This window comes from Parapedobacter sp. SGR-10, from assembly GCF_011030405.1.
Lineage (GTDB): Bacteria > Bacteroidota > Bacteroidia > Sphingobacteriales > Sphingobacteriaceae > Sphingobacterium.
In genome coordinates this window covers 1-57,671 of sequence record NZ_JAAJTJ010000004.1, presented here as the reverse complement: position 1 = coordinate 57,671, position 57,671 = coordinate 1, and the positions used below count along the sequence as shown (strand labels likewise).

54 protein-coding genes (1 of these 54 running past the window's edge) are annotated in these 57,671 nt (G+C 43.5%); 26 read left to right on the top strand and 28 right to left on the bottom strand.

What is annotated here, in order from left to right; all coding sequences use genetic code 11:
* Positions 1 to 481, bottom strand: partial view of an FAD-dependent oxidoreductase gene (locus G5B00_RS05200; RefSeq protein ID WP_163872208.1) — the start only. 788 nt of this gene lie to the left of the window's left edge; 481 of the gene's 1,269 nt are visible here — the first part of the coding sequence; the start codon lies at positions 479 to 481; the stop codon falls past the left edge of the window.
* Positions 482 to 741: 260 nt separating this feature from the next.
* Between G5B00_RS05200 and G5B00_RS05195 the strand changes: the two genes are divergently transcribed.
* Both G5B00_RS05195 and G5B00_RS05190 read left to right on the top strand, forming a co-directional pair.
* Complete coding sequence (locus G5B00_RS05195) at positions 742 to 2,484, top strand: DUF4091 domain-containing protein (protein ID WP_163872207.1); 1,743 nt, start codon at positions 742 to 744, stop codon at positions 2,482 to 2,484.
* 17 nt (positions 2,485 to 2,501) lie between these two features.
* A complete protein-coding gene (locus G5B00_RS05190) occupies positions 2,502 to 3,344 on the top strand; it encodes a DUF2911 domain-containing protein (RefSeq protein WP_163872206.1) in 843 nt (280 codons plus the stop codon).
* A 35-nt stretch (positions 3,345 to 3,379) separates the two neighbouring features.
* On the opposite strand, the gene cdaA is transcribed toward G5B00_RS05190, so the two are convergent.
* Complete coding sequence (gene cdaA / locus G5B00_RS05185) at positions 3,380 to 4,171, bottom strand: diadenylate cyclase CdaA (RefSeq protein ID WP_163872205.1); 792 nt, start codon at positions 4,169 to 4,171, stop codon at positions 3,380 to 3,382.
* 88 nt (positions 4,172 to 4,259) lie between these two features.
* Between cdaA and G5B00_RS05180 the strand changes: the two genes are divergently transcribed.
* Positions 4,260 to 4,979, top strand: a complete 720-nt coding sequence (locus G5B00_RS05180) for a pyridoxine 5'-phosphate synthase (protein ID WP_163872204.1) — start codon at positions 4,260 to 4,262, stop codon at positions 4,977 to 4,979.
* 57 nt (positions 4,980 to 5,036) lie between these two features.
* On the opposite strand, the gene lepB is transcribed toward G5B00_RS05180, so the two are convergent.
* From lepB to G5B00_RS05155, 5 genes are all read right to left on the bottom strand, one after another.
* A complete protein-coding gene (gene lepB, locus G5B00_RS05175; RefSeq protein WP_163872203.1) occupies positions 5,037 to 6,548 on the bottom strand; it encodes a signal peptidase I in 1,512 nt (503 codons plus the stop codon).
* Positions 6,549 to 6,650: 102 nt separating this feature from the next.
* The gene (gene dapB, locus G5B00_RS05170) at positions 6,651 to 7,394 is read right to left on the bottom strand and encodes a 4-hydroxy-tetrahydrodipicolinate reductase (RefSeq protein WP_163872202.1); all 744 of its coding nucleotides are present in this window, start codon (positions 7,392 to 7,394) and stop codon (positions 6,651 to 6,653) included.
* Between the two features lie 218 nt (positions 7,395 to 7,612).
* Complete coding sequence (locus G5B00_RS05165; protein ID WP_163872201.1) at positions 7,613 to 8,389, bottom strand: DUF5683 domain-containing protein; 777 nt, start codon at positions 8,387 to 8,389, stop codon at positions 7,613 to 7,615.
* On the bottom strand, positions 8,389 to 9,309 hold the full coding sequence (locus tag G5B00_RS05160; protein ID WP_163872200.1) for a ParB/RepB/Spo0J family partition protein: 921 nt from the start codon (positions 9,307 to 9,309) through the stop codon (positions 8,389 to 8,391). Before G5B00_RS05160 ends, G5B00_RS05165 begins: the two co-directional genes overlap by 1 nt.
* Positions 9,310 to 9,312: 3 nt before the next feature.
* On the bottom strand, positions 9,313 to 10,110 hold the full coding sequence (locus G5B00_RS05155) for a ParA family protein (protein WP_163872199.1): 798 nt from the start codon (positions 10,108 to 10,110) through the stop codon (positions 9,313 to 9,315).
* 207 nt (positions 10,111 to 10,317) lie between these two features.
* Here G5B00_RS05155 and G5B00_RS05150 point away from each other — a divergent pair, with 207 nt between their 5' ends.
* A complete protein-coding gene (locus G5B00_RS05150) occupies positions 10,318 to 10,839 on the top strand; it encodes an NADPH-dependent FMN reductase (RefSeq protein ID WP_163872198.1) in 522 nt (173 codons plus the stop codon).
* On the opposite strand, the gene G5B00_RS05145 is transcribed toward G5B00_RS05150, so the two are convergent.
* From G5B00_RS05145 to fumC, 3 genes are all read right to left on the bottom strand, one after another.
* On the bottom strand, positions 10,836 to 11,663 hold the full coding sequence (locus tag G5B00_RS05145; protein ID WP_163872197.1) for a UDP-2,3-diacylglucosamine diphosphatase: 828 nt from the start codon (positions 11,661 to 11,663) through the stop codon (positions 10,836 to 10,838). The genes G5B00_RS05150 and G5B00_RS05145 overlap by 4 nt on opposite strands.
* Positions 11,664 to 11,743: 80 nt before the next feature.
* Positions 11,744 to 12,247, bottom strand: a complete 504-nt coding sequence (locus G5B00_RS05140) for a fumarate hydratase (RefSeq protein WP_240894392.1) — start codon at positions 12,245 to 12,247, stop codon at positions 11,744 to 11,746.
* Positions 12,248 to 12,276: 29 nt separating this feature from the next.
* A complete protein-coding gene (gene fumC / locus G5B00_RS05135; RefSeq protein ID WP_163872195.1) occupies positions 12,277 to 13,674 on the bottom strand; it encodes a class II fumarate hydratase in 1,398 nt (465 codons plus the stop codon).
* Between the two features lie 165 nt (positions 13,675 to 13,839).
* Here fumC and G5B00_RS05130 point away from each other — a divergent pair, with 165 nt between their 5' ends.
* The 3 genes from G5B00_RS05130 to G5B00_RS18380 all read left to right on the top strand — a co-directional run bounded on the left by G5B00_RS05130 (position 13,840) and on the right by G5B00_RS18380 (position 14,928).
* Positions 13,840 to 14,334 carry a hypothetical protein gene (locus tag G5B00_RS05130; RefSeq protein ID WP_163872194.1) on the top strand — a complete coding sequence of 165 codons (495 nt, stop codon included), beginning with the start codon at positions 13,840 to 13,842 and terminating at the stop codon, positions 14,332 to 14,334.
* Between the two features lie 71 nt (positions 14,335 to 14,405).
* Positions 14,406 to 14,642, top strand: a complete 237-nt coding sequence (locus tag G5B00_RS05125) for an addiction module protein (protein ID WP_163872193.1) — start codon at positions 14,406 to 14,408, stop codon at positions 14,640 to 14,642.
* Positions 14,632 to 14,928: a type II toxin-antitoxin system RelE/ParE family toxin gene (locus tag G5B00_RS18380; protein WP_163872192.1), complete on the top strand. Its 297-nt coding sequence runs from the start codon at positions 14,632 to 14,634 to the stop codon at positions 14,926 to 14,928. Before G5B00_RS05125 ends, G5B00_RS18380 begins: the two co-directional genes overlap by 11 nt.
* Positions 14,929 to 14,977: 49 nt before the next feature.
* Here the strand turns inward: G5B00_RS18380 and G5B00_RS05115 are convergent, their stop codons facing one another.
* Together G5B00_RS05115 and G5B00_RS05110 are read right to left on the bottom strand one after the other, a co-directional pair.
* Positions 14,978 to 15,547: a hypothetical protein gene (locus G5B00_RS05115; RefSeq protein WP_163872191.1), complete on the bottom strand. Its 570-nt coding sequence runs from the start codon at positions 15,545 to 15,547 to the stop codon at positions 14,978 to 14,980.
* An 84-nt stretch (positions 15,548 to 15,631) separates the two neighbouring features.
* Positions 15,632 to 15,928, bottom strand: a complete 297-nt coding sequence (locus G5B00_RS05110) for a GIY-YIG nuclease family protein (RefSeq protein ID WP_163872190.1) — start codon at positions 15,926 to 15,928, stop codon at positions 15,632 to 15,634.
* A 266-nt stretch (positions 15,929 to 16,194) separates the two neighbouring features.
* Here G5B00_RS05110 and G5B00_RS05105 point away from each other — a divergent pair, with 266 nt between their 5' ends.
* Entirely contained in the window at positions 16,195 to 17,805 is a 1,611-nt protein-coding gene (locus G5B00_RS05105) for a S41 family peptidase (RefSeq protein WP_163872189.1), read from the top strand.
* 84 nt (positions 17,806 to 17,889) lie between these two features.
* Here G5B00_RS05105 and G5B00_RS05100 read toward each other — a convergent pair whose 3' ends face one another.
* From G5B00_RS05100 to mutL, 4 genes are read right to left on the bottom strand one after another with little or no spacing between them, the layout of a single operon-like run.
* Complete coding sequence (locus G5B00_RS05100) at positions 17,890 to 18,999, bottom strand: endonuclease/exonuclease/phosphatase family protein (protein WP_163872188.1); 1,110 nt, start codon at positions 18,997 to 18,999, stop codon at positions 17,890 to 17,892.
* The gene (locus G5B00_RS05095; RefSeq protein ID WP_163872187.1) at positions 18,996 to 19,868 is read right to left on the bottom strand and encodes a rhomboid family intramembrane serine protease; all 873 of its coding nucleotides are present in this window, start codon (positions 19,866 to 19,868) and stop codon (positions 18,996 to 18,998) included. Before G5B00_RS05095 ends, G5B00_RS05100 begins: the two co-directional genes overlap by 4 nt.
* Before the next feature lie 11 nt (positions 19,869 to 19,879).
* Positions 19,880 to 20,593 (bottom strand): rhomboid family intramembrane serine protease, encoded by a 714-nt coding sequence (locus G5B00_RS05090; protein WP_205966308.1) that lies wholly within the window; start codon positions 20,591 to 20,593, stop codon positions 19,880 to 19,882.
* Positions 20,594 to 20,607: 14 nt separating this feature from the next.
* Positions 20,608 to 22,476: a DNA mismatch repair endonuclease MutL gene (gene mutL / locus G5B00_RS05085; RefSeq protein ID WP_163872186.1), complete on the bottom strand. Its 1,869-nt coding sequence runs from the start codon at positions 22,474 to 22,476 to the stop codon at positions 20,608 to 20,610.
* A gap of 202 nt (positions 22,477 to 22,678) precedes the next feature.
* Here mutL and G5B00_RS05080 point away from each other — a divergent pair, with 202 nt between their 5' ends.
* A complete protein-coding gene (locus G5B00_RS05080; RefSeq protein ID WP_163872185.1) occupies positions 22,679 to 24,046 on the top strand; it encodes a methyltransferase RsmF C-terminal domain-like protein in 1,368 nt (455 codons plus the stop codon).
* Between the two features lie 78 nt (positions 24,047 to 24,124).
* Here G5B00_RS05080 and coaBC read toward each other — a convergent pair whose 3' ends face one another.
* From coaBC to def, 4 genes are all read right to left on the bottom strand, one after another.
* Positions 24,125 to 25,330, bottom strand: coding sequence for a bifunctional phosphopantothenoylcysteine decarboxylase/phosphopantothenate--cysteine ligase CoaBC (coaBC, locus tag G5B00_RS05075; protein ID WP_163872184.1), 1,206 nt, complete (start codon positions 25,328 to 25,330; stop codon positions 24,125 to 24,127).
* A 20-nt stretch (positions 25,331 to 25,350) separates the two neighbouring features.
* Positions 25,351 to 25,680 carry a DNA-directed RNA polymerase subunit omega gene (locus tag G5B00_RS05070; RefSeq protein ID WP_163872183.1) on the bottom strand — a complete coding sequence of 110 codons (330 nt, stop codon included), beginning with the start codon at positions 25,678 to 25,680 and terminating at the stop codon, positions 25,351 to 25,353.
* Positions 25,681 to 25,905: 225 nt separating this feature from the next.
* Positions 25,906 to 26,823, bottom strand: a complete 918-nt coding sequence (locus G5B00_RS05065; protein WP_163872182.1) for an outer membrane protein assembly factor BamD — start codon at positions 26,821 to 26,823, stop codon at positions 25,906 to 25,908.
* 316 nt (positions 26,824 to 27,139) lie between these two features.
* A complete protein-coding gene (def, locus tag G5B00_RS05060; protein ID WP_163872181.1) occupies positions 27,140 to 27,892 on the bottom strand; it encodes a peptide deformylase in 753 nt (250 codons plus the stop codon).
* Between the two features lie 77 nt (positions 27,893 to 27,969).
* Here def and ruvX point away from each other — a divergent pair, with 77 nt between their 5' ends.
* Together ruvX and ybeY are read left to right on the top strand one after the other, a co-directional pair.
* Positions 27,970 to 28,383: a Holliday junction resolvase RuvX gene (gene ruvX / locus G5B00_RS05055; protein WP_163872180.1), complete on the top strand. Its 414-nt coding sequence runs from the start codon at positions 27,970 to 27,972 to the stop codon at positions 28,381 to 28,383.
* A 3-nt stretch (positions 28,384 to 28,386) separates the two neighbouring features.
* The gene (gene ybeY / locus G5B00_RS05050) at positions 28,387 to 28,821 is read left to right on the top strand and encodes an rRNA maturation RNase YbeY (RefSeq protein WP_205966307.1); all 435 of its coding nucleotides are present in this window, start codon (positions 28,387 to 28,389) and stop codon (positions 28,819 to 28,821) included.
* Positions 28,822 to 28,863: 42 nt separating this feature from the next.
* Here the strand turns inward: ybeY and G5B00_RS05045 are convergent, their stop codons facing one another.
* Positions 28,864 to 29,283 carry a nucleoside-diphosphate kinase gene (locus G5B00_RS05045; protein WP_163872179.1) on the bottom strand — a complete coding sequence of 140 codons (420 nt, stop codon included), beginning with the start codon at positions 29,281 to 29,283 and terminating at the stop codon, positions 28,864 to 28,866.
* Positions 29,284 to 29,447: 164 nt separating this feature from the next.
* On the opposite strand from G5B00_RS05045, the gene G5B00_RS05040 reads away from it, so the two are divergent.
* The 3 genes from G5B00_RS05040 to G5B00_RS05030 are packed head-to-tail and all read left to right on the top strand — an operon-like array spanning position 29,448 to position 33,262.
* The gene (locus tag G5B00_RS05040; RefSeq protein ID WP_163872178.1) at positions 29,448 to 30,899 is read left to right on the top strand and encodes a WG repeat-containing protein; all 1,452 of its coding nucleotides are present in this window, start codon (positions 29,448 to 29,450) and stop codon (positions 30,897 to 30,899) included.
* Positions 30,892 to 31,347, top strand: a complete 456-nt coding sequence (locus G5B00_RS05035; protein ID WP_163872177.1) for a hypothetical protein — start codon at positions 30,892 to 30,894, stop codon at positions 31,345 to 31,347. Before G5B00_RS05040 ends, G5B00_RS05035 begins: the two co-directional genes overlap by 8 nt.
* 43 nt (positions 31,348 to 31,390) lie before the next feature.
* Complete coding sequence (locus G5B00_RS05030; protein ID WP_163872176.1) at positions 31,391 to 33,262, top strand: M1 family metallopeptidase; 1,872 nt, start codon at positions 31,391 to 31,393, stop codon at positions 33,260 to 33,262.
* Positions 33,263 to 33,271: 9 nt separating this feature from the next.
* On the opposite strand, the gene G5B00_RS05025 is transcribed toward G5B00_RS05030, so the two are convergent.
* The gene (locus G5B00_RS05025; protein ID WP_163872175.1) at positions 33,272 to 34,105 is read right to left on the bottom strand and encodes an MBL fold metallo-hydrolase; all 834 of its coding nucleotides are present in this window, start codon (positions 34,103 to 34,105) and stop codon (positions 33,272 to 33,274) included.
* A 262-nt stretch (positions 34,106 to 34,367) separates the two neighbouring features.
* On the opposite strand from G5B00_RS05025, the gene G5B00_RS05020 reads away from it, so the two are divergent.
* From G5B00_RS05020 to G5B00_RS05010, 3 genes are all read left to right on the top strand, one after another.
* Positions 34,368 to 34,655, top strand: a complete 288-nt coding sequence (locus G5B00_RS05020) for a DUF485 domain-containing protein (RefSeq protein WP_163872174.1) — start codon at positions 34,368 to 34,370, stop codon at positions 34,653 to 34,655.
* Positions 34,652 to 36,562, top strand: a complete 1,911-nt coding sequence (locus G5B00_RS05015) for a cation acetate symporter (RefSeq protein WP_163872173.1) — start codon at positions 34,652 to 34,654, stop codon at positions 36,560 to 36,562. Before G5B00_RS05020 ends, G5B00_RS05015 begins: the two co-directional genes overlap by 4 nt.
* 199 nt (positions 36,563 to 36,761) lie before the next feature.
* Positions 36,762 to 37,604 carry a hypothetical protein gene (locus G5B00_RS05010; protein WP_163872172.1) on the top strand — a complete coding sequence of 281 codons (843 nt, stop codon included), beginning with the start codon at positions 36,762 to 36,764 and terminating at the stop codon, positions 37,602 to 37,604.
* A gap of 1 nt (position 37,605) precedes the next feature.
* Here the strand turns inward: G5B00_RS05010 and G5B00_RS05005 are convergent, their stop codons facing one another.
* Together G5B00_RS05005 and G5B00_RS05000 are read right to left on the bottom strand one after the other, a co-directional pair.
* Entirely contained in the window at positions 37,606 to 39,033 is a 1,428-nt protein-coding gene (locus G5B00_RS05005) for an L-serine ammonia-lyase (RefSeq protein WP_163872171.1), read from the bottom strand.
* 129 nt (positions 39,034 to 39,162) lie between these two features.
* Entirely contained in the window at positions 39,163 to 39,759 is a 597-nt protein-coding gene (locus G5B00_RS05000; RefSeq protein ID WP_163872170.1) for a ribonuclease HII, read from the bottom strand.
* Positions 39,760 to 39,964: 205 nt separating this feature from the next.
* Here G5B00_RS05000 and G5B00_RS04995 point away from each other — a divergent pair, with 205 nt between their 5' ends.
* From G5B00_RS04995 to G5B00_RS04980, 4 genes are all read left to right on the top strand, one after another.
* Positions 39,965 to 40,711, top strand: a complete 747-nt coding sequence (locus G5B00_RS04995; RefSeq protein WP_163872169.1) for a hypothetical protein — start codon at positions 39,965 to 39,967, stop codon at positions 40,709 to 40,711.
* Between the two features lie 18 nt (positions 40,712 to 40,729).
* The gene (locus tag G5B00_RS04990) at positions 40,730 to 43,546 is read left to right on the top strand and encodes a TonB-dependent receptor (RefSeq protein ID WP_163872168.1); all 2,817 of its coding nucleotides are present in this window, start codon (positions 40,730 to 40,732) and stop codon (positions 43,544 to 43,546) included.
* Between the two features lie 87 nt (positions 43,547 to 43,633).
* On the top strand, positions 43,634 to 44,680 hold the full coding sequence (locus G5B00_RS04985; RefSeq protein ID WP_163872167.1) for an aminotransferase class I/II-fold pyridoxal phosphate-dependent enzyme: 1,047 nt from the start codon (positions 43,634 to 43,636) through the stop codon (positions 44,678 to 44,680).
* 293 nt (positions 44,681 to 44,973) lie between these two features.
* Positions 44,974 to 45,963, top strand: coding sequence for an aspartate-semialdehyde dehydrogenase (locus G5B00_RS04980; RefSeq protein ID WP_163872166.1), 990 nt, complete (start codon positions 44,974 to 44,976; stop codon positions 45,961 to 45,963).
* Positions 45,964 to 46,005: 42 nt separating this feature from the next.
* Here the strand turns inward: G5B00_RS04980 and G5B00_RS04975 are convergent, their stop codons facing one another.
* The 3 genes from G5B00_RS04975 to G5B00_RS04965 form a co-directional block, all read right to left on the bottom strand.
* The gene (locus G5B00_RS04975) at positions 46,006 to 46,872 is read right to left on the bottom strand and encodes a hypothetical protein (protein WP_163872165.1); all 867 of its coding nucleotides are present in this window, start codon (positions 46,870 to 46,872) and stop codon (positions 46,006 to 46,008) included.
* A gap of 95 nt (positions 46,873 to 46,967) precedes the next feature.
* On the bottom strand, positions 46,968 to 47,969 hold the full coding sequence (locus tag G5B00_RS04970) for a Kelch repeat-containing protein (RefSeq protein WP_163872164.1): 1,002 nt from the start codon (positions 47,967 to 47,969) through the stop codon (positions 46,968 to 46,970).
* 3 nt (positions 47,970 to 47,972) lie between these two features.
* Entirely contained in the window at positions 47,973 to 49,247 is a 1,275-nt protein-coding gene (locus tag G5B00_RS04965; RefSeq protein ID WP_163872163.1) for a DUF4270 family protein, read from the bottom strand.
* Between the two features lie 206 nt (positions 49,248 to 49,453).
* Here G5B00_RS04965 and G5B00_RS04960 point away from each other — a divergent pair, with 206 nt between their 5' ends.
* The 3 genes from G5B00_RS04960 (at position 49,454) to G5B00_RS04950 (ending at position 52,219) form a co-directional block, all read left to right on the top strand.
* Positions 49,454 to 50,851, top strand: a complete 1,398-nt coding sequence (locus G5B00_RS04960) for a sensor histidine kinase (RefSeq protein WP_163872162.1) — start codon at positions 49,454 to 49,456, stop codon at positions 50,849 to 50,851.
* An 85-nt stretch (positions 50,852 to 50,936) separates the two neighbouring features.
* Positions 50,937 to 51,608 (top strand): response regulator transcription factor, encoded by a 672-nt coding sequence (locus tag G5B00_RS04955; protein ID WP_163872161.1) that lies wholly within the window; start codon positions 50,937 to 50,939, stop codon positions 51,606 to 51,608.
* A gap of 149 nt (positions 51,609 to 51,757) precedes the next feature.
* The gene (locus tag G5B00_RS04950) at positions 51,758 to 52,219 is read left to right on the top strand and encodes a transposase (protein ID WP_205966306.1); all 462 of its coding nucleotides are present in this window, start codon (positions 51,758 to 51,760) and stop codon (positions 52,217 to 52,219) included.
* A gap of 20 nt (positions 52,220 to 52,239) precedes the next feature.
* Here the strand turns inward: G5B00_RS04950 and G5B00_RS04945 are convergent, their stop codons facing one another.
* On the bottom strand, positions 52,240 to 55,005 hold the full coding sequence (locus tag G5B00_RS04945; protein WP_163872159.1) for an outer membrane beta-barrel protein: 2,766 nt from the start codon (positions 55,003 to 55,005) through the stop codon (positions 52,240 to 52,242).
* 166 nt (positions 55,006 to 55,171) lie between these two features.
* Here G5B00_RS04945 and G5B00_RS04940 point away from each other — a divergent pair, with 166 nt between their 5' ends.
* A complete protein-coding gene (locus tag G5B00_RS04940; protein ID WP_163872158.1) occupies positions 55,172 to 55,714 on the top strand; it encodes a TetR/AcrR family transcriptional regulator in 543 nt (180 codons plus the stop codon).
* A 98-nt stretch (positions 55,715 to 55,812) separates the two neighbouring features.
* Positions 55,813 to 57,516, top strand: a complete 1,704-nt coding sequence (locus G5B00_RS04935) for a glycoside hydrolase family 3 protein (protein WP_163872157.1) — start codon at positions 55,813 to 55,815, stop codon at positions 57,514 to 57,516.
* Positions 57,517 to 57,671 lie beyond the last annotated feature (155 nt).

Genomic DNA, 57,671 nt, shown 5'->3' with positions numbered 1-57,671 from the left:
CCACGACCGCACGGACCTCATATTTCTTATTGTTTCCTAACACAACCGTCCACCCTCGTTTATTACGGGTCAACGAGGTTATGTTTTCATTACGGAGTACGGTCAATTGCTGTTGCTCATCGAGCATCCGTTGTATTGCATTCAACATCAAAGTCGGTGTAATATTCATCTTGATCTCCCCAGCCAAGGAATCACTCGAACCCTTATGCTGTGCCGATGCCATCAAAATATCCATCCAGATACCACCGTCCAGGCCTTGATTGCTCGTGATCTTCAAAGGCTTTAAGGTCAGTTCCTCCACCAACGTATGACCGTTCATGACCCACAGTGTAGGCACATTGGACCGTGCTCCCTGCATAGCAGCTGTAAAAGCTTCAATACCCGAACCATAAACAAGCAAAGCAGGCTTCACTTCTTTTGCCGACAAGGACATTTTTCCGAAAAACAACACCAAAAAGAAAGCTATTCTAGATATTTTCATATCCGAATATACGGATTTTTTAAGCGTAACGCTACTGCGCCGTATTTCAAATTGTCGCACAATAAAATGAATCTATGTAGGGGCAAATAATTATTTGCCCTAATGAGGGCGAAAGATATTTCGCCCTACAACAGTTTAAAAAAAACATTTAAGCAAAATAACGCAATCGTTTTCGTTACCTACTCTATTGCAAATCAAGCACATTATCTATATGTTTGGTTATGTATTGAGTTTTACTTATATATAAAAACCTACTATCCATGAGAATCTGTCTTCTGTTATTTTCTGTATTCGTATGTTATCTATCCACTACTGCGCAAGTCCGTGAGCTGGCAGATCCTAAAGTGTCTGTGACAAACATCAATACAAAAAAATCATTCCGTGCATTGAGTTTTATAGATACCGAATTCAGTTTATCCAAATATGTCCCACCGACAAGTGCACAAGTACAAGGCACATGGACAACCAAAGGTTGGAAAAACGAAACCATACATACACAACTGGCATTTGTTTCCAACCTGAACACAAATGCCGGAGTATCGGTTCAGTTAAAAGTCAGCTCTCTAAAATCCGGTAAGCACGAAATTTCCACAGAACATATCAAATTCAGTCCCATTACCTTCGTCATGACTGATCATCCGGGAGACTTGAAAAAAGGATGTGGTATAAAACATGTATTGGATTCCTTTTTGGTAGCTGATCGGATCGACAATACAACATCATTCTACCATACCGCCGGAGAAACCCGCCCGCTCTGGCTCAGTGTGCACATTCCTTCACAGGCTGCGGCAGGAAAATACCAAGGAGAAGTGATTGCAGAATATAGCATTGGCACCGCCAGGCACGTTTACAGGCTTCCCTATACCGTGACGGTCAGCGAACACACCTTGCCCGATCCAAAAGATTGGCACTTTCATCTGGATTTATGGCAAAATCCATATGCGTCGGCCAGATATTTCAATATGACTCCACTTTCTGACGAACATCTGGCCACTATCAAACCACACTACCAAATACTGGCCAATACCGGACAAAAATCCATTACAGCCACATTGATCTATGACCCCTGGAACAGTCAAACACACGACGTGTACGACAGTATGGTCAAGTGGGTCAGAACCAAAGACGGTTCCTGGAAATTTGATTATACAAACTTTGATAAATGGGTACGGTACATGCACGAACTGGGCATTCAAAAGTTTATCAACTGCTATAGCATGATCCCCTGGAACCTGTCATTCTACTACTACGACGAGGCTTCTGCAAAAACAGAGGTGCTCAAAGCAAAACCCGGCACAACAGAATATGAACAGCATTGGCTACCTTTTCTGAAAGACTTTGCGCAGCATCTCAAGAAAAACGGTTGGTTCGGAAAAACCACTATCGCTATGGACGAACGCCCGATGAAAGACATGTTAGCCGCCATCCAGGTTATTAAAAAAGCAGACAAAGATTTCAATATATCGCTGGCTGGAACATACCACGACGAATTGGCGATGGAACTTATAGACTATTGTATCACCTTGAACGAGGACATGCCCGAAAACATATTGGCTCAACGGAAAGCAAAAGGCTTCACTACGACCATGTACACCTGCTGTACCGAGATCTTCCCCAATACCTTTACGAACTCCGGTTATAGCGAAGCTGTATGGTTAGGCTGGAACACCGTCGAGAGAGGTTTTGACGGGTATCTGCGATGGGCATATGATTGCTGGAATGCAAACCCCAATCAGGATACCCGGTTTGGGTCTTGGCTGGGAGGAGATACTTATCTGGTATACCCCAATAACACGACGAGCATCCGCTTCGAAAGACTGCGTGAAGGCATACAAGACGTGGAAAAGATCAGAATCATCCGTCATAAGCTAACGGCAGAAGGCAAAACAGAAGCGCTCAACACGCTCAATCAACATATCCAAAACTTCAGTAACAAAAATATTAAACGGGAAATGATTCCAAACCACGTGAAAAATGCGAAAAAATTCCTAAATTCACTGTGACAAAAGATTAAAAAAACATGAGAAAAACTATTTTATCTATTGCCGCAGCAGCCGCTTTTTTTATCGGGGTACAAACTGTCAACGCACAAGTAAAACTTCCGGCAGCAAGCAGTACACAGACCATTACCCAGGCTTTGGGTATTAAAAACGTGACCCTCACGTATCAAAGACCCAATGCCAATGACCGTGTCATATTCGGAGGATTGGTTCCGTATGGTCAGGTATGGCGTACAGGAGCAAATAACATCCCTAATCTGACATTCGAAGACGAGGTAACCATCGAAGGTCACAAAGTTCCTGCCGGAACATATGGTCTGTTTACCGTTCCGGACAAAGCCGAATGGACGATCATCCTGAGCAAAAACCCAAAACAATGGGGTGCTTATCAGTACAAAGACGCAGATGATCTGTTGCGCTTTAAGGTCAAACCGCAAACCTTGGCCAATAAGGTAGAAACCTTTACGATGAGCTTTGAAGATGTCACGACCAAATCTGCCAAAATCGTGCTGGCTTGGGAAAAAACAAAAGTAGATTTTAACATTGCCGTAGACCAATCCAAAGAGATACTGGCCAGTATCGATGCTGCCATGCAAGGCGAGAAGAAGCCTTATTTCCAAGCAGCTCAATATTATTTCAACAATGATTTGGACATCAAGAAATCCGCAGAGTGGGTCAAATTGGCTGATGAAGGCAATACTTCAGCACCGCATATCAAATATTGGAAAGCCCGGATCTTGGCAAAGGCAGGAGATAGCCCAGGAGCAAAACAAGCCGCGCAAGAAGGCTTGGCCATGGCTGAAAAAGCAAACAATCAGGAATACGTAAAATTAAATTCACAAGTGCTGAAAGAGATTAAATAATTTTTATCGTAGAGACGCAATGCATTGCGTCTCTACTACAATTCCTCCTTCAATATTTTCTCCAGTTCCTCCGGACTGAGGTTCATATTCACATTTCCATCCTTGGCAAAAGATATCTCGCCTGTTTCTTCAGAAACAATCACCGCCACAGCTTCCGACACCTCTGTCACTCCTATCGCCGCCCTATGGCGAAGTCCAAACTGGGGGGGAAGATCCTCACTATCCGACAAAGGCAGAACGCAACTGGCCGTCATGACCCTGAAATCCACAATGACCACGGCTCCATCATGCAATGGACTATTTTTAAAAAATATACTTTCCAATAGACGCTTGGACAACGGAGCATCGATATATTCGCCACTTGTCTGGTAATATTCCTCATCGAAGTATTTGGAAAACACCAGCAACGCACCCGTTCTGGATTTGGACATAGATCGGCAGGCTTCTATAATGGGCTTGATCTGTTCGGCATGATCCTGCGTGGCTGTTTTTTTAGCCCCGAGGAATGTCCAGAAAAATTTCTTTCGACGTATGGAAATGTTCTTACCTATATGCAATAAGAAACGCCGTATTTCCTGTTGGAACACCACAATCAACGCAATGGAACCTACTGAAATGAATCCGCCAAATATCTCCGTCAGCAATCGCATCTCCAGCTGTTTGACGACCAGATAAATACCATAAAATAGTCCTACCCCCAACAAGATATTGACAGCAATCGTCCCTTTGATCAGACTATAGATATAATAGATAATAATGGACACCAAAAGGACATCAAAAAAGTCCTTCCATCCAAAACCTGTACCAAAAGAAAACAAACTGTCCATACGTATGCAATTTAGGAAAAAATAAGTAGGCTCGAAAAATTTTTCGCCTCTACATTTTATTATCTTTGTATTATTCAATTCAAAGAGCATGACCAAATTATCTGTCAACATCAATAAGATAGCTACCCTTCGCAATTCCAGAGGTGGAAATGTACCGAACGTCTTGGCGGCGGCATTGGCCTGTGAGCGTTTTGGAGCACAAGGCATCACCGTCCACCCCCGACCCGATGAAAGGCATATCCGCTATCAGGATGTCTATGACCTCAAGGCCAATATCACGACCGAATTCAACATCGAGGGCAACTGTCAGGAACAGAAATTTGTAGATCTTGTATTGGCCAATCGACCCACGCAGGTCACTTTAGTACCCGATGCGCTTGGACAGATCACCTCCAACCATGGCTGGGATACCTTAAAGCACAAAGATTATCTCAAAGAAATGGTCAAAATATTCCACGATCAAGGCATTCGGGTATCCATATTCGTCGATCCTGACGAGCAGATGGTCGAAGGTGCGGCCGAGACAGGCACAGACCGTATCGAGCTCTACACAGAAGCCTATGCAACAGAATATGGTTATGATAAGGAAAAAGCAATAGCACCCTATTTCAAAGCAGCTGTGAAAGCTCGGGAAGTAGGCTTGGGATTGAATGCGGGACATGACCTGGACCTGCACAATCTAGCATACTTCAACCAAAACATACCCGGTTTGCTGGAAGTCAGCATAGGGCACGCCCTCATAGCCGATGCTTTATACTTAGGGTTGGAGGAAACGATCAAAAGGTATTTGGCCGCGCTGAAAGCGTAATGAGTATTGCGTATTGAGACATAAATAAGCTAAAATCTCAATACGCTATACTCAATACTAATTAATCCCCTTAAAAACTCTATTCCAACGGACCTTTGACAAGAAGCTACCGTCCTTGTCCCAACTCATCCAGGTAAATAAGGCCTTACCGACGATATGATCTTCCGGCACAAAACCCCAATTGCGTGAATCCAAGGAGTTGTGCCTATTATCACCCATCATCCAATAATAGTTCATTTTGAACGTATAGGAGTTTGTTTTCTGGCCATTGATATAGATATCTTCCCCTTTCTTCTCTAGCGTATTACCTTCATATACGGTAATAGCACGTTGATACAAAGGCAGTGTCACACTATCCAGTTCCACCGTCCAATCCTTTGCCGGAATCTTGATCGGACCAAAATTATCAAAGTTCCAAGGGAAGTTTTTGCGATGCGGAAACGTGTTATCCCCAATTTCATCTACATTTTGGACTATTTCTACCACTTTTTTTACATTCGACCAGCTTTTCACACGTTCTGCTTCCCCGGCTGTAATATGTAAGACATACAGGCCTTCGGCCGGATTGGTATATAGCTCATCCTTCTCAAAGCGGTTGTCCACAAGAATATTGGGAGATAGTCCGTACGGATCGGTGTACACGACATACGAAGTCTGCATCTCAGGCGGTACAAATCCCCTCTCTCCGTTGACAAACAGCTGCGCATTTTGCATTTCAATCACATCGCCCGGTACACCCACACACCTTTTGATATAGTTCTCGCGCTTGTCTATAGGCCTCGTAATGATGGTGTAGTGCGCATGTACAGATTCTTTCCCCATCGCTTCTACAAAATCATAGTATGTACGTGCTTCATTTTCCTTGACCACAGTATCTCCTGCCGGAAAATTGAAAACCACGACATCATTTCGCTTAATTTCCTGAAAGCCGGGTAATCTCTTGTAAGGGAGCTGTATAAGCTCCGAATACGCTTTGCCTCCCGTCACCGGCATCGTATGATGTGCAAAAGGGAAAGCCAACGGCGTGTTCGGAATACGAGGCCCATAATTTAGCTTACTGACAAACAAAAAATCACCAACCAACAAGGTTCTTTCCATCGATCCCGTTGGAATCATGTAGGCTTCCAAAATAAACCCACGTATCAAAGAAGCAGCTACTGTAGCAAAAATGATCGCGTCAGCCCATTCCCGCGTCACAGACTTCTTGTACGGATACTTCTTCTTAAACTCTTCCGAGTTGGTCTGGCCCAAATATTTCACCTGTGGATCCCTACCCCACATCGGCAATACGATAAACGGTACCAATACGGCAGCGGCATTTTCCCAAAAGCGCTGTTTGCCAAAAGATTTGACAAAGTCCAGATAAAAACCGTAGAAAATAAAAATGTTGACAATGGGAACCAATAACCATACGATCCACCAGGCAGGCCGTCCCACCAACTGTGCCATGACATATTCCCTGTAAAACGGAATAATGGCCTCCCAACCTTGTTTGCCAGCTTTTCTAAACAGCAACCAAAGGCCGTATAAAGATACGATCGTCAGAATCGCAAAAATAATATACCACATGTATTGAAAAGTAAAAATTAAAAAATAGGAGTAAGGATAAAAGAACAAGGAGTAAGGACTTCCTAAATAGTCTTTCATCTTTGTTCCATTGTCCTTTCTCCCTTATCTATTAAAATCAAATATCTCGGTCACCTGATAAAACCCTTTTTTACCATGCAGCCATTCTGCGGCCACCACAGCACCCAATGCAAACCCTTCCCTATTATGTGCCGTATGTTTGAATTCTATCTGATCTACTTCCGAACTGTACAGCACCGTATGTGTACCCGGCACCTCCTCGATCCGCAAACTCTCGATCAGCAACTCGTCTGGCTTGGCAATGATCTCTTGATCACTACCGACTAGATCATTGACCCACGAAGTCTTCGAATCGATGTTTTCAAGGATCCCTTCGGCAATCGTAATCGCCGTACCGCTAGGTGCATCCAACTTGTGGATATGGTGTATCTCCTCTACCTGTACCTCATATTGCTTATAGGGAGCAATGGCCTTGGCCAACATTTTGTTGATATGGAAAAAGATGTTGACACCAATACTAAAATTAGAGCCATACAACAGCGATTGCCCGTCTTCCAAACAAGTTTCCTTGATTTCTTCCAAATGATTGTACCAACCCGTCGTACCCACGACGATAGGCAGATTGGCATCAAAACAAAGATTGATATTTTCCAAGGCAGCATGAGGTGTACTAAAGTCTATGGCGATATCACCTACCGTCAAACTATCCGCATCGATCTCCGCTCGATTATGCTCATCCACGATCAAGACGACTTCATGACCTCTTTTGATAGCAAACTTCTCTATCAGTTGGCCCATTTTGCCGTATCCGAGTAAGATTATTTTCATGTTGAAACTTATTTATGCGTAAAGGTACACTAATTTAGCTATTTAACCCATTGTTCATTATGTACGTTTTTTTGTCATCCCCGAATACTTTCGGAGCAGGCTCTGACGAAGGAAGCCTGCCTGACGGTAGTCAAGAATCTATAAACCATATAGCAAATAGATGCTTTGGTACCCTCAGCATGACAATATAGCGGCTTCATTTGATAATGCCAACAGGTTTATTTAATATTCATCGTCAACCTTATACCCGGAACAAACGAGCGATTCATCGCTGCCGTCATACCAAAACTATTCGCTACAGGAACAGCAGTCGGCACTACTTTGACCGTCAGATCGTCGCCTATATCGTATCTGTACTTCAAAATCGAAGTTGTATAAGCCTCTACAACATTCAGTCCCCACCAACCTATCGTCGCCAAGATGGTCAAATCCCGGTTTCGACGGCCATAATCCTTCTGGCGTATCAAATAGTCCAACTGGTCAATACCCATCAGGTCAGGGTCTTCCTTCATCCCGTTATTGTTGATACGATGGGCTGCCTCATCCCCAAATTTCCGATAATACCACTGCCAATAGTCAAAGATAATACCAGCACTGATAAAGCCTCCGTAGATGACCGGTACCTTGATCCACCACGCACCTCCATTGGTGTACTGCCCCCAACCGGGTACGATCAGCGACCTCTTCCAAGCTATTCTGGAAAGGTGTTCGATGGCCAAACGGGTTGAATCTTTTCGTATATCCTTGTAATAATATTTTTCACGTTCTTTTTCCGCCTTCTCCCGTTCCCTTCTCTCCTTCCGGGTCTCCTTCTTTACAGTATCCTGTGCATTCGTTAGTGTATCCTGCCCGGTCGTATCTTGTATGTTCAGTCCTTTCCGAATGTCCGTTTCTGCTTGGGATGTATCCGCATGCTGCCGGATAGTATCTGGCTCTTGCGCTTTTACATGCAGAAAGGCACAAAAAACAAAAAGAAAGACAAACAAAACTTTCATTACCAATCCAACAGTTCTAAGATGCGGCTCAAATCATCTTCGGATTCGAAAGGTATCTCTATAGCTCCTTTGCCTTTACTATTTTTGATGTTCAAGCGTACACGGGTAGAAAATTTAGAAGCCAGATCATCCTCGATTTTCTGATACTGAAAGTCCAGTTGTTTTCCGACATTTTGGTTTTTCTTTGGTTTGGTCTGCTGTTGGATATTGCGCACCAATATCTCGGCCATACGTACGGACAAACCTTTGTCGATTATTTCTTGAAAAACAAATAACTGTTTGTCTATTTCGCCGACATTGATCAACGCCCTTGCATGCCCCATCGTGATCTGTCCATCCCGAATCCCCGCCTGAATGACAGGTGGCAATTTCAGCAATCTCAGGTAATTTGTGATGGTAGACCTGTTTTTGCTCACACGCTCTCCCAGCTCTTCCTGCTTCAGATTACATTCCTCGATCATCCGCTGGAAACTCAAAGCAACCTCGATCGCATTCAGGTTCTCCCGCTGGATATTCTCGATAAGAGCCATCTCCAACATTTGTTGGTCATTGGCTGTACGGACATAAGCAGGTATTTCGGTGATATTGGCCAACTTTGATGCACGGAGACGACGCTCTCCACTGATGAGCTGGTATTGGTTTTTGCCGACCTGCCGTACGGTAATAGGCTGTATAAGTCCTTGTAAACGGATGGATTCGGACAACTCGCGCAGGGCGTCCTCATCAAAATCTGTCCGGGGCTGGAAAGGGTTGACAGCGATATGTTCAATCTTGATAAAATTAATACTACCTACTGAACCTGGAGCCGTGCCTTCCACGCCTTTCTGTGCTGCACCGCTAGAGGACGACATTTTCAGATCATCCTGCAACAATGCGCCCAAACCTTTTCCCAGTCCTGTTTTTCGTTGTAATGCTGCCATATATTACCCTATCACTTGTTCCTTATTCTGTTCGACCAACCCGTTTTTCTGCAAGATCTCCCTCGCCAGATTCAAATAATTGATAGCCCCTTTGCAGGAAGCATCGTGCATGATGACAGAGATCCCAAAACTTGGAGCCTCGCTCAATCGGGTATTGCGTTGGATAATCGTATCAAACACCAATTCGTTGAAATGCGTGCGTACCTCTTCGACTACCTGGTTCGATAGTCTCAACCGTACGTCATACATCGTCAACAATATACCTTCGATCTCCAGATCGGTATTCAGTCTGTTTTGTACAATTTTGATCGTATTCAAGAGCTTACCCAATCCTTCCAATGCAAAGTACTCACATTGCACCGGAATAATGACCGAGTCCGAAGCCGTCAGTGCATTGATCGTGATCAGCCCCAGAGAAGGCGAGCAATCGATAATAATAAAATCGTACTCTTCCTTGAGCGGTGCTAGCATTTTCTTCATCTTGAACTCACGCTCATTGAGATTGATCATCTCAATCTCCGCACCGACAAGGTCAATATGGGCTGGCAATAAATCCAAGTTGGGCGTGTCTGTAGACTGTATAGCATCTTTGGGATCTAAATCATTGACCAGACATTCGTACACGCTTGCCTTGATCGTCCGTGGGTCAAAGCCTATACCCGAAGTCGAATTAGCCTGCGGATCCGCATCCACCAACAGTGTCTTATATTCCAGCACAGCCAGACTCGCTGCCAGATTAATCGACGTTGTTGTCTTTCCTACACCACCTTTTTGATTTGCTATCGCAATAATTTTTCCCATGAGATTACGATCCTTTTCTGTATTCGTTTTATTCTGAAACTTCCACCAAATTTACATTCAGACGATAAACAAAATGCTTAAATGATGTTAAAATTACTATTTTTGAAAAATTTTCGAGCCATCTATCACTCAGGATGCTAAGATACAAAAAATTGATTTACGATTTGTCAAAGTCGCATATTGATTAAAATAAGTTACAAGTACACAATGAATTTAATTATTTCGGGGACAAACAGGCTAGGAAGCAACTCATTGAAAGTTGCGAAATACTATCAACAGCAATTTCAAAAGAAAGGCGAAGAATGGGATCTATTGTCACTGGAAGAGTTGCCCCACGATCTGATATTTACCGACCTGTACAACAAGCGCAGCGACGCTTTCCTACCTATACAGGAACGGGTGTCCAAAGCCAGGAAATTCATTTTTATCATCCCCGAATACAACGGTAGCTATCCCGGTGTACTGAAAGTTTTTATAGATGCTTGCTCTTTTCCTATATCATTTTATCATAAAAAGGCTGTACTCGTAGGGGTTTCTACAGGCAAATATGGCAACATCCGAGGCGTAGACCATTTTACAGGTGTATGCAATTACCTACGCATGCACGTATTGCCGCTGAAGATACATATCCCCCATATCCAAAACGAGATCAATGTCGATAATATCCTAAACGACGAAATTACCGTTAAATTCGTCAACGAACAGATCGAGGAGGCTTTGCATTTCTAAGCCTGCACATGAATGCTTTCCAACAGGCTTTCCAAAGAAACCCGAAGAGGCTTCTCTTGAAGGGGATATTTACCCAAGCTAGCTTTCTTCTCCTCATAGAGGAACAAATCCCATGCTCCATCATGGTACTCTATGGCAGATAGATTTTCCACCCAGTCCCCAGAGTTAAGATAGACACATGATCCTTTTTTGTTGGAGACTTCTCTGATTTGAGGCTGATGGATATGCCCACAAACCACATAATCATAGTTGTTTTCTATAGCCAGCTCGGAAGCCGTATGTTCAAAATCAGAAATGAACTTCACCGCCTTTTTTACGGATTTTTTTATTCTTTTCGACAGTGAATATTTCTCTTTTCCCAAACGTTCCAAACACCAATTCACCATATAATTCAATTGAATCAACCGATCATAGCCCCATCCACCCAATTTGGCCAGCCATTTGGAGTGTTGGATAGAAGCGTCGAATACATCTCCATGAAAAATCCACACTTTCTTCTCACCCAATTGCAATATCAATTTGTCCACCAGCTGAATGTTACCGAAATGTATGGTCGAAAATTTGCGAAGCATTTCATCATGATTACCCGTGATGTAAATGATTTCGCAGCCTTGATAGGCCATATCGAGCAGATAGCGAATAATACGCAAATGATGATCGGGAAAATAACTTTTCTTAAACTGCCAGATATCGATGATATCCCCGTTGAGCACCAATTTGGAGGGTCGTATGGAATACAGATAATGCAGGAGTTCCTGAGCCCTACATCCGTAGGTTCCCAGATGAAGGTCTGATAGAATGACTAAGTCAACTTCTCTTTTCATAAATGGGATATTTACAAAAAAAGAGAACACACATTAACTTATCATTTTCAGACAGTTAATTATTTTTTAAGATTGCGTAATTACATTTCCCACCGTTTCTTGGGCACACAGGTGATATCAGCTGTTTTCCGCAAGACAATAGGTCGGGAATCAAAACGGTTTTCCAACACGAGCGAGTCGGAAGAGCTATAAGCAATTTTGAAACGGGGAAGATATTGGCCGCTTTTATAGCAGCCGGAGATCTTTTGCTTTCCGTTCTCTTTGGTATACACCCCCTCGACAAGGATACTATCCCCCCGCACGACATACACAGCCTTGGCATATTCGATCCATTGGCCATCTTTGAAGCAACTATCGGGGATCGTTTGTACGGAACTATGCACATGCATAGTCGTGTACAAGGAGTCACAGACAAACTTAAACTCGTGGAGCGTATAACTGAGCATCTCCCCCTGTTGCGGAATACTATCCTGCTTCCAGACCCCCTGCAAGAAATCTGCACCTCTCCCTTGCATATCCGAATGGCGTTGGCAGGACACAAAAGCAAAAGACATACCTGTCACAAGGAACAGGTATGCATTCATAATGATATATTTTATGGGGCTAGAAGTCATTATCTCAAACTTCCCACCATATCTTCGGGCCTTACCCACTCGTCAAACTGCTCTGCCGTCACATACCCCAATGCGATAGCCGTTTCTTTGAGTGTCGAATTATTTTTATGTGCTGTCTGTGCGATTTCTGCGGCTTTGTAGTACCCGATCTTTGTATTCAAAGCGGTCACCAACATCAAGGAATTGTCCACCAACTCTTTGATACGTCCATAGTTAGGTTCTATCCCCGATGCACAATGCTCTTCAAATGACACACAAGCGTCGCCGATCAATCGTGCTGATTGTAAGAAATTAGCTGCCATCAACGGTTTGAATACATTCAGTTCATAGTGTCCTTGTGTACCTCCGATCGTGATGGCCACATCATTGCCCATGACCTGGGCCGCCACCATCGTCAATGCCTCACATTGCGTAGGGTTTACCTTGCCCGGCATGATCGAGGAGCCCGGCTCGTTTTCGGGGATCAATATCTCACCTATTCCCGAGCGAGGTCCCGAAGCCAACATACGGATATCGTTGGCGATCTTGTTCAATGCCACAGCCAATTGCTTCAAAGCACCATGCGTCTCTACAATAGCATCGTGTGCAGCCAGAGCTTCAAATTTATTTTCTGCTGTTACAAACGGATGTCCGGTAAATTGAGCGATATACTTCGCTACGACGACATCGTAACCCTGCGGTGTATTCAAGCCCGTACCCACGGCTGTACCGCCCAATGCCAGCTCAGACAAGTGTGAAAGCGTATTTTTCAAAGCTTTCAAACCGTGGTTCAATTGTGCGACATATCCGGACAGCTCTTGCCCCAATGTGAGTGGGGTGGCATCCATCAAGTGCGTACGGCCAATTTTTACCACATCCATGAACTTATCCGATTTATGTTTTAACGTATCCCGCAACTTTTCTACACCAGGGATCGTCACTTCCACGACAGCTTTATAGGCTGCGATATGCATTCCGGTAGGAAATGTGTCGTTGGACGATTGAGATTTGTTAACGTCATCATTCGCTTTGAGTACAGGATCACCTTCTCCGATTTTACCTCCGGCCAATACCTGAGCACGGTTAGCGACGACCTCATTGACATTCATATTCGATTGTGTACCCGAGCCCGTCTGCCATATAACCAAAGGAAACTGATCGTCCAGCTTCCCGGCCAATATCTCATCACATACCGTCGCGATAGCATCCCGTTTTTCTACAGGCAATACACCCAATTCGTGATTGGCATAAGCTGCCGCTTTCTTCAAGTAAGCAAATCCTTCGATGATCTCACGTGGCATAGAAGCTGCCGGACCGATTTTGAAATTGTTGCGTGAGCGTTCGGTCTGTGCCCCCCAATATTTGTCTGCAGGGACCTGAACCTCACCCATGGTATCTTTTTCTATTCTGAATGACATGGTATTAAGTAAAAAGTTAAAGTTAAAAAGTAAAAAAGCTCATTGTTTGCGAACAAAGTTAGGAAATTCTAAATAGAATGAGGAATGATCCTTATCATATAAACCTATCGATACTTTTGGGGTAAACAAAATAATATCCTTAAATTAGAGGAGAATACTGTGCATATGAAAAAGTATCAAACAATCCGGCTCTCCATATTTCTCTTGCTGACAATGCTCTTGTGTTGGGCTTGTGTACACGATACAAAAAAGACACCTTCCGAAAGTACTTCTCCGACATCCCCACCTGTGGAAGAAGAAAGCACCTTTGAATACAATCCGATATGGGAATATGACTACGAAGCGGACAGCTTGGTACGTGTAGATTCAGCATCGAGCAACCTCACGGTTGAAGAAGCTATACAGACGATCAATACCATGTACAAGGACAAAGTACAGTTGGATTTTGTAAAGCAAAACGGAGATACGCTATTTGTCAGGATCGATACCGCCACTGTCCTTACTCAACAGATGGGCTCTGCCGGAGCAAGAGCTTATATGTCTGTCGCCCTCTTTACGCTAACCGAGCCAAAGGAGGTACAGATGGTCCATTTTGATTTTGAAGAAGGCGACCATGCCACTCCCGGATTGTACAAAAGGGAATCGCTTAAAAAGAGATAATATATTGGTAAATCTTGTATATTAGAAATAATCAAAAAAATCTGTAAATTTGGATAACAAATGTTATGACAATGGGTGTAACAATAGATTTAAAGAAACAAATTGTTGAAAAAATCAATTCAGCTGATGATAAATTGTTACGAATGATAAATGCATTGGTAGATAGTTATCAAGAGGAAGAGGTTGGTTTGTCACCAGTCCACAAGGAAATCTTGGACGAGAGGGTAAAATTTCATCATGAACACCCTAACGACGGAAAGTCTTGGGAAGAAATCAAAAATTCCTTAATGCAAAAATATGATTTATAGGCTGATTGTAAAATCCCTAGCTGAGAACGATATTAGAGAAATCTTAGAATGGTATATTAATCAATCAGAGTATCTTCCCAAAAAATTCTTATTAGAACTCGATTCGGGTTTTGATACCATAACAAAAAATCCAGAGTATTTTCAAAAACGATATAATCAGATAAGGGTTCTTTTTTTGAACAAGTTTCCTTATGGGTTATATTATACTATAGAAGAAGACATTGTTTTTGTTCATGCAGTTCTACACAACAAAAGAAATCCTTTAACTGGAATAAAAAGAGTGTAACCATTAACAGCCTCTCTGCTTGGTACGAACCTTTTCTTTTGCCATACAATTACTCCCCCAACCGCTTCTGCAAATGCTCCCGCACATAATGATAAAGCTGTTTGGGCTTCAACGTACGCCAAGGAATCTCATTCAAAAAACCACCAAAATTGATATAGTAGTCAATATTGTGCTGATAAAACTCATCCATAACATGCTCCCTGAAATGTAGGGCAGCGATCCAACCATCCTCAATATCCTGAAACCATTCCTCGTAGTAGAGGTCATCCGAGGCATGAAAATTCAATACATTCTCGCCGATAAGGATAAAATGGGTAATACCCTCTCCGATCATCACATCGATGACTTCCCGCTTGAGCAACATAATATCATTGTATATCGCATCATTCCATTCGCCAATCAGCTCAATAATCGCATAGCGATCGTCATAATCCACATACAAAATCTTGAGATAAAGCGTTAGAGAACCAAATTCATCCCACTGCGGATGCAAAAGAAAATTATACACCTGCTTGTCAAACTCAAACTCGTTGTACACCGTACCATAAAAAGGCGACCGCTCATCGTCCGCAGCGATGTAGTCATGGCGCCAATTGTAAAAAGGTTCGATCTCGTGCATAGCAGTGTTCTGTTTTCCAAACTTAGATAAAATGCTTGGTCTTCTTATTCTTTTGTCATTCCGACACCAGGAGGAATCTATCCATTATACTTCATTGTTCAAGAACTTCCAATCAGGATTAAATTCATTGATCAATTCCTCTTTCTTGGACCTACGCCAACCTTTCAATTCTTTTTCTCGCTCAATGGCATGTTGAATCCATTGAAAATGTTCCCAATATATCAGATAGACAACATTATATTTACCCGTAAAATGTCGTTTTTCTCCTTTGGCGTCTTCTTGATGCTGATATAAACGGTTTTGCAAATCGTTAGTTACCCCGATATACAATACTGTCTTACTATAATTCGTAAGTATATATACAAAGTAATTGTGATCCATATCTGCTAAACTACTAATTTTCTATATCATTTATTCTATACTATCGTGAGGGCGGCAAATTTTTCGATCTCTCGTCGTTTTGTCATTCCGAGGCTCACCGAGGAATCTATACCGCACAGATGTTTCCTATCGTCAACATGACAAAGAAAGCGGTCCGTTTTTGCCGTTCCTACTCTTTTGTCGTCCAACGTCAAGAGGAATTTAAAAAATTTTAAATGTCTGCAAGTGTGGCAGATGTTAAAATTACTCCTTAATTTTGCAGTCAAATGCAAAAAGGTACGGGTCGTAATATTTTCGTAGCTGCTACATATGCGGCGACGCTATTACTGGGGCTTATATTGGGACAAAATTATATAGATCAGCAGGGCAATAACCCCGGCAGTTCCCTCGTACCTATTGGCCTTTCGGACAACTCCTACAAGATACAGCAGGCACTCGACCTGATCACCCGTAGCTATATGGATAGCCTGGATCTGGACTCCTTACAAAATGGAGCGATCAACCATATTGTATCTCATTTGGACCCCTACTCTTCTTACTTGCAACCCAATGATACACAGGTGCAGAACGAAGTCTTGGAGGGAACTTTTGAAGGTATAGGACTGGAGTACTTCAACTTGAACGACACATTATTGGTTGTAGGCATCATCACCAACGGACCGGCAGAAAAGGCAGGAGTCAAGGTTGGCGATCGCATCTTTCAGATCGACTCTGTGCAAGTGACAGGCAAGAGTGTGGCCCGAAAGGTCGTCGAAAGATTGATAAGAGGAAAAAAAGGAACAGGTGTCAAGCTACAGATCATCCGGGACGGAAGATTTTTGGATGCCGCTATTACGGTCATAAGAGACCAGATCCAGGTGAGTTCCATCGATGTATCGTACATGATCCGCCCTACGGTAGGTTATATCAAAATCCGTCGTTTCGGGCTGAAAACAGCCGAAGATTTCAAAGCCGCGATCCTCGACTTGAAAAAACAAGGAGCAAACAACCTTATCCTGGATTTACGGGACAATGGTGGTGGATATTTTCATATTGCCATCCGTGTAGCAAATGAATTCTTTCATGATAAAAAACTACTTGTCTACACCGATGGAGCACACGAACAAAGGAAAGAATATTTTTCAGAGGGCAATGGTTCTTTTGCAGAAGGCAAACTCGTCGTCCTGATCAATGAATCAACGGCTTCTGCCTCAGAAATATTGTCCGGAGCCGTGCAGGACTGGGATAGGGCGACCATCGTGGGACGACGTTCCTTCGGAAAAGGCATCGTGCAAGAACAGTTTGATTTTGCAGATGGCTCTCGGATCAATCTCAGTATATCCCGATACTATACACCTTTGGGAAGGAGCATACAGAAAAAATATACGGCAAACTGGTCGAATATGATCGAACATGCGACGATGTACAAAGGTCTATGGGCATTGGACACTACATTCGCCCATGCCCAGGTCTACGAGACAACCGAAGGGAGACAGCTTTTTAGTGGGGGTGGCATCAATCCCGATGTACCTGTTTCATTAGACTCCAACGCGATTAGTCTATTGTACCAAGAGATCGTGAGATCCAGCTATCTAGAGCAATTTGTCTATGAACGGTTCACCACACATCTGCCTGCATATTCGATAGAAAACTTTCTACAGGGTTATCATTTGCCACAGCAGGAGTATGATATGTTCATTCAATACTTGGCCACAAAAGGAATTGTAGTCAATGAGCGAAAAAGGAAAGACCTTTTGGAGCTCATCCAAACAGATATCGAGGCTATTGTCGGTCGTTATTACTTTGGACGGGAAGCTTATTTTAAGGTCAAAAATCGTACAGACGATTTTGTCGAGAAAGCTCTGGAGATTCTTTTGCCGGATCCACCGATCCTGTAGAGACGCAATGCATTGCGTCTCTACAACAACCAGATCAACTGTAGAAACAGCACCATGTCTCGGCGAGACGAGATCTCGCCTCTACTACAATCCCAGATCCGCCCAGATCGGATAATGATCCGATAGGCGCTCCTTGACGATACCATAATTGTCTACTTGAAATTGCTTGCTACAAAAAATATAATCAATCTGGAATATGGGTAACATTTCATAATGGGTCACTCCCCAGCCAAAACCTTGCTCCAAAAAAGCATTTTTCAGCCCCTTGCCAATCAGATTGACACTGTAGGACATCGGGGTATCGTTAAAATCTCCTGCAACGACACAAGGGTAAGGACTTCCGTCGATATGGCTTCGAAGCAATTTTGCCTGCTCGCTCCGATTGGTAAATGCCCGTTTCAGTTTACGACCTATACGCTTTGTCCCCGCTTCATCTTTGACCTGCTCACTGGCTGATTTCTGAATGAATTCCTTATCTTCCTCTTGTAGGGCAAACGAACGCAAGTGCACATTATATATCCGTAAGGTATCCGCTTCCCGCTTGATATCAACGAATATAATTCTATTGACACCGTAGCCATGTTTGGCGATCGACCCGGAGTGAATAATCGGGAACTTCGAAAAGACAGCCTGTCCATACCCTTCCAAATCATTTTTGACAGTAGGTTCAAAATAGTAGTCTTCAAAGCTACCTTGTTCCTTCAGCATTTTGGCAAACTGCTTATCACCCCTTATCCGGCTATAAAATTCTTGAAAACAGATGATATCCGGATTGACGGTATTGACCAACTCGATCGTTTCTTCCTTAAAATCATCGTTCATATCCCCCGTATGCTGAAACAGGTGAGCATTAAAGCTCATGATACGGATATTGTTCTCAGGTTTTACGACAAGCTTGGCTTGGCTGTTTTTAAAATTAATATGCTTACTCAACAGTGTCCACCCCGCTACAATGGGGACGAGGCTTAAAAGCATATATCTTCTTTTGCGAACCAACCAATAAAAGACAAACCCCAGATTGACCAAAAGTATGGGCAGATAAGCCAATCCAAAAAAGGCAAGGGGCCAAAAAGAAGCCGGATCGATATAGCCCGCACCATAGCTCAACAATAAGGCAATGACGGCAAGTACATTCGCTATAAATACGGTTTTACTAAAATAACCAAGCTTTTGCCTACGTTTATCTGCCATCATTGATCTTGCTTGCTTGCCCTGAAAAGCACTTCTTTGTCGTACGAAGTTAGATTATCGTAGCCGCTTTGCGAAATTTTATCCAATATTCTATCGATTTCTTCCTGATTAGGCATGTCTGTGGTATGCTTTCTCCCTGAAGCAGTTACTCTCTCGACCTTTTTATGGTGGATGACTTTAAGTTTTCTTCTTTTGCGCAGCTTCAAAACAGTACTCCAGTCATTACCCTTTTTCAGTTGGTACATAAAGGTCATACCATATCCCACCATAGCGACATAAGGCAAGATTGCCTGTGCATTCACAAGACCTGTAAAAATCAAGTCCAAGCTAAGGTACACCAAAGCGATTGTCTTAAATTTTACATTCCCAAAAAGAAACAATCTGACCTCCATGGAGGGAGTCAGTACAGTTATACTACCAATGAGGGCCGCAAGACCAAATGCCGTGCTATTCCAATAGCTCTCTTCCTGAAAAATACCAAACTGGCCGAGAAGGAGATACAACAATGCTCCACCCAACAGCCCTCCACCAAAAACCATCCAAAACTGGCGTTTACCCAGCAAGTTCAAAAATAGAGTACCTATCCAATATAGCCATAAGCAGTCGAAGAGCACTTCAAAAATACCCTCATAAATAAAGGGGTGCGTCAAGATAGCCCAAGGTTGCTGGACAAGGCCTGTCCATGAGGCCGGTAAACTCAACTGAACCAAAAAGAAAGAAAACAGATTATCGTCGGTGATTTCTGCAAAAGCAACCAGTTCTAAGATATGCATCAGCACAAATACCACAGCCTGTCCCGTGATGATAAACGGAATCGGGGAAGATGTCTGATACGTATCCCGTAAAAACGATTTTACGACATTTTCTTTCATATCGTCCTTTTTTAATATCGTCCTTTTCGTATACGCCAGAGCTTTATCAATAGATACCCAAACAATGCTCCACCTACGTGTGCCAAGTGTGCGATAGACGAACCCGTATTGTTAAAGCCCAGGTAAATCTCAATCAAAATGTATGCCCCAACAAAATATTTGGCCTTGATCGGCACCGGGATAAACATAAAATAAAGCGGCATATTCGGAAAAAGATACGCAAAAGCCAGCAATAATCCAAAAATCGCACCCGATGCACCGACCATAGGCGTACCGTATATAGCTACTAATGTGTCAAACGAGCTTTGGGAAATATTCAGTGATGTAGATACCCTATTTTGCACCAGATCATAGTTGAGATAAGATCCTGCACGTACACTTCCAACAATTTGCTGTACTTCGATAGCCTGTACCCCATATTGTAGTACTAAAGCGCCTAATGCACAAATCAAATAGTAATTCAGAAACCTTTTCGAACCAAATACCCCTTCGATAATAGGCCCAAACATGACAAGGGCAAACATATTAAAAAACAAATGGGTAAAACCACCATGCATAAACATGTACGTAATAGGCTGCCATATCTTGAAAAATGGTGAATCCGGATAATAAACCCCAAAGAGACGGGTAGCCGGCTCAAAAGCTAACGTCCCGACAAAGCATATCACATTGATGATCAAAAGATTTTTGACAACGGGCGAGAGATTGGATAGGATATTGTTCATCTATTTTTATTACGTTATATTTTATCAAATTTTTCGAGTAGTTCCTGCAAAGTAAACGTCACAAGAGTAGGCTTTCCGGAAATGGACAGATTAGGGCTTTGACAAGCAAACAACCTGTCGATCAATTCTGCCATCTCATCGTTATCCAGCTCTGTTCCGGCTTTTATCGCGGCACTTCGCGCCAAGCTTTTGGCCAAGTTTTCACGTTTACTGATTTTCAGATCCGATTTGCTGTTTTTGACATCCTCCAGCAATTGCTCGATCACAGTAGTTTCATTGACATTTCCCAGATCGGCCGGAATACCATCGATGATATAGGTTGTTTTTCCGAAAGGACGCAATTGGAAACCCAAGGTCTGCAAATCGGGAAGAAGATCAGACATCAAAGCAAAATCTGCAGCATTCAGATCAATAGTAACGGGGAAAAGGCTCTGTTGGCTGGTTCCTTTGTGCTGATCCAGCTGTTCGAGATAATGTTCAAAGAGTATACGTTCATGCGCCGCCTGCTGATCAATCAGAATAAAACCCGAATGGATCTGCGAAACGATATACCTATTATGAATCTGAAAAAACTGCCGCTGACGTACCGCAGGAGACCACAAACCATCATCTTCCTTTTCCTCCGGTCGCAAATGCAGCTGCTCGGTGCTCTCCTGTTCAGTAATTTTGTATAGTGTATCCCAATTTTGGGGAATTCCGGATTTATGCTCAAAACTAGAACTGTACTGACTAGATCTCGATACACCAGATGATCTGGACGCATCGTCTTCCGTATGAAATGGATTAAAATTTGGGTTGAACGAAATCGTTGGAGCTTGAATCTCTTCCAAAGGTTTAGAGGTGATAAAATTACTGAAACTGGTCTCTTGCTCAAAATCCAGCGACGGAGCAATATTATACCGTCCTAGCGAACGCTTCACCGCCGAGCGGAGAATAGCATATATGGCCTTTTCGTCCTCGTATTTGATTTCGGTTTTGGTAGGGTGCACATTGATATCGATTTTGGCCGGATCGATCTCAATAAAGAGTACATACAACGGATAGGTATCTGCCGCAAGGATACCGTCATAGGCATTCATCACGGCATGGTGAAGGTAGGGGTCCTTGACGAAACGTTTGTTGACAAAGAAGAACTGCTCGCCACGTGTTTTTTTGGCGTATTCGGGTTTGCCAACAAAACCATGCACAGACAAGATGGTCGTATCTTCCTCTACAGGCACCAGTTTTTGGTTGTAATTGTTGCCAAAAATATGGATAATACGTTGTTTTAGGGTTCCTGCCGGAAGGTGAAAGACTTCCTGCCCGTCACTGTGCAGGCTGAAGAATATCTCTGGATGTGCCAGTGCCGAACGTTGAAACTCATCGATGATATGGCGCATTTCTACGGCATTGCTTTTCAAAAAATTCCGACGTGCAGGCACATTGTAAAACAGGTTTTTGACACAGATGCTGGTCCCTTCAGGAAGCGCTTCGGGCTGTTGGTCCACGACCTGGGATCCTTCGATCTGTATGACCGTACCCAGTTCGTCTTCGGCTCGACGGGTCTTAAGCTCCACCTGCGCAATCGCAGCTATTGAAGCCATGGCTTCACCCCGAAACCCCATTGTACGGATAGCAAATAAATCTTCTGCCTTGCGGATTTTACTGGTTGCATGTCGTTCAAAGCAAAGCCTGGCATCCGTCACACTCATACCGCACCCATTGTCGATGACTTGGATAAAAGATTTGCCTGCATCCCTGATAATGAGCTTGATACGATCTGCACCTGCATCTATGGCATTCTCCATAAGTTCTTTTACGGCAGAAGAAGGGCGTTGCACGACCTCTCCCGCAGCAATCTGATTAGCGACGGCGTCCGGTAATAGTTGAATAATATCCGACATATCTTGCGAAGTTACGAAAAAAATGAAAGTCGATAACTTGTATTTTGCCTTTATTCAACCCTGTTCGTAGAGCTTATTGTGTGTACACGATAGCCCCCAAAGGAGACATGCGTATGTACTATCTATATAACTTACTAATATTTGTGCATTCCAGCCAAAGAGATCTTTTTGAATTTTCACTTTTTACTTTTTATTTTTGGAGATGAGCAACAAGCTACCCAATGATCTGATCAATCATCTCAAAGAAGACCCCGAATTCGATATAGAAGCTTTCGTCTATAAGCACGAAGAAGAAGAAAAGACAAATTCGATACGGATCAACCCGCTGAAATCCTTTGATTACACTTCGTTGGGCATAGCAGGATCCATTCCTTGGTGTACGGAAGGATTTTATCTGAAAGAGAGACCCATTTTTACATTAGATCCTTTTTTTCATGCCGGTTGCTATTATTCGCAGGAGGCCAGCTCCATGTTTCTCGCCCATGCCATCGCACAGCTTTCCCTGGCGGACAAGCCTTTGAAAGCATTGGATCTATGTGCAGCTCCGGGGGGCAAATCGACTTTGCTGAATGCCGCGCTGCATCCCCAAAGCTTACTGGTATCAAACGAGATCATCAAAGCAAGGGTCAATATACTATCCGACAATCTGATGCGCTGGGGAAACCCAAATGTGGTCGTGTCCAACAACGACCCTTCAGCCTTTAAGCATCTGCCGGGGTACTTTGATCTTTTGGTAGTAGATGCCCCTTGCTCGGGTTCGGGGATGTTTCACAAGGATCATGCAGCCATTGATGAGTGGTCATTGGCCAATGTCAAATTGTGCAGCGAACGGCAAAAACGTATCCTAGCCCATAGCCTGGACAGCTTGACACAGGACGGTTATCTGTTCTATTCCACCTGTTCGTATTCAAAAGAAGAGAATGAGGACATCGTCGATTGGCTTATCGACGAATGGGGGATGGCGCCTCTGTCACTATCGGTAGATGAGGCGTGGGGAATAGACCAAACGCAAAGTCCCCTACACGGAGCACATGGGTATCGTTTCTATCCGCACAAGGTGGGTGGCGAAGGTTTCTTCTTTGCCGTCTTGCAGAAAAAAAATGAACAAACAACTTTTTCCCGCAAGAAGATCAAGCTGGACAGAAACAATGCCCCACAAGCCTTGGCCAAGAACTGGCTAGACATGGAAGGCTTATACACCTTTGCACATCACGATGACCTACATGTTTTTCCCAAATTATACGAAGTTGATCTGAAAGCCTTACAACAGGTCCTTTATCTGAAAAATGCAGGCACACCGATCGGTAAACTGACTGGAAAGGAACTGGTGCCTTCACACGATCTGGCTTTGAGTGTACGTATATTGCCCGATTTACCGGCTATTGAACTGGAATTGGATGAGGCTTTGAATTATCTCCGAAAAGAAACGGTAGATCCCGGTGTCAATACCAACAATCTAAAAGGCTGGGTGCTGATGCGTTACCAAGGCGTCAATCTGGGGTGGATAAAAGCCATGCCCAACCGTATCAACAATTATTACCCAAAAGAATTAAGGATAGCCGTTTTATAGCTGTAGGCCGTAAGCTCTAGGCTATAAGCGATAGACTTTAGGCTGTAAGCTTTGAGCCTATAGTATAGGGCCTATAGCCTACTGCCTAAACTGATGCTGAACAATAAGATCGCAGATGTCTCTTGCGACATCGTCTTTTGATTTGAGGTCGAACGGTATCACTTTCCCGTCCTTTTGCAGGACGGTCACCTTGTTGGTATCCGTCGCAAATCCGGCTCCTTTGTCCTGCATTGAATTCAGCACGATGAAATCTGCATTCTTGCGAATCAATTTGTTCTGGGCATTTTCCAGTTCGTTGTTGGTTTCGAGGGCAAAACCAACCAAAGTCTGTCTGGCCGTTTTCTGTTGGCCTAATGTCCCCAGAATATCTACGGTTTTCTTGAGTGTTATATTGAAATCCTCTGCTTTTTTCTTGATTTTTTGATCGGCAACTTCTTGAGGGGTATAATCTGCTACTGCAGCACTCATGACGACGATATCACTATCCCCAAAATGAGCCGAGGCTGCTTCAAACATTTGTTGTGCCGAGCGCACATCGACACGATACACGGAAGGCGGAGTAGCCAAATCTGTCGGTCCGGATATCAACGTGACCTCTGCACCGAGACGCGCCAAGGCCTTCGCAATAGCATAACCCATCTTTCCACTGGAATGATTGCCGATGAACCGCACCGGATCAATAGCCTCATAGGTTGGGCCCGCTGTGACCAGTGCTTTCTTGCCGGACAAAGGTAACGCGACAGTAAGTGAACTTTTCAAAAAAGCAAAAATGTCCTCCGGCTCGGCCAATCTACCCTCACCCACAAGACCACTAGCCAACTCACCTTCGCCTGGAGGGATCAGCACATTACCATGAGCTTGTAGCTTTTCGATATTTTGTCTCGTGGCGGGATGTTTCCACATATCCAGATCCATGGCAGGAGCAAGGTACACGGGACACTTGGCCGACAAATAACAAGCTGTTAAGAGGTTGTCACACAATCCGTGGGCAAACTTGGCCAATGTATTGGCAGAGGCAGGTGCCACCAACAAAAGATCTGCTTTCAAAGCCAGATGCACATGATTGTTCCACTCGCCGGTTTTCGGATCATAATAATCGACAAAAACAGGTTTTTTGGAAAGGGTGGAGAGTGTTAGAGGCGTAATAAATTGGGTTGCCTCAGGCGTCATCACGACCTGCACCTCTGCTTCGGCTTTTACCAATAGCCGAATGAGGGAAGCTATTTTGTATGCGGCAATACTGCCGCATACGCCTAGCAAAATATTTTTGCCTTTTAAAGACATGGCTTTAAAGGGTTGGGGAATTATTCTTGCGTTTTGCTCGGATTTCTGAAATAAACCTTATCATTCAGAAATTCGTCGATAGCGACCAAAGTAGGCTTTGGCATACGCTCATAATGCTTCGATATCTCGATCTGCTCACGGTTTTCGAATACTTCTTCCAAATTGTCATTGCTGCTTGCAAATTCAGCCAATTTGGAGTTTAGCTCTTCTTTCACCTCCACAGCAATCTGATTGGCTCTTTTGCTGATGACAACGATAGACTCGTACAAGTTGTCCGTTCCTTTGTCCAAATCCCTTAAGTCTCTTGTTACTGTCGTATTCGGAACAGTATTGCTTTTTACTTGACTCATGCTTTATATATTATTGTATTTTTACTTTTATTTCTAACCACATAGGAACATAGCTCTTAACGTCTAAATTACATATCAGACAAACAAAGATACCTAAAGGCATTACCATAGTTTGGATAGACCTATGTTTGAAAATTTATTTTCGTCTATATTATCTTGATTTTCCAACCATGATGAGCAACTTAGACATTTCTATGTATCTATGTGGTTCCTTTAAATTTTTACTCATTTAGTCTCACTACTAGCCGAAACATCCTTCAAATCCGTAATGCCCAATTCTTTATTCTGCTCTTCACGAATCTTATTGATCTCATCCATTTTACGCATGGCCACTACGATTTTCTTTCCGGCACTCTCCTTTAGGCTACTTGCTTCTCCACGATACTTGCTTTGTTCATATTGCTCCAAAAAGTGCTCAGCATAATCGATCGCGTCATTGAACCTTTGCTCCTGCCTGTTCGGATAGCTGTTGTCCGCATACAGGTATTGGGATTTGATGATCAAAAACTCTATCTCCTCGGCATATTTTGTGTCGGGATAGGTTTTCAACACATTTTCCAAAGCAATCACAGCAGCCCTATAATCATCGGCTGTACCCATATTATAATACAGCTTGGCATTATCAAATGCTTTTTTCTCCAGCTTGTCCCTTAGGTTTTGGATCAACTCCCCAGCCTCTTTGGCACGTTCAGACTCTGGATAGATATTGACAAAGAGCTGTAGTTCGTCAATTGCTTTTCGCGTATTGTCCTGATCCAAGGTAGAACGAGGGGATTCGACATAATAGCAATATGCGGACATGAATCTACATTCTTCGGCCCTAGGGCTGTTGGGATATGTTTCGGCAAAACGTTTGAAATGAAAACGTGCAGAAGTATAATCCTTCAGGCGGTAATTTGTATAAGCCAGGAAATAAAACAAATCTTCGGCTTCCGTACGTCCCCGATACTTGCTCGCCAAATCGTCAAACAGTATCTGGGCTTTGGAATATTTGCCTTTTTCATAGAATTTCACGGCTTCCTGATACTTCATAGTGATGTTATTACTGTTTTTCAGCTTTTCAAACTTGCTCTTACAGCCTGTGAAAAGCACAAAAAACAACACCACAAATAGAAGTGCACTAATACGCCTATTTAATAACATTTTGCAAAGATACATCAATTAAAATTATAAACCATACATTTTAGCACGCAATTTAATGGTTTTAAGGGATTCAAACTTCAGTGCAAAGGCGAGTTTAACAAACTTTAACCTAGCTTTTAATATATCCCCCTCATTGAGGGGGAGTGCGGTTGCAATGAGCGTGGGAGGGGGAGGCTGAAAAATCAAATAAAGCCTCTTTCATTTTCTTGATATTCTTACCTCCCCCTACTCCCTCCAAAGGGGGACAGTATTCTACAATGTAAGTACCTAAACAATTGTATTGCAAATAAAAAGGATATTCAAAACCTTATGGATTCTAAGGAACGATGTCCCCCCTCTCCATAGAAAACTGGATTTTTTCGTTCAAGGGAATGCGTTCCTCTTGGAGTTGTTCTTCGAGCCGATCGGGGTAGAGGACACCAAAAAGGTGGTCTATTTCGTGCTGGAAGATGACAGCCGTAAAACCTTCGACATTTTCTTCTTTTAGGCTTCCATCCAGACTTTGATATTGTAGGCGTATGGCATAACTGCGCTCTATGTCTTCTTTGCGATCCGGAATAGAAAGGCAACCCTCTGTTCCTTTTCGAGACAGTTTGGAACGCCAGACGATCCTAGGATTGATGTAAAATTCAAACGGGGCATCTACTTTGTCAAACCGCTGAACCCATATCAGACTCTTATTGATGCCTACTTGTGGAGCTGCAATGCCTACACCTGCATGCTCAGGGTCCTGTACCGTGGCCAGCATACGGGTTGCCAAAGTTTGCAACAATGGATAATCGTGACGAATGTCTTGCGAGGGGTTTTTCAGAACGGTCAATTCCTTTTCATCCGTTATTTGATATACATGGAGTTTATCGGTAGCTTCCCCGGACAAGATGATTGTTTTTTCGATCTCGCTAAAATTTTCGACGCTGTCTATATTCACGGATACGTTGCTTTTGTATGATTGAACAAAGATAATGGTTTCAAGATGATTTTCCTGCCCTATTTCCTTTCCGATCACGTCTTTTGAAAACAGCGGCGAACAACTATACAGGAGTAGCAACAAGCCTATAGTAACTTTCATACGAATGACTTTTTCCAAAATTATTGATTTAATCCTAATATTGGAATTGTACCTTTGCAGAAACAGAAAAAGCGCTTATGCGATTGATGGCTTTTGATTATGGAACAAAGCGGATAGGTATTGCAGTATCCGACCCGATGCAGATCATTGCAACGGCACTGGACACCATACATCCCGAAAAGATATGGGATTTTCTGAAAGAATACACGGCAAAGGAAGCTGTGGAGACTTTTATCGTAGGCAAGCCCGTACAAATGGATGGTACAGCTTCCCAATCTGCACAACATGTGACAGGCTTTGTCCGCAGACTGAAAAAGGAATACCCTCATATCCCCATTGTGGAAGTGGACGAACGGTTTACCTCGAAGATAGCTTCGGCCGCCATTGCACAAAGCAATCTGAAAAAACAGAAAAAACAACAAAAGGGTCTGGTAGACACCGTCTCGGCCACCCTTATCCTGCAAACATACATGGAAACCCAAAGTTATTGAATTATGGCCATTAAAGACATCTCATTTTTTACGGAGGACATCGTCTTTACCCTAGCACAGAAACAAAAGATACGTGAATGGATCAATAAAACAGTGATCGAAGAGGGATTTAAGCGCGTATCAGAATTGAATTTTATTTTCTGCTCGGACGATTACCTGCTCGACATCAACAAGCAGTATCTCCAACACGACACCTATACGGACATCGTGACCTTCGATTCTTCGGAAAACGAGGATGTCATTGCCGGAGATATCTTTATTTCGGTAGATCGTGTGCGTGACAATGCCCAAAAATTTAAAGTTTCCGAGAAGGACGAGCTACATCGGGTCATTATACACGGTGTGTTGCACCTATGCGGCTACAGGGACAAGAAAAAAGAAGATAAGGAAATGATGACCGCCAAGGAGAACACCTACTTAGCGAAACGAGGTTTTTAATGTAGAGACGCAATGCATTGCGTCTCTACAATGATTTTTATCTTAAAATCGCTCAAACTGAGAGAAGAAGAAGTTTCCTTCGATTTCGGCATTTTCGTCCGAGTCCGAACCGTGTATCGCATTAGCATCGATAGATTTTGCATATTTATTGCGGATCGTACCTTGTTCGGCTTTTGAAGGGTCAGTAGCACCGATCAATTTGCGAAAATCTTCCACAGCATTGTCTTTTTCTAAGATAGCTGCCACAATAGGGCCAGAAGTCATGAAATCGATCAAATCTCCGTAAAAAGGTCTGTCTTTGTGTACAGCATAGAAATTACCCGCATTCTCTCTCGACAAGTGGATATATTTCATCGCGATGATCTTGAAACCACCTGCAATAATATCATTCAAAATAGCGCCAATGTGGCCATTTGCTACCGCATCCGGCTTAATCATCGTAAAAGTTCTGTTCGTTGCCATGACTTGATTTAAAATTTTTTGCAAAGGTACGAATTATCACATCAAATTTTAAAGATATACATAAGAGCCTATAAAAAATTTCACCCTATAAATTTAAACAGGCTCAAACAAATGATGCGGATTTTTCTCATCTTTGTACATCACACTATCTGAATATAATATTGATGAAAAAACTCCTGCTTTTGTGCATTTGGATTGGTATCTGCAGCACGTTATTTGCCCAACAAAATACCTTCAAAATCGATTATGGTTTTTACATCTCCGAAGGACTAAAAAACATAGATGTAGAGAACGAGAAGGATGAGGCTAAGAAACAACTCGCCATGACAGCCTTGATGGCCTCCATATTTCAGGAGGAAGACAAACCTGTGGCACAGGCCTATGTCAATAAAGATTACCTATGGATATCCTCCGGACTCTTGCAGGAGAGCATACAGATTACGAATAAAGCCAAGGACGAGTCTTTCATCCTCTATCCACAGTTGAAGCAATATAGCCTTACGCCAAGCATAACCGACAAAATATTGGATTTAGGAGACAGCTATGACCTGTTGAGTGATCTTGCTGTCGAGTTTGTCAAGGGCAAAGAAAAAACCATTGCCGGATATCCCTGTAAGCTGGCACAGATTAAAGTAGCAAGCAACACCGAACAACCTGTCTACGTCGATATCTGGTATACCGAAGAGGTTCCGACACTATATTGGGGAGAGTACGCCTATTTGGCCAAATTGCCAGGAGCCGCACTACAGATCTCCGCTATGGGTATAGGCTTGGAAGCTCGCCAAATCACCAAAGAAGATATGGATCTTTCTATTTTTCAAGTTCCGGAGGATTATACGCTGGTAGAAGCTCCATTTGATGATTCCAACTCCGGCCCACAAGCTGTCGCCGACAATAGGCTGCTCTACACGGATAGCGTATCCGGATTGGTCGGATTGATGGACTCCTTGATGAACCCTATCACAGAAGCCGTGTACACCTATATCGCCCAATATGATGGAGAGCAGGCCATCGCATCCAACAGCAACTATAAATATGGAACGATGAACCTCAACGGTGAACCTATCCTACCCTTTACCTATGATTACCTCGCATACGATGAGAATAGCGCGTCATTTTCTTTTAATGTAGAAAATCAATACGGACTGTTGGACAGGAATGGCAAAACCATTATCCCTGCCAAGTACGAACACATTTCCTTCCCTATAAAAGGATTGGCGACATTTCAAAAAAATGGACGGTACGGACTGGTGGACTTGAAAGCAAAAGAAGTTGTCCCTCCAACACATGATTACATTTTGGAAAACTCGGAGACCCACTTCACCACATTGGAAAACGATGGCAAATATTCGCTTTACACCATTCACGGGAACAAAAAAATAACAGATCAAGCTTACGATTATCTTGCGCTCTCCGATGAACCGACCATCTTTTTGGCCTCAAAAGGAGGAAAATATGGTTATATCGATCATACCGGCAAGACGATCATTCCATTTCAATACGCGTATGCTTCCTCTTTTGCGAATGGGGTAGCACAGGTACTTATTGAAGATGCAGAGGATTACATCTGGATCAATACCAAAGGACAGAAAGTAAAACCGGCAGAGCATGAGTAAGGCCAATACACAGGACATACACCGGATATTTTCTATCCATACCCTGCACCGCGGCAAGTACATGCTCTGCTTTTTGTGCTTACTGTTCGTGATGGGTGGGATAAGTTCGGTCATACCCGTACAGGAGATCGTCAAGATCATCGTCGTACTCTTTACCATTCCGGGTATCTTGTATATTAGTGTCAAAGTCAGCCAAAACCCCTCTGAATGGACATTAGAGGAAAATAAACTAACGGTATCGTTCAAAAATAAAACATATACCTATCCTTTTGCCGAGATTGACCATATCCGTAGCCTCACACGCTCGGGAGGAAACCTCTACGTGATCTATTTCCATAAGAAATCAACAGCGCGCTATTGGCGCAACAAGCTCTTCCAAAAAGACGATGATAGCCAGCTTTTGCACGAAGCACTGCTGGAAAGCAGCGTAGAGTATTATAAGTTTTAAGTTACAAATACTTAGGTAACATAAAGTTTTGTATGTTTGACGTATGAAAAGACAATTCACCTTTCTAACCCTCTTTGTCCTTGCCCTGAGCCAATTTTCATTTGCGCAACGTAAAGGCTACTGGCAACAAAAAGTAGATTATAAAATGTCTGTCGATGTCGATGAAAAAACCTATCGATATGATGGCAATATGACATTGAAATACACCAATAATTCGGGACAGTCCTTGTCCAAAGTGTACTTTCATTTATATTTCAATGCCTTTCAACCGGGCAGTATGATGGACTATAGACTAGCCCATCTTCCGGATCCAAGTAGGAATATGATGACCAACATCGGCACAAAGGAAAAACCAAAACTGGTCAGCAGGATCTCATTGTTGAAGCCGGAGCAGATAGGTTACCAAAAAATCAAGTCGCTGAAATACAACGGTGTCACGGCCGATTTCAAAGTGGATGGCACCATATTGGAAGTAGCTCTGCCTACACCTATAGCCGCAGGACAGGAAGCCTCATTCGATCTCGTTTGGGAAGCACAAGTTCCTGAGCAGATCCGTCGCAGTGGCCGCAATTCCGCAGATGGTGTCGAATTTTCGATGACACAGTGGTACCCTAAAATGGCACATTTCGACGAATTCGGATGGCATCTCGACGAATACGTAGCCCGTGAGTTTATAGCGCCGTTTGGCAACTTTGATGTGACGATCCGTATGCAAAAAGATTATATCATCGGTGCGTCAGGTATACTACAAAATCCTAAAGCTGTAAAAGGTTACGATCAAACCGCCAAGGTACCATCCACGGACAACAAAGCTACATGGCACTTCAAAGCCGAAAATATCCATGACTTTGCCTGGGCGGCCGATAAAAATTTTGTCATCGATTCGGCGAAAACCAAAGGTGGGATAACAATATATACGATATTCATCCCTTCCAGCAAGAAAAACAAAGAAAACTGGACACAGGCGCTCGGTCTGGCCACCGAGTTTTTTGATTTCTGTGCGGATCGGTTTGGCCCATATCCATGGCCCAATTATACGATCGTGCAAGGAGGAGACGGCGGTATGGAATACGGAACAATCACCTTGGTGACAGGTAACAGAAATATCCAAAGTCTGGTCGGTGTGATCTTTCACGAAGCTGCACACTCCTGGTACCAACACCTGTTCGGGATCAACGAAACTGTCGACGAATGGTTTGACGAAGGCTTTACCAGCTATGTCCAAGATCTGGGCATGCACTACCTGTTCCACAAAAGAGGATCCGTGGAGACCAATCCCGTTATCGATGCCTACCGAGGTTATTACAAGCTGGCTTTGTCCGGCAAGGAAGAGCCCATGAGCCTACTGGCAGATTATTACAACACCAACTACGCCTACACAAATCAAGCTTACAATAAAGGATCCGTATTAGCCGAACAGCTGGGATATATTATTGGAAAAGAAAACCTGCAAAAGACTTTCCTGAAATTCTATGACGTATGGAAATTTAAGCACCCTACACCCAACGATTTCAAACGTGTGGCAGAAGAAGTCTCGGGGATCAACCTGAAATGGTACTTCAATCTATTTGTCAACACTACCCGGAAGATCGACTATGCCATTACAAATGTCACAGACAGCGGTATTACCGTAGAAAACAAGTCTGACTTTGCTATGCCGTTGGACATATTGGTCGAATATACAGACGGTTCAAAAGAGCTTTTCTATATCCCTCTACGTGAAATGCGGGGAGAAAAACCTGCGGAAAGCTATAAACTTTATGAAGGTGTCAAAAGAACGGTTTTGGAAGATGCTTTTTGGACCAACCCAACGTATACTATTCCGTTGGGCAAAACAGCCGCTAAGATCTGGATAGATCCTACCCAGCGATTGGCGGATGTGGAGTCCAGCGACAATTATTATGAGCGGAAGTAAGACATCCCATCATTCCCCGACGACACGTACGGTATAGGTTACTTCTTCCACATGATGGATGATCACCGAATGCGTCTGGGACAACTGCTGTATATCGAAAAGTTCGGTCTCTTCGTACCGTGTAGCGACAGACAGCCTCACATCGTCACAATGTGGTCCGAAAGCCTCCCAGACCTTCTCTACCGTATTATTTTGTCCCGAGAGATGGCCCAGGATAAGATGTTTTAGTCGGGCGCTTCTGTTTTCAAGGAAAAGTTCGAGTGCTATTCGGTTCGAAATATGTCCCCAACCGCTACGGATGCGGTTTTTGAGATAAAACGAATAACGGCCATATTCCAACATATCTTCGTCGTAGTTGCTTTCCAAAAACAGTACATCGGTATGCCGGATGACATGTTTCACATTGTCACATCCCCTACCAAGGTCGGTCAGGATACCAATATTGGTCACGCCATCTGTCACAACGAAACTACATGGCTCTTTGGCATCATGATATTTGGGTATACCCATGACCGTCAAGCCACCGATCCGCACCCGTGAATCTGCCTTGATGATATAGACCAGATGTCCCGGAAGCTGTAGCCGGGAGCCTTTATATGTACCCTCGGTCAGATACACAGGGATCTGATAACGTTTACAAAATACCGAAAGTCCTTTGATATGATCTGTATGCTCATGCGTGATGAAAACAGCCCGGATAGAACCTGGAGAAATACCCAGATTGGCCATGCGCAGCTCCACATGTTTGGTATTGATTCCAACGTCGATCAATACCGCATCGGTGCCCTTTGCTACATAATAGCAGTTACCGTTTGATCCCGAAGCAATAGAACAGTATTTCATATCCGAATGCAAATGTACAAACTTTGTCTCACGTAACCCTTCTCCAAAAAATATATATCCCTCCGTTTATCTTTATCCTAAATAATCACCCGATGGCCTGTAAAGATCGAAACAACTTGATAAACTAATTTAAAAAAAACACATAGATTTATTTCATTTTTGTTTATTATTGCAATAGCATCGATGGTGTGGACTCTCTGAGCGCACACCATCGATAATATCAAATTTATAAACTTATATAATTCTTTCAACCAACCTTATCATGCACGTTAACAATACGTCCGAAGAAAAAGAAAGCCTGACGAAACGAAAATCCACTTTAGGCATACGTTTATTCTTCATCTATCTCATCTGTTATGCCGGTTTTGTTGTGATTGGTGTATTTCAGTACGAACTACTCTCCGTCCAAATACTTGGAGGACTTAATTTGGCGTTGGCCTATGGCATCGGGCTTATAATTTTTGCAGTCATATTGGGCGTAGTGTACAACTATTATTGCACCAAATACGAAGATGAAGCAGAAGAAAGTGAAAAAGGAGGAACGATATGAACTACGAAATTTCGTACACGGCATTAGTATTCTTCTTTGTATTTGTAGGGCTCGTTCTCGGACTTTCCTTTTACTTTGGCCGAAAAACAAAATCTTCCTCTTCGTATTATGCCGCCGGCGGGAAAATCCATTGGACAGTCAATGGAATTGCCTTTGCCGGAGATTATCTCTCGGCAGCATCCTTTCTAGGTATATGTGGTATGATCGCCGTATCGGGCTTCGATGGTTTCTTGTATGCCATCGGCTTTTTGGCCGGATGGATCGTAGCCTTATTTCTGATTGCTGAACCTTTCAAACGCTTGGGTAAGTACACCTTTACAGATGCCCTCAATGCAAAGTTCAACTCCAGGGCGATCACCCTATCGGCATCGATCAGTACATTGATCATCTCCATATTCTATCTGATTCCCCAGATGGTAGGTGCAGGTGATCTGGTCGTACCCCTCTTGGGATTGCCGCATTGGGCCGGGGTAATATTGGTTGGTGCTATTGTGATTGTGATTGTAGCAAGTGCAGGTATGGCATCTACCACCTATGTACAGTTTCTGAAAGGTGGCCTGCTGATCATATTGTCGACTGTATTGACGGTTTACATATTAAAACATGGTCTGACCCTGTCTCCGGACTTCCAAAATAATACATACCACAAATTTATGGAACTGACGCCTCAGGTAGAAGATGGCAAAGTGGTCTCTGTACCGGGTTGGGAAGTGGTCAGTCAACAGGAAGTGGGTCAAAAGACTTTTGTCAAGCTTTCCCAAAATGGAGTAAATCGATGGTTTGATTGGGAAAAAGGCACCAATGAGCCTCTTCTGAAAGAAACGCTCACCGTGACGCATCAAGCGAATGGACAGATACTGTACAATGGAGAGCCCCAGGACAAAGATCGCTTTTACCAAGTTGGGCACATGAGCAAGATCGTGGTAAACGGACAAGAGGTCGATAAAACCGGGCCTGTTGGTCCTTTCAAATTTTTATCCACCCTACAAGATAGTGAAATTGTGAGGTTTCTTCAGGTAAAATTTGCGGACGGCAGCGATCAGATATCACTCTATTATCCACAACCCACAGCAGGATCTTCTTTTATGCTGCCCGGTCTTAAATACAAGATCGGTAGCGATGCAAGTATCTGGAGCAAATTAGATTTTATTTCATTGATGTTGGCTTTATTCTTGGGTACAGCGGCATTACCGCATATTCTGATCCGCTATTACACAGTCAAAACCCCTCGCGACGCACGCAAATCCACCATCCTCGCCATCGCTGCTATTGGAGGTTTCTACCTTTTGACGTTGTTTATGGGACTGGGAGCCGCTATCAATGGGGTGATAGATGTGGAATCGAGCAATATGGCCGCGCCTTTACTGGCCCGGGCATTTGGTGCCGCACTATTTTCGATTATTTCCGCAGTAGCATTCGCCACGGTACTGGGGACGGTAGCAGGTTTGATTGTCGCCTCTTCGGGAGCGATAGCACACGACTTTATCGATGTCTATCTCAAAAAGAACCTGAACGACAACAGTAAGGTCAAAGCTGGAAAGATTGCGGCATTCGCTGTAGGTATTTTCGCGATTATATTGGGAATGGCATTTAAAGGAGTCAATGTCTCTTTCCTTGTAGGCTGGGCATTCGCCATTGCAGCTTCCGCTAATCTACCCGCTATCCTATTCTTGCTCTTTTGGAAAAAGACTTCTGAAACAGGAATAGCAGCATCGATTATCGTGGGCATCGTATCCTCCTTGATCATTATTCTTACTTCGCCTACAATGTGGGACCGATATGGGTTAGATCCGGCTACCGTACCGCATCAACTCGAAAACCCTGCCTTGATTTCTTTTCCATTAGCTGTACTGACAGTTTACCTAGTTTCTTTATTCTATCCAAAAAAGTCAAAAATAAATGCATAAACAATGAGCCTGTCTCCTATCCTAACAATAGGAGACAGGCTCAATTTTGAGATAAATATTCGTATATTGTGCTTTATTATAACATTGTTGTACCATAAAGCTCATGTTTGTTATGCCGTATCGTAGCCCCTTGTCCAAATTCGTTTTTCTGCTCGTATGTTTATTTTCTTTGTCCTGTAACAAGGAAAACCCTGTACAATTGATAGACAAATCCCTTAAAAACCTCGAACTCAGCACAGGCGTTGCCAATAATGTGATTACCATCCATGCACAGTATTGGCAGGTCGAATTCGTCAAAGAAGCCTCCACGGGGACGCTTCTTTTAGATAAGGCAGGGAATCCTATGCAATTGACGGATAATGATCAGACCGAACACGACGGAGACCTGATAAATCTTAAGAAAACGGATGATGGGCAAGGCCTGTCGCTTTCTCTGCAAGAAAACTTCAGTGACAATCCACGTACATTTTTGATTGGTCTTGTCGAAAATGGAAACAGGGACGTTATCAGCATCACCCAACGCAGAGCAAAGGGATATAAAATCGTTGACCAGCAATTTACTGCACTAGAAGGAACACAAAAAGTCTATACAAGCAGCGAGGACTGTCTTCCATTGACATTAAGCAATACAGACCCAGAGGAAAAATATATGAAAACCGACGATATTTTCAAGAATGTATATTATTCGTCCAAGTTTGTATCCGATGATTACGGTGCGTTCGATTGGTTCTCACAAGATGTACCGTTGATTTCCATACCGGATCTACTCGTAGACGAAGCGGCTGTCTGGTCTGGTCGTGTTCCCTTTCAACAAGGAGAAACCAAAGAAGCATACATAGGTGAGGGCAAAAGCTCCGAATCCCTGTTGGTGCAGCCACACACAAATATCGATCTGGAAGGAACCATTACCTATGTCGAGCGTTCGCTGAAATTTACATGGACTATACAGAATGAAGAGTCGGGCCATCGGTTCACGGTTACAGGTCTCTTGCATCAAAAAGTTCCTGTTTCGCCAACCACAATCATAAAAAGACTGTACTAAATTAACACTCCGGCAAACTCAATGGTACCTTGATAGCAAGGCCGCCATCCGCCGTTTCTTTATACTTGACATTCATATCCTGGGCCGTCTCCCACATGGTGCTGACCACGGCATCCAGACTGACTTTCGCTTTATCGGGATTGGATTGCAAAGCCAGCTGAGCAGCAGTAATCGCCTTGATAGCTCCCATGGTATTTCGTTCTATGCACGGTATCTGTACCAGTCCGCCTATAGGGTCACAGGTCAGACCAAGGTGGTGTTCCATAGCGATTTCGGCCGCCATCAGCACCTGGCGCTGCGAGCCTCCCAGGCATTCGGTCAATGCTCCCGCAGCCATCGCCGAAGACACGCCGATCTCTGCCTGACAGCCACCCATCGCCGCAGAGATGGTCGCATTTTTCTTAAAAATAGCTCCTATCTCCGAAGCCGTTGCAATAAACTGAATGATCTTGTTTTCCCTGTAAGCATCATGAAATGTGATATAATATTGCAGCACAGCAGGGATAACACCTGACGCTCCGTTGGTTGGAGCCGTCACAACCCTGCCAAAGGAAGCATTCTCCTCATTGACGGATAGGGCAAAACAGCTTACCCAATCCAATATATAGGCAAAATATTTTCCCCCTTGGCGAATGGCCTCTATCCAGCTATCATAATCCGAATAGGACCGCCCTTTCAGGAGCTTGCGATTCAATTTAGAGGCCCTGCGTTCCACGTACAGCCCTCCCGGAAGCACACCTTCGGTATGACAGCCCTTATAGATACATTCTCGTATGGTACGAAAGATATGTAATATCCCTTCCCTGGTTTCCTCTTCACTCCGCCAAGCCAGTTCATTTTCCAAAACAAGCTCCGAAATCTTCAAGCCCGTACGCATGCACCATTTCATCAGCTCTTCGGCCGTATCCACCGGAAATGGTAAATCCACTTCGGACAGCACACTTGTCGTATCCTTCTCCTGTACCACAAAACCTCCACCTATCGAATAATAGGTTTCGCTCATCGCTGTCCCATCATCCAAAAATGCTTGGAACGTTACCGCATTGGGGTGGAAAGGCAAACTTTGGTCAAAAAGAAACAACATTTGTTCCGAATAATCAAATGCTATTTCGTGCTGTCCACCCAAAGACAACCGGTGATTGCGCTTGATAGACTCCACTTTAGGCATCACTTGGGATACATCAAAGGTTACAGGATCATCACCACTGAGTCCTAGCAAAACAGCAATATCTGTTCCATGTCCGATCCCTGTTTTTGCCAATGACCCGAACAGTAAGACATTGATCTGTTGGACCCGGGACAAAATATCTTTTTGGAAAAGAGTCTGTACAAAACGCTCTGCAGCTCTCCATGGACCAAGGGTATGCGAACTGGAAGGTCCGATGCCTATCTTAAACATATCAAATACGGAGATCTGTTCCTGTGCCATTATAATTCAAGTCTATACCTTACAAATTTGTATCAAAGGTATCATTAATTGGGATGAAAAAAAAGAGACACAGAAGCCATATCGATAGCGCACGCGTACCGTGTGTACTCTTTGTACGGTCTGCCTATATCAAAATAATTTCAACTGTGGATCCGTCACCCGAAAAGTACGTCTATGGTAAGGGGTCATTCCATGTGCAAGTACGGCTTTACGGTGCACCACAGTAGGATACCCCTTATTCGATTTCCATTCATAATGAGGGTATTCTTCTGCGATATCTTCCATATATTCATCACGATAGGTCTTGGCCAATATGGACGCCGCAGCGATCGACAGGTATTTGCCATCACCTTTGATAATGCATTGATGAGGGATTTCCGGATAAGGGATAAAGCGATTGCCGTCAACCAAAATAAACTGTGGAGCGACTTTCAAAGCATCTATGGCGAGGTGCATAGCTTTATAGGATGCATTGTGGATATTTATCTTATCAATCTCCGCTGGAGAGATACTCGCTACGGCATAAGCTAAAGCCTCCTGCTCAATAACAGGACGCAACGTCATCCGTTGCTTTTCAGAAAGCTTTTTCGAATCGTTCAAAACAGGATTGTAATAATCCCTAGGAAAGATGACCGCAGCAGCAAATACAGGCCCGGCCAAACAGCCTCTACCTGCTTCGTCACAACCTACCTCTACGAGTTCTTCTTGAAAATATGATAACAGCATCAATATAATATATGTAACTTATCTGTGATGTTCCCTTGTTTACATTTATTTACATTACTATTTCTTTTTTTTGTATTGTATATTGAGGGACAAATACAAAAGTCGGCAAAACTTTTGTGTAAAAATAGCTATTGTTGGTAGAAACAACAAGGGATAAAGAATAAAGAACCAAGAAACGAAAGAGCACAGGCAACAGCAGATTTGTATGGTAAAAAATAAATATTGTTGGTTGATATGGAGCATGATACTCCCTCTTTTATCTTTTTCTCAGAAGAAGACAAAGACGGAGGAGTACAGCTTTTTGTCTATTCCCCATATCGAAATAGATGGCAATCTTGACGAATGGAAAGGCCACTTCTATCAAAAGGACAGCGAATTATGGCAATGTGCCCTAGCACTCGAAGGAGACCACCTCTATGCCGCTGTAGTCGTCAAAGATCCGGCCTTGCAAAATGAAGCCATCATGAGAGGTATCCTATTGAATCTAAGCTACAATACCAAGAAAAAAGATGGTGCCCAGCTGTTGTTTCCTGTGGCCGATAAGGAAAGCATACGGGCTTTGCGCAATGACGAGGACCGGGACAAAAGCAATATCAAACAGGATATACTACAAGCGAGTAGGGGCTATCTGGTCAAAGGCTTTACCAAGGTCAGAGATGGGTTACTATCTTTTCAAAACGATTACGGCATCAAGGCCGTCGCCAAGTTGGACAGCAGCAATGTATTGTTGTATGAGGCGTCCATCCCCTTGGACCTCATCCATTTCAAATCCGACAGTATAGCCGTGCAGGTAGCTGTGATTACGCAATATATGCTGATGCAAAAAATAGCGCGGGACAGGCCTTCCAATAACACGATGGGCATGTACGGCATATATAGACCCACACAACCCACATTGAAAGATCCATATTCCGAAAAAACCGAAATCTGGGTAACGGGCTCGATAAAATAAAAAAGAAAGAGAGAGAACATGAGATATAATCAAATCATTTTACTAGTTGTATTTGCCATGAGCAGCCTATGGGCCCAGGCCCAATCCGGAAGAGTCGTGCAGGGAATGTTGCGCGATTCGGCTTCACGCGTGATTGCAGGAGCTTCCGTACAGTTGGTTTCAGACCGGGACAGCATGGTCACAAGTTCTTCGGTAGGGGGTTTCTATACATTTAATGACGTAAAAGCTGATCGCTTTAAAATTAGGGTCAACAGCATCGGTTTCGAACCTTACGAACGGGAATTTACCTACCCTACGGGTGAGGCTAAGATGATGATACCTTCCTTTGTCCTTGTAGGTATACCCAATATGCTGGAAGAAGTCGTCATTGAGGGCGTCGTGACCGTACAGGTCAAAGGCGATACCGTAGAATACTCCACCAGAGACCTCAAACTGCGCGAAGGCGCATTGGCAGAGGACGCCTTGAAAAAATTGCAAGGGGTAGAAGTGGACAAAGATGGCAATGTGACCGCACAGGGCGAATCGGTCACGCGCGTACGCATCAACGGAAAGGATTTCTTTGGAGGCGACGTGAAGACTGCCACCCAAAACCTACCGGCAAACATCATCGAAAAGATGCAGATCGTGGATGACTATGGTGATATGGCCAATCTGACCGGCAATAAATCGGGGGATTCAGAAAAGGTCTTGAACATCGTCATAGACCCGAAATACAATAAGGGTTACATGACCACTTTGCGTGTCGGAGGGGGAACAGAAGAACGCTATCAAGCCACGGGTATGTGGATGGGGCTGAACAACTCCACCCAGGTATCTGTCTTGGGCAACTTGAACAATATGAATGCCCAGTTGTTCGATTTTCAAACGATGGGCGGTGGCTCGCGCAGGCGTAGAGGCGGAGGTGGCCGTGTAGGTGGGGGTATGTTTGGCGGAGGGGCCGACGGTATTACCAATACAGGTTCGATAGGTGTCAATATCCGTCACGATTTTACCGAAAAACTCAAAGCATACGGAAGTTATTCTTATGGCCGGGATGACAACAATACGATCAGTAATAGCTTCACAGAATATATTGGACAGGCATTGGATAAAGAATCCGAGGAGGACAACAACAGTATCCGGGCCAATCACCGATTTGAAGGAAACCTGGAATGGAACATCTCGGACAAAGACTATATCAAGCTGACACCACAGTTCGGTTTTAATGACAACAGTGCAGACAATTGGTCTTTATCTACCTTTACCCAAAAATCTATCTTGGACAACATACAGGACCAGACCACGCTAACGGACATGACATCACCGCGCTATAACTTTAGCGGTCTGTATAACCGTAGGCTCAATGACAAGGGAAGAAACCTATTCTTCAATTTCAACTACGACAATGCCGTCACAGAAAACGAGTACACACAGATCCTTGACCAAAAAATCTATGACCCCAACAATCAAGGCGTCTTGCTCAGTACCATACATGAAGAGGCTATTCGTGAAGCACAAAACAAAAGCTGGAATGCGGGAGCTTCCGTATCCTATACCGAACCGCTCACAGACAAAAGCCGTCTGGAATTTTCCTACGATTACAGCGTCAATGATTACGACAACAAGGATAACCAGAACCAGAAAGCCACCGATCAGGACGATAACGATATAAGTTCTCCGAAGCTCAATTACGACTACCGTTACGATTACCAGTTTACGACCCACCGTGTGGGCGCGAGCTACATGTACGAAAACGATAAGGTCAAATATTCATTGGGTGCATCGGTACAGCCTTCCTTACTCCAAGGGGATGCCTATAATGGTCCACAGCGTGAACTGATCGACCGGAAGAATTTCAACTTTATTCCCATTGCACGGTTTGAGTACAAGTTTTCGAGACAGTCCAATCTGACATTCAACTATTCCGGCAGCTCCAATGAACCCTCGGTATCCCAGATCCTTCCCTTCGAAGTATCGACCAACCGTACATTGACCACCATCGGTAATGCGGATCTGGATCCCGAATTCAGCCACCAGATGCGTATGCGTTTCCGGTCGGGAGATTTCCAAAAAGGAAAAACTTTCTTTGCCATGCTCCGGGCCGAGCTGACACAGGACAAGATCGTATCTCTCAACAAGCGCTATACCGTTGACGGAGAAGGTCTCTTGCAGGAAATAGGTTATCGCAACGAGTCTGATCCGGTATACAGCTTAGGATCTTTCTATCATCTTGGCCGTTCCTTTAAAGACAAGACCTACAATATCATGTATATGGGAGGTGTAAACCATAACAAGAACATTTCCTATCTGGCGACAGAAGCAACTACACCTTTAGACGACTATGAAAAGAATGTGACAAAGAATACAATTATATTCCAAAACCTGTTTTTCCGCTACAACCCATCGGAAAACCTGGAGCTGAATCCGGGGGTAAGGTACACGTACAATATTACAAACTCCTCTCTATCACAGTTTGAGTCCCCCAACGTGACATCTATTGCACCGTCCTTTATTGGTTCAGTCAATATTACGCCGACAACAATCTTCGGTGCTGACCTTTCCAAATCGTTCAACAAAGGGTATTCGGATAATGTCAATCCATTCATTATCAACACCTATATCGAGCAACGGTTCCTAAAAGGCCAGCGCGGTACATTACGTTTACAGGGATTTGATTTGCTCAACGAACAGGTCAATATCAACCGTACAGTAGGCGAAGTCTTGACAGACAGCCGTACCAATAGACTCGCACGGTATTTTATGCTGACATTTACCTTTAGATTGCAGAAGTTTTCGGGTATGGCACCGCAGCAAGAAAGAAGGTTTCCGGGAGGTATGCGTCCACCGAGGATGTAAGCATAGGGAGACTTCCGAAGTTTTTAGAACTTCGGAAGTCTTTATAAAGAAAATTGCTAGATTTGCACAGACGACCTAAACAGTTCTATGCGTACCTTTCAGCAACTACATCAACCCACAGGCAGGACGCTATCCATCGACGAGCAGCAATTTCTGTTCTTTGGCGGTACAGCTTATCTGGGCCTACTGACACACCCCGACTACATCGCCCTTTTCAAGGGAGGTATTGATCGCTACGGATTAAACAACGGTACTTCACGCAGCAACAATGTACAATTGGGTATCTACGACGAAGCAGAGCAAGCCTTGTCCCTTAGATTTGGCTTTGGAACTTCTGCACTATTCTCCAGTGGCTATCTGGCGGCACAGGCTGCTGTGTCCGCACTGACAGAAGGAAAGAAGGTGTATTATGCTCCCGAAAGTCATCCCGCACTATGGCGATCCGGAAAACCCCAAACAGGTAACGTCCACGAAGATTGGCTACAACAGACCATTCAAGAGATAAATACATCGACAGACTCGGATTTTGTCCTTATATCCAATACCCTGGACAACCTCACCCCAAAAGCATACGATTTTGCGCCGATCAGCACTGTCCATCCCGACAAAAAGTTAACACTTATACTAGACGATTCGCATGGCATAGCTATCTGCAACAAAAATGCCATCAGCATCGATCCGACACCTTTTGCACAAGAGAACATAGATGTGGTCATCGTGGCTTCCCTTGCCAAAGGTCTCGGTACAGATGCCGGAATCGTATTGGGAAATCCATCTACTATCAAGCAGGTCAAAACCCATCCTATCTTCATGGGAGGATCTCCGGCGTCACCCGCTTCAATATACGCCTTATTACAAGGCAGGGAGATCTACGACAGCCAGTTTAATGCACTACAAGCAAATATATCCTTCCTGGATAGTTTCCTGCCTACCGATCAATGGCATAGAATTTCCCGTTTTCCGGTATTCACATCCGAAAATCCACATGTATACAGACATCTGCTCAAACAAAATATATTGATTTCAAGCTTCCCCTATCCCCTTCCGACCAGTCCTTTGCTCAATAGGATTGTAATATCGGCCCTACATCAACAAGAAGACCTGGAAAGATTGGTGGAAGTGCTCGCCTCCTAAACTTAAAGTTGATCCTTAATCATGCTACAACAGTGCACACCTGCTTCCTGTACGTAGACGTGCCGCGTGTGCTCGTGAAAGACAACTTCCTACACCAACAAAGGGGAAACCATACATTATCATTAATAAAATCGCAAAAAATGAAAGCAAATCGAGGGTATCCACATTAAATTTTAGTGTTTTTTTGAAAATTTTTCAAAAATCATAGCATAATCTGTTTACAAATTACTAATTTTGGAATTCTAAAATGAACATATATTTAAAAACAAATTTTTAAAACAAATTCTAGTACAATGAAAGTAGCAGTAGTAGGCGCGACAGGCCTTGTCGGGTCAGAAATGTTGAACGTATTGGCGGAACGAAATTTTCCGGTAACCGAGTTGATTCCCGTAGCATCGGAGCGTAGCAAGGGAAAAGAAATCGAGTTCAAGGGAAAGAAGTTCAAGGTTGTTACCCCAACGGAAGCTATTGCTATGAAACCGGATGTAGCTTTATTTTCGGCTGGTGGAGGTACTTCTACCGAATACGCCCCTTTATTTGCTGAAGCCGGGATCACGGTCGTGGACAACTCTTCCGCCTGGCGTATGGATCCGGCCAAAAAACTGGTCGTACCCGAAGTCAATGGTGATGTCCTGACGACAGAAGACAAGATCATTGCAAATCCGAATTGTTCGACTATCCAGATGGTGGTAGTATTGAAGCCGCTCCACGATAAATATAAAATCAAACGCGTCGTCGTTTCGACTTACCAATCTGTTACGGGAACCGGGGTGAAAGCCGTCCAACAATTGAACGACGAACGTGCAGGCGTAGAGGGCGAAAAAGCATACCCATATCAGATCGATTTGAACGTCATTCCACAAATCGATGTTTTCCAGGAAAATGGATACACCAAAGAGGAAATGAAGATGATCCTGGAGACCAACAAGATCATGCAAGATGATTCAATCAAGGTAACTGCGACAACTGTACGCATCCCCGTTATGGGAGGTCACTCCGAGTCTGTAAATATCGAGTTTGAAAACGATTTTGATCTGGACGAATTACGTGAGGCCCTACGTCAGCAAGAAGGCGTCGTCGTCGTAGACAATCCGTCAAATCTGGAATATCCTATGCCTAAAGATGCACACGGTAAAGACGAGGTCTTTGTAGGTCGTATCCGTAGAGACGAGACGCAACCCAACACTGTCAACCTGTGGATCGTGGCCGACAATCTCCGGAAAGGTGCCGCAACCAATGCCGTACAGGTAGCCGAGCTGCTGCACAAAAAAGGATTGATATAACAAAATAAAACCTACCTCGTAGAGACGCAATGCATTGCGTCTCTACTGTTTCAATTTCTTCTCATAATACATCAGCTCTTGACCAAAATGGTTATTTTTGGCTGATGGTGTCAGTTTATCATATAGATACCTGTACGTCTTAAAATCCTCCATATTAAACACCCTATTATACACCACATATGCACTGATCGGACTGTCCGGATGCGCAGATACAAATACATCCTGCTGTTGGGTCAGCCACGGAAACATCTTGTTTTGCCATAAGGTGGCTATTTGTTGGTGGAGCACCGCAGCCCGTTGATTGTCTGAAGCGTCGATATAGCTGTACATCAATTGGGATAAGCTATCTTTCTGAAGAAAAAAATCACGTTTGGCTTCAAAATATAGCGTTTCCATATCTTCCTGCAGCCGTACGTTCTTTCCGCTGGCTTTGTCCAACACCAGCCGTACCCTTGGATCCTGATCTTGATAGGCTTGTTCTATCTCCTGCTGCGATACAGGTATATTTAACCGTACAAGATAATGGGACTGCTCACGGGGAGCCAGATAAATTAAATGCTGCAATTGGTACACAGGTAGACCTTCCTCCTGATACTTATGCATCAGCCGCAACTCGGCTGGATTGACCAGTTCCCTGTCCCACGATATATTCAACAGATATACCATTGGAAACACGCTGTCTATTCTAAGCTTCATCTTGCCATCTGTCATCGTGTCGGTTGCCAAAGGCTTCCCTGTCTTGGCATTCAAAAGCTCTATGCGAGAGTCACCCGACAATGGCAGGTCAAACTCAACCTCAACATGCTTTGATGGGTTGGTGCATGCCAGCCACAAAACCGGACAGCAGACGACAAACAAATACCGCTTAGCGAGATGTAATGACAACATATACTTCAAGAATAACCTCATGGCTTTTGTCTTTCAAAAATAGGAATTATTCCCTAAACCAAAAGAGGCTGCCTTTTTTATAAAGCAGCCTCTTTCACTTTCTATATCAAGAAAAATTATCTTACCGGTGTAAACACCCAGTTGTCATCATATTTGGATGCAGAGCTCTGCCCTGTAGCCACATAGCCTTTGCCCCCGATGGAGAAGGCCACAGCACCTTCGCGGTAAGTGCCTTGGAACGCCTGGTGCTTGTCTGTCCAGCTATCCGATGAAGGATCGTACTTCCAAACGTTGCCCAATATAGTTCCTCTGTTACCACCGGCCACATAGCCGTAGTTGCCTATTGCAAAAGCAGCCGTGTTTTGACGTCTCACATCATACGTATAGCTGTCGTCTGCTCTATTAAGCGAGCTTAACCTAACCCAATTAGACCCATCGAAAGAGAAGAAATCATCCGAATACTGACCGCTTCCGATTTCCAGTCCACCGCCTACGTAAGCTTTATTACCGATCACAAAAGCAAATCCATTGACAAATTTGCTGGTGAATTTTGCTTCTATCCTCTCCCATCCATTTGTAGCAGGATCGAATTTATAAAAATCACTAAGTCCCTTTCCGGCTACAGTAGCACCCGCGCCTACATACGCATAGCCACCCAACGTAAAGGCCACAGCACCGTAACGTGCCTCACCGTCAAATGGGATAGGAATAGTTGTCCATGTACCGCTCTCCGAATCGTATTCGTAAAAATCATCAAAAGCAACAGCACCATCTCTTCCCAATCCTACATAACCTTTAGTGCCAATAGCAAATCCTACCGCTCCTTCACGTTTTCCTCCCGGAAAATCTTCTATAGGTGACCATAGTTCGTTGGAGAAAGACCATGCATCGTCCAATCTCTCATTGGTCCGCAACGCACCACCGACCACATACCCGGTATTTCCAATCTGAAAATAGGCGGCATTTCCTCTCGGATCACCTGTAAAAACAGTCGATTTTGTCCATTCTGTAGGGCCGGTATCTACCGTAGAGTCCGTATCATCACTTTTTTTACAAGCATTGAATGTCAAAGCAAATGCACCGGCTAAAAAAAGAAATAGCCAATTTTTCTTGTTCATAAATTATCTGAATTTAGTATATACAATGTTTAATTTTATTTTTGGTTCGTTATCCTCCTTTGCCAACATAGCCGTATGGACCGTGCCAAAGATATCGGGCGAGGAAACAGCCAGATACAAGCAGGTTTCCGCATAAACGGCATCGTCGAATGTCTTGATATAGTCGATCATATTGAACGTATACCGGTTGTTTTTTCCAAAAGTATCACCTGCGACCAATGGAGCCGTCTGTATGCTCGTCGCACGAGGCGCACGCACAAACGATATAGGCACCCCTGTATATTTATTGGCGATCAAGAGCATCATCGCGTTCGGATCCCGATACCCTCCATAATTGTCTCCTGTCGTCTCTACCTCCAGCTCTATCTTATTGACAGCTATATCCGGTTCGTTCAAGAACTCTTTTAACGAAGGAAACTCCAATTTTGCGACAACTCCTGTACCGGCCTGTATAAAAACATCGCCGTTGGTCGCTGTACTCGGCAGCTCACGGTCGACATGCGTCAAGGGTGAAAAATCCGTACCCGACCTGTCATAACTGACATGATTGTACTGATAAGCCTTCGAGCCTGTCGTAATCACCTTTTTACCGACCTTTCTAACACCATCAATCCCCATATAAGAGTAGTTGATGTCCAGGTATATTGTATCATTCAGCCCTAGGACAACCGTATTATCATCGTCCGGAACAATCGTCAATCCTTTGAGATACTGCTGAAAATTTGTATTCGACGATACATCCCAATGCCCTGTACTGATCTTGTCAAAGATTTCCTGTCCGAAAGCATCATCCAACTGTACACTCAATGTATCTATCGATTGGACCCAAGGATCAAATGTCAGCGAACCTAAAGCCATCGCCTCGTAATCAAACTGCTGATCCGAAAAGATAGTAGCCCCAGTCACATACACAGGGACATTGTTCGTGCCGACGATCGGAGCGATATTCAGCGTTTCGATATCCTCGACCACGCGGTGTACATAGAAAGTCTGACTTTGGGTTGTATCCCCGTAGTAATACCGGGACGCGTTGGGTGTCAGCAACAGATTGACAGACTCAAACGTAGCGTCTTCGGGAAGATTGCTTGCGAAATCCATCAGCTCCACCCTAAAATAGGAAGAAGCTGTTGTCGAGCCTATTTCGGCCCGCGTAGCTTTACCCACCAACAAAGTACCGGTATTGGCTGAGGGCAGATATTCCAGCTGCACGGTCGATACCTGCACAGGCAGGGAATTCTTCATGACACCTATATCCTCATTCAAGCCACCTAGAGACATCCCTAGCTCTTTGTTACAACTGCCGAAGATAGAAAGCAAAATCCCCAAGAAAGAAAATAAAATATATCTAATTCGCATTGATTGCTTCATAAAATCTCACTGTCTGCAAATGTAACTAATCCCGACTGTTAATATGTGTTATAATATGTTAAATGTCAATAAAACAGTACAAGGTGCAAATCTAACAATTTAAATTTGTTTTAATCATGTTAAAAAAGTATAAAATATTAGTATCCTTGATCGCCCTAATCCTGTTGGGAATCATAGTCGTGATTTCGATCTGGCTATACGGCATATACCAAAACAAACAGGAGATGTTGGTGTCCGAGGTCGAAAGATCGCTTTTCAATGCAGTACAGACCTACTATAGCTCAAATGATCAGGCTCAAATAGAACGCAACCGCCCTTTTGACAGGGATGGAAAGGCTCTCATGCAGGAAATCGAAAAGCTTTATCCCGACATAGATAAAGAAAAACTACAAGGTATCTGGGATAGTCTGCGGGCCGAGCGCACGCGTTATTTTGAGAGAAGATTCAAATCACGATCTACCCCTCCTTCGTTCATGTTGCCACATTTGGATATCGATGACGATAGCCGGAAGGAAATCAACAAACTTTTGGACAAATCGCTTAAGTCCAAAGGTATCGCGGTAAAAGTAAGGATACACACACTAACAGAGCCCACTGACACACCCCAACCCAGACGCAGGAGGTACGAAATCACGCCAAAAGGAGATATAAATACAAGACCGATCCTCATCAATCCCGACAAAAATCTCTTGCTCATGTGCAAAATAGAAAATCCCTTTTTCTATCTGTTGGGAAGGATGTCATTGCAGACCATCATGTCCATAGCCCTTGTTTTGGCATTGATCACTACATTCGGTTATCTGCTGATGACGATCAATAAACAAAATAAACAGGCCCTACTGCGGAAGTCCTTTGTCAACAACATGACACACGAACTCAAAACACCGGTAGCTACAGTAATGGCTGCTATTGAAGCCGTACAACGCTATGGCGCACGGGACGACAAGGTGAAGATGGCCAAATATCTTGACATATCGCATCGAGAATTGGAACACCTGTCTAAGCTCATCGAGCGTGTATTGCAATTGGATATGGACGGCGTAAGCGGCCTGGTACTGGACAAAGTGGATTTTGATCTGAATGAACTACTACAGGAATGTATAGAGACAGCCAAACTGAGTTGCCAAAAACCTATTGAGATCGATTTTTCAACGAATGAAGCATCTATTAACTACATGGGGGATAGATCCCACATCAAAAACGTTTTCACCAACCTGTTGGACAATGCCATCAAGTATTCCAATGAAAAAGCACATATCCTTGTACGTACAGATATATCCGAAAAGGACATCAACATCACTATACAAGACCATGGCCAGGGCATAGATGAGAAATACCTCAACGATATATTCGATATGTTTTTTAGAGTACCCCTTGGACATCTACATCCGGTCAAAGGTTTTGGTCTGGGTTTGTCCTATGTCAAGCTGATTATCGAAAAACACGGAGGTCGTGTCAGCGTACAGAGTAAGCCCGGAGAAGGCTCTACTTTTAAGGTCATACTACCATATTAAAGCTTCCCGAAGTCTTGCCCATGAGTGGCCTGCGGGACTTCGGAAGACTCTGTTAAACCTCTTTTATTTTATAGATTGAATTGATATGATAAAAGTCCTATACGTCGAAGATGAAGAAAGCCTCGCACTCATTGTAGCAGATAGTTTGGAGGATTACGGTTTTGAAGTCATACATCGAACCAACGGCCAGGATGCACTTTCTCTGTTTAAGAAAGACAAACCCGATGTACTGGTTATTGACATCATGATGCCTCTAATGGACGGGTTTACTTTAGCTACTGAAATAAGGAAAATGGATATGCAGGTTCCGATCCTGTTCCTTTCGGCCATGACCCAAACCGAAGATGTCGTCAAAGGCTTTCATCTTGGAGCCAATGATTATGTTCGCAAACCGTTCAAAATAGAAGAACTGATCGTTCGGATAGAAGCCTTGGCCAAGAAGTCCCGAAGAACAGGACCGCAGGTATTCTATATAGGAAACTACATCTTGGACACCAATAAAAATACATTGACCATCGGCCAACATGTTGAGAAATTATCTTTTCGTGAAAGCGAGCTGTTACGCCGCCTGTTTGAGCACAAAGATACAGTCGTTCCCCGCGAAGATATCATCCGTACGTACTGGAACGATGATACCTATTTCACCGGAAGGAGTCTCGATGTGTTTATCAGCCGCATCCGTAAATATCTGGCGCAGGACGAAAGGATCAAGATCACCAATATACGCGGCATTGGCTATATGATGAGCATAGGGTAAGTCAAGCTTTAACAAATGGCAAAAATCAAGTATCTTTAAAAGAAAATACACCCTGCTACCGAGCCATGTTGGACAAATTCAATCGGCGTTCTATACGTTTACACGGTTATGATTATAGCCAAGAAGGTCTATACTTTGTCACTTTATGTGTGCAGAACAGACTCCGTTTATTCGGAGAAATTGTCGACAGCGAGATGCTTCTAAACCAAGCAGGTGAGTATGCACAGACCTGTTGGTTAGAAATTCTGAAACATTTTCCCAATGTCAATCTGCATGAATTTGTTATTATGCCAAACCATATACACGGTATCATTGAAATTGTAGGGGCAAAAAATTTTTTGCCCTCAAATGTTAATACGTCTAGGGATTATCCGCAAAATAAGGCGAAAGATATTTCGCCCCTACACGGAACGTCCAAAACAATCGGTTCCATTGTACGTGGATTTAAAATCGGAGTTACCAAATGGTGTCGTCATCATACCGATATATATAATGTTTGGCAACGTAATTATTATGAACACATTATCCGTGACTTTAATGATTATGGACGGATTGTAGATTATATACAGGACAATCCTTCAAACTGGCCACAAGATGATTTGTTTTTTTAATTGCAGACAAAGGGTGAATCTTAATTTCGCTTACCCCTCTGACCTGTGCCAAACTGCCTCAGATTGTAGGAGAAAGACATCAGGAAATAACGGGTCAAGGTATTTGAAACCACATCGGTCACAGCTTCATCATTGACGCTCCTTCTTACGTTCTTGGCATTGTTCAATAGGTCAAAACCCTTGACAGCAAGCTCAGCATTCTGCTTCTTGAACAGCTTGTACCCTATCGAAGCACTCCACAAGGTCATCTTTATGGGCTCGCTTTCCTCAAAACCCGTATCAAAAAAGTATGAAAGATTGGAATTGACCACAAATCTTTTTGGCAATTCGATAGTCGTATTGTTACTGATGCGATGCACGTACACGTTATATTTTGCCACACGTGCGGCAGCATTTTCATAATAATTGGCATTGATATGATAGCTCAGCCCGATGACATATTTTTTCTTGATATTTGAGTTGAAGCCAAAACTTTGTGAAAATCCATAGGAAATATCTTTCAGCAATTCCTCGTTGAGGATCACATAATCATTGTTATAAAACACATTCGTATTGAAATTGAGGTTCAACTTCCATTTCTTGATCGGGAGACCATAGCTGTTGCGTGCCCGAAAAGCATACGCTCCATCTTTGTTCTCGGGTATCACATACCTTCCTCCCTCACGAAGGATGATACGGGGTGTTGTCTCCGTCTCCGGAAAGAGTACCGTATCTTTTTCGGGCCTTAGGATAGAGTTGATGATCTTATTGTTAAAGTAATCAAATTGTATGTTCGTATTGAGACTTCTACCCGTCTTCTTGTTGACATCTTTGTATTGAAATTTAACCAAATGTGCGTACTCTTGGTTCAAGTTGGGATTTCCATTGGTAATGTTCAGTTCATTCGCATTATTGATAAAATCCTGCAATTGGTTGATCGTCGGCGTACGCGTTTCCGTATTATAGTTGACTTCAAGATTCCGCTCCTTTGACAAGTGGTAGACTAAGGTAAGACTCGGCAGAAAACTATTAAAGTCTGCCACGGTGTAGATCGGACGAGGGACTGTCCGGTCATTTTTACGTACGCCATGCTCATAGTTGAGGCCGGCCTGCACACGTATCTTGTCCTTCTTATTGTAGATATAGGCTAGACCACCTCCGTGATAAACAAAGTCATTTCTAAACGCATTGGACAAGCGATCCCTCAACTCGCCCAACTGTCCTGTCTCGGCCAGAAATTCATACGTTTTCCGGTCTGAATATCCAACTGTATTTCTAAAGCTATAGTTTGCCTGCAAACGACTGGCTCGAGAAATAGTTTCTGTAAAAGCCAGACGGCTGCGGAGCCCGGACCCATAGCCATCTGTCATGCTTTGGTTATTATTAGTATCCCTACGGGATTCAATGTCATTTTTGTAATAGGATGTGACGGCCAAGCTAAGGGCCTCAGCCTCGTTGCTGCTCTTGTTGCCCGACATACTCAACGAAATAGTTCTTCCTCGTTTCTTAAAACGGTGCATATAGGTCAGGGATCCTCCAAAATTGAAATTCGAGCTGTTGGTGTGGCTAGAGCGGTCGGAGCTATTGAGCATAGCTTCTTCTTTTAACGTCCGGAAATCACTGATAATTTCCCTGCCGCTTGTCGTATATCGAATATTAGGTGCAATATCTAAGCGGTTAGCCGAGTCTATATTCCATCTTAAGCGGGAGTTAAGTTTATGTTCGTTGCCCAATATATCCGAAAATTGATGCTGATCTCTGAACTGATTAACCTTTCTGGTGCTGATATATTCGATATTGGATATAGATGTGGTCGCCGTAGCGAGTGAGCGATAATTATAATCTGCGCTTAGCTCCAAATTTTTATTCAAATACGTGTTTGTAAAGTTGACTGCTGCCGCATACGTATCCGATAGCCCCCTATCCGTATTGCTATTGCCACGACGTACACCTCCCCTTCCCTGTTCGGCAAAATTTGTTTCGTTGATGTTATTGGCCATAACATTGATTGCCAATTTTTTGTCACCGGCAAACTGGTTGACATTCGCGTTCACACCGAACTTTTCTGCTGCGCCTACCCCGGCGTTGGCTTTGCCAAAATAGCCGTGCCTCCGCTCAGGCTTGGTCACGATATTGATGACCTTGTTGCGCGTGCCATCATCAAAGCCCGAAAACCGGGCTTGCTCACTCTTCTCATCGATGATCTGTATCTTGGATATGATCTCTGCCGGCAAGGATTTCAATGCAATCCGCGGATCCGTACTGAAAAACTCTTTGCCGTCTACAACGATTTTAGTCACTTGCTCACCATGAGCGGAAACGTTACCATCTTCATCAATCATGACGCCGGGCACCTGAGCTATGAGCTCATCCGAATCGGCAAATTCGCGTGTAGAAAAGTTTCGCGCATCAAACTCCATCGTATCGGTACGCAGGGAAACCATCTGCGGAGCAGTAATCTCTACCTCTTCCAAAGCGATCTCCGACGGTTCGAGCCTAAAAAGAAGGTGAACCGGCTTTCCCGAAAAAGTTATGCTTTGCCTTTCGGTTTTATAACCGACATAATGAACCTTTACGGTATATTGACCCGGTTTGAAATTTACCTTATTGAAGACTCCACGGGCGTTGCTACTCAGTACGGATTTGGTCGAATCCGCTAGACTCTCTACATTGATCGTGACTCCCTGTATGGGTTTTGCACTGGTCTTATCAATGATATTGCCCGTCAAATTATTTTGTCCATAGACATCAATGTTGCCAAAGTAGCAAAAAACAAATATTATTATTGCAAAAAATATACGTATCACTCAGGTTTTTTGTAATTAAACTGTAATTATAATAAATTTTGAGGTATAGACACAATATGTCTTGAAAATGATACAAAAAACATAGGGAATGGAGAGGTTGCATGCAACGTCTCTACATAAGACAAATATAAATAGATATATTTGTCCTGTAAATCTAGTCAGCAGTATGAAAGAAGATATGTATAGCCGAAAAGAAAGAATTATGCATTCCGCGTTGAACTTGTTTGCAGAAAAAGGTTATTCGGACACTTCTACAAAAGAGATATCTATCCATGCCGGTGTTTCCGAAGCCTTGATCTTTAAGCATTTTGGCAATAAAGATGCCTTATTGTCCCATTTGATCAAGGCTGGCTATAGAAGGGTACTGCAACAACACAGAGGTATGCTGACCTATAAAAACGCAAAAGATTTTCTGAAAAACATGATTTCCCTCCCCCATAAGCTCGTAACGGAGGAACCCCTGTTTTGGAAAATGCAAAGAAGACTTTCATATATGTCTTTTTCGAAATCACAACATGAACTATTCATCAAGCCCGTACAGCCCATCATCTTAAAAGCTTTTACGGAACTGGGCTATGAAACCCCTGAAATCGAAACCGAGTTTTTATTGCTGGTAATCGATATGCTATGGAAGAAAGAGGCTTTCAATGAATTGGAGCATCCCGAAGAGGTCACCCTTCTGTTAGAAAAAAAATATAATTTAATATAATATATTTGTTTTTGCCTTTTTACACAACTAAACATGCAAAAACGTGCTAATTTTTGCGTAAAATTCCCTTTATTTGGTTTGGATTTATTTTTGCTATTATGATAAAAAACCTCGTATCGTTTATTATTTGTCTTTTGCTTACGACGATTTCCTATGCACAGCAAAAAGCCGATTTTGTGACATTTATCCATCAACAACACCGTTGGGTAGACTCTGTATTTGCCAAATTGACTCCTAAGGAGCGCATAGGCCAACTTTTTTTGGTAAGGGCGCATACCGATCGGGGAGCAAAATATATAGATTCTGTCGCAAAGGTCATTGAAAAAGAACAATTGGGGGGATTGGTGGTATTTCAAGGTGGCCCGGTACGCCATGTAGATATGCTGAATAGGTATCAAAAAATAGCCAAAGTGCCTTTGCTCGTTACATTTGATGGGGAGTGGGGTTTGGGTATGCGGTTACCGGATTCTACCTTGTCTTTCCCCTATCAGATGACTTTAGGTGCTATACAGGATAACCGTCTTCTATATGATATGGGGAGAGAAGTAGCAAAAGATTTTCTAAGGATGGGTATGCATTTCAATTTTGCACCCGTCGTAGATATCAACAACAATCCTAAAAATCCGGTCATCAACTTTCGCTCCTTCGGCGACAACAAATTCAACGTGACCAACAAAGGCAAGGCCTACATGAAAGGCATGGTAGACGGTGGGATCATTGCTTCGCTCAAACATTTTCCGGGACATGGTGATACGGACGTAGACTCACATTATGATCTCCCTCAATTGAATTTTTCCCGAGACCGGCTGAACAACTTGGAAATGTATCCTTTCAAGGAACTGATCAATGCCGGAGCACCTGCTGTCATGGTCGCGCACATGCACATTCCTGCATTGGATGCTACACCTAATATCCCTTCCTCGATTTCCAAAAAAGTGGTAACCGACATTTTACGACAAGAACTTGGCTTCAAAGGGCTTGCCGTAACAGATGCCATGGATATGAAAGGCGTAAAAAAATTTTTTCCGAAGGGTGAGGCCGACGTCAGAGCCATCGAAGCAGGAAATGATCTATTGGAAATATCGGAAAACAGTGCTCGAGCTATCACATTGGTAGAGCAATCTATCAAAAACGGTCGGCTTAAACAAAGTGACATAGATGCACGTGTAAAGAAGGTACTTGCCGCCAAGTATTGGTTAGGTCTGCACAATTATAGACCGGCCAATAGAAATGGCCTGATCACAGACCTCAACAGACCCACGACAAAATCATTGATCCAACGGATGGCGGACGCATCCGTGACTTTGCTCCGCTATGGAAAGAGCCTTCACAACTTTGATCCAAAACAGCATACCGCTGTAGTCAGTGTAGGTATAGCCCAATCCCAGGATTTCGAAAAAGGATTGGCTCCAAGATTAACAGATGCCCAGAATTTTTACATCAACGGCACAGAGACTGCCGAACAACTTAAGGAATTGATAAAAGAAGTACGTGATCACCGACAAATTGTACTGGTTGTCCATGACAATCAGTCAAGACCGCGGAGTGAACTCAATCTCTCCGATCCGGTAAAAGATTTTATAGACAAACTAGCGGGGAGAAGAACCATATCTATTTTATTTACCAATCCTTATGCGTTGAACAGTATCAATGTCGGCAGGAGCAATACGATCATCATGGCTTATCAGAACGATGATTTTATGCAACGGGCAGCCCTAAAAGTCGTACTGAAACAGATCAGACCCACAGGGAAGCTACCTGTGACCGTTAACAAGACCTTCTCTTATGGCAAGGGATTATAAAAAGGGCGATTATATACTTTAGCAACCAGCCCGTCATTTCGACGAAGAATGAGGAGAAATCTATGGATGAATTGGATTAATGTACTATCTGGCCATAGATTTCTCTTCGTCGTACCTCCTCATCGAAATGACGACAAAGTTTGGTTAAAGAAATA

What these genes read in the sequence shown, in the direction of transcription:
- G5B00_RS05195 (WP_163872207.1), top strand. Translation starts at nt 742, where the DNA reads ATGAGAATCTGTCTTCTGTTATTTTCTGTATTCGTATGTTATCTATCC.
- G5B00_RS05190 (WP_163872206.1), top strand. Translation starts at nt 2,502, where the DNA reads ATGAGAAAAACTATTTTATCTATTGCCGCAGCAGCCGCTTTTTTTATC.
- cdaA (WP_163872205.1), bottom strand. Translation starts at nt 4,171, where the DNA reads ATGGACAGTTTGTTTTCTTTTGGTACAGGTTTTGGATGGAAGGACTTT.
- G5B00_RS05180 (WP_163872204.1), top strand. Translation starts at nt 4,260, where the DNA reads ATGACCAAATTATCTGTCAACATCAATAAGATAGCTACCCTTCGCAAT.
- lepB (WP_163872203.1), bottom strand. Translation starts at nt 6,548, where the DNA reads ATGTGGTATATTATTTTTGCGATTCTGACGATCGTATCTTTATACGGC.
- dapB (WP_163872202.1), bottom strand. Translation starts at nt 7,394, where the DNA reads ATGAAAATAATCTTACTCGGATACGGCAAAATGGGCCAACTGATAGAG.
- G5B00_RS05165 (WP_163872201.1), bottom strand. Translation starts at nt 8,389, where the DNA reads ATGAAAGTTTTGTTTGTCTTTCTTTTTGTTTTTTGTGCCTTTCTGCAT.
- G5B00_RS05160 (WP_163872200.1), bottom strand. Translation starts at nt 9,309, where the DNA reads ATGGCAGCATTACAACGAAAAACAGGACTGGGAAAAGGTTTGGGCGCA.
- G5B00_RS05155 (WP_163872199.1), bottom strand. Translation starts at nt 10,110, where the DNA reads ATGGGAAAAATTATTGCGATAGCAAATCAAAAAGGTGGTGTAGGAAAG.
- G5B00_RS05150 (WP_163872198.1), top strand. Translation starts at nt 10,318, where the DNA reads ATGAATTTAATTATTTCGGGGACAAACAGGCTAGGAAGCAACTCATTG.
- G5B00_RS05145 (WP_163872197.1), bottom strand. Translation starts at nt 11,663, where the DNA reads ATGAAAAGAGAAGTTGACTTAGTCATTCTATCAGACCTTCATCTGGGA.
- G5B00_RS05140 (WP_240894392.1), bottom strand. Translation starts at nt 12,247, where the DNA reads ATGAATGCATACCTGTTCCTTGTGACAGGTATGTCTTTTGCTTTTGTG.
- fumC (WP_163872195.1), bottom strand. Translation starts at nt 13,674, where the DNA reads ATGTCATTCAGAATAGAAAAAGATACCATGGGTGAGGTTCAGGTCCCT.
- G5B00_RS05130 (WP_163872194.1), top strand. Translation starts at nt 13,840, where the DNA reads ATGAAAAAGTATCAAACAATCCGGCTCTCCATATTTCTCTTGCTGACA.
- G5B00_RS05125 (WP_163872193.1), top strand. Translation starts at nt 14,406, where the DNA reads ATGGGTGTAACAATAGATTTAAAGAAACAAATTGTTGAAAAAATCAAT.
- G5B00_RS18380 (WP_163872192.1), top strand. Translation starts at nt 14,632, where the DNA reads ATGATTTATAGGCTGATTGTAAAATCCCTAGCTGAGAACGATATTAGA.
- G5B00_RS05115 (WP_163872191.1), bottom strand. Translation starts at nt 15,547, where the DNA reads ATGCACGAGATCGAACCTTTTTACAATTGGCGCCATGACTACATCGCT.
- G5B00_RS05110 (WP_163872190.1), bottom strand. Translation starts at nt 15,928, where the DNA reads ATGGATCACAATTACTTTGTATATATACTTACGAATTATAGTAAGACA.
- G5B00_RS05105 (WP_163872189.1), top strand. Translation starts at nt 16,195, where the DNA reads ATGCAAAAAGGTACGGGTCGTAATATTTTCGTAGCTGCTACATATGCG.
- G5B00_RS05100 (WP_163872188.1), bottom strand. Translation starts at nt 18,999, where the DNA reads ATGATGGCAGATAAACGTAGGCAAAAGCTTGGTTATTTTAGTAAAACC.
- G5B00_RS05095 (WP_163872187.1), bottom strand. Translation starts at nt 19,868, where the DNA reads ATGAAAGAAAATGTCGTAAAATCGTTTTTACGGGATACGTATCAGACA.
- G5B00_RS05090 (WP_205966308.1), bottom strand. Translation starts at nt 20,593, where the DNA reads ATGAACAATATCCTATCCAATCTCTCGCCCGTTGTCAAAAATCTTTTG.
- mutL (WP_163872186.1), bottom strand. Translation starts at nt 22,476, where the DNA reads ATGTCGGATATTATTCAACTATTACCGGACGCCGTCGCTAATCAGATT.
- G5B00_RS05080 (WP_163872185.1), top strand. Translation starts at nt 22,679, where the DNA reads ATGAGCAACAAGCTACCCAATGATCTGATCAATCATCTCAAAGAAGAC.
- coaBC (WP_163872184.1), bottom strand. Translation starts at nt 25,330, where the DNA reads ATGTCTTTAAAAGGCAAAAATATTTTGCTAGGCGTATGCGGCAGTATT.
- G5B00_RS05070 (WP_163872183.1), bottom strand. Translation starts at nt 25,680, where the DNA reads ATGAGTCAAGTAAAAAGCAATACTGTTCCGAATACGACAGTAACAAGA.
- G5B00_RS05065 (WP_163872182.1), bottom strand. Translation starts at nt 26,823, where the DNA reads ATGTTATTAAATAGGCGTATTAGTGCACTTCTATTTGTGGTGTTGTTT.
- def (WP_163872181.1), bottom strand. Translation starts at nt 27,892, where the DNA reads ATGAAAGTTACTATAGGCTTGTTGCTACTCCTGTATAGTTGTTCGCCG.
- ruvX (WP_163872180.1), top strand. Translation starts at nt 27,970, where the DNA reads ATGCGATTGATGGCTTTTGATTATGGAACAAAGCGGATAGGTATTGCA.
- ybeY (WP_205966307.1), top strand. Translation starts at nt 28,387, where the DNA reads ATGGCCATTAAAGACATCTCATTTTTTACGGAGGACATCGTCTTTACC.
- G5B00_RS05045 (WP_163872179.1), bottom strand. Translation starts at nt 29,283, where the DNA reads ATGGCAACGAACAGAACTTTTACGATGATTAAGCCGGATGCGGTAGCA.
- G5B00_RS05040 (WP_163872178.1), top strand. Translation starts at nt 29,448, where the DNA reads ATGAAAAAACTCCTGCTTTTGTGCATTTGGATTGGTATCTGCAGCACG.
- G5B00_RS05035 (WP_163872177.1), top strand. Translation starts at nt 30,892, where the DNA reads ATGAGTAAGGCCAATACACAGGACATACACCGGATATTTTCTATCCAT.
- G5B00_RS05030 (WP_163872176.1), top strand. Translation starts at nt 31,391, where the DNA reads ATGAAAAGACAATTCACCTTTCTAACCCTCTTTGTCCTTGCCCTGAGC.
- G5B00_RS05025 (WP_163872175.1), bottom strand. Translation starts at nt 34,105, where the DNA reads ATGAAATACTGTTCTATTGCTTCGGGATCAAACGGTAACTGCTATTAT.
- G5B00_RS05020 (WP_163872174.1), top strand. Translation starts at nt 34,368, where the DNA reads ATGCACGTTAACAATACGTCCGAAGAAAAAGAAAGCCTGACGAAACGA.
- G5B00_RS05015 (WP_163872173.1), top strand. Translation starts at nt 34,652, where the DNA reads ATGAACTACGAAATTTCGTACACGGCATTAGTATTCTTCTTTGTATTT.
- G5B00_RS05005 (WP_163872171.1), bottom strand. Translation starts at nt 39,033, where the DNA reads ATGGCACAGGAACAGATCTCCGTATTTGATATGTTTAAGATAGGCATC.
- G5B00_RS05000 (WP_163872170.1), bottom strand. Translation starts at nt 39,759, where the DNA reads ATGCTGTTATCATATTTTCAAGAAGAACTCGTAGAGGTAGGTTGTGAC.
- G5B00_RS04995 (WP_163872169.1), top strand. Translation starts at nt 39,965, where the DNA reads ATGGTAAAAAATAAATATTGTTGGTTGATATGGAGCATGATACTCCCT.
- G5B00_RS04990 (WP_163872168.1), top strand. Translation starts at nt 40,730, where the DNA reads ATGAGATATAATCAAATCATTTTACTAGTTGTATTTGCCATGAGCAGC.
- G5B00_RS04985 (WP_163872167.1), top strand. Translation starts at nt 43,634, where the DNA reads ATGCGTACCTTTCAGCAACTACATCAACCCACAGGCAGGACGCTATCC.
- G5B00_RS04980 (WP_163872166.1), top strand. Translation starts at nt 44,974, where the DNA reads ATGAAAGTAGCAGTAGTAGGCGCGACAGGCCTTGTCGGGTCAGAAATG.
- G5B00_RS04975 (WP_163872165.1), bottom strand. Translation starts at nt 46,872, where the DNA reads ATGAGGTTATTCTTGAAGTATATGTTGTCATTACATCTCGCTAAGCGG.
- G5B00_RS04970 (WP_163872164.1), bottom strand. Translation starts at nt 47,969, where the DNA reads ATGAACAAGAAAAATTGGCTATTTCTTTTTTTAGCCGGTGCATTTGCT.
- G5B00_RS04965 (WP_163872163.1), bottom strand. Translation starts at nt 49,247, where the DNA reads ATGTCTCTAGGTGGCTTGAATGAGGATATAGGTGTCATGAAGAATTCC.
- G5B00_RS04960 (WP_163872162.1), top strand. Translation starts at nt 49,454, where the DNA reads ATGTTAAAAAAGTATAAAATATTAGTATCCTTGATCGCCCTAATCCTG.
- G5B00_RS04955 (WP_163872161.1), top strand. Translation starts at nt 50,937, where the DNA reads ATGATAAAAGTCCTATACGTCGAAGATGAAGAAAGCCTCGCACTCATT.
- G5B00_RS04940 (WP_163872158.1), top strand. Translation starts at nt 55,172, where the DNA reads ATGAAAGAAGATATGTATAGCCGAAAAGAAAGAATTATGCATTCCGCG.
- G5B00_RS04935 (WP_163872157.1), top strand. Translation starts at nt 55,813, where the DNA reads ATGATAAAAAACCTCGTATCGTTTATTATTTGTCTTTTGCTTACGACG.